Below are 57,671 nucleotides of genomic sequence, written 5' to 3'. Positions count from 1 at the left end.
TTCTTCCCTGCCATTGTTACAGAGGGGGACGTGTGCATTGGCATTTCAACAGGCGGAAAAAGCCCCACCCTTGCTTCTCACCTGAGAAAGACGATCCAATCGCAGACAGAGGGCAGGCTTGGGGATATATGCAATGTCATGGGGAAAGTCCGTGACTATGCCCTTGAAAATATATCCACGGAGCAGGCTAGGAAAAAGGCTATGGCAGAGGTTCTGAAAAAATGCCTTGAAAGTGACGTGCTTCCAACAGAGGAACAGCTTATAGAGATGATAAAGGAGCGAAAATGAAACTGAGAGCAGGCACAAGAAAAAGTCCACTTGCAATGGCGCAGACTTATATGGTACTTGACATGATAAAGGCGACTTTTCCCGAGTATGATACCGAGATAGTCACCTTCACCACAAAGGGCGACAGACAGCTTGACAGACCTCTTGACAAGATAGGCGGCAAGGGTGTGTTCGTCACGGAAATAGAACAGGCTTTGCAAAGCGGAGAAATAGACTTTGCGGTACACAGTGCAAAGGACCTGCCTGTTACGCTGGGCGAGGGGCTGGAGATATCAGGAGTTTGCCCTCGTGGGAACTATCGTGATATGCTTGTGACCAAAAAAGGCGTTGTATTTAACGATTGTGATGTTTTCACTGTTGGCACAGGAAGTCAGCGTAGACGTGGGGGCTTTGCAAGGCTTTATCCTGACGCAAAGTTTGCTGATATAAGAGGTAATGTTGGGACACGGCTCAAAAAGCTTTCTGATGGGCTTTATGACGGCATAATACTTTGTGCGGCAGGAACGGAGCGTTTGGGGCTTTCACTTGAAGAATATGAAGTGAAAGAGTTTGAGCCTTGGGAGCTTTTGCCTGCACCTTGTCAGGCTATAATTGCAGTGGAATGTGCAAAGGAGAGCAAGGCGGCTGAGATAATTTCGCAGGTATCACACAAGGAAACTATGCTCAGGTTTGAAACCGAGCGTGAGGTGATAAGACTTCTGGGTGCGGACTGCACTGTGCCTGTGGGGGCATACAGCGAGATAAATGGGGAAAAGATATCTCTCACTGTTTCAGACGGCAAGGGGCATTTTGCTCAGGGCGAAAAAGAGATAGAAAAAAGATTTGAACTTGTTAAGGAGCTGACTGATAAGCTATGAGCGGCAGAGTTATAGTTGCAGGGGCAGGCTGTGGAGATTATGACCTTATCACAATGAGAGGTTATGAGGCTCTGAAAAGCTGTGACGTGGTGATATATGACAGCCTTATAGACAGCCGTTTGCTTGACTTCTGCAAGGACGGTGCGGAGAAAATATGCGTTGGAAAGCGTGCAGGCAGACACAGCTCCACGCAGGAGGAGATAAACACGCTTCTTGTGGAAAAAGCTGCAGAGGGCGGTGTTGTTCTCAGGCTAAAAGGCGGCGACCCTTTTGTATTCGGCAGAGGGGGCGAGGAGATAACTGCACTCAAAGCCGCAGGCATACCATACAGTCTTATACCGGGGGTGACTTCCTCGGTGGCAGTGCCTGAGCTTGCAGGTATACCGGTGAGCCACAGGGGACTTTCAAGGAGCTTTCATGTTATAACAGGTCACACTGCGAACGACCTGCTCCCTGAGCATTTTGAAAGCTATGCAAAATGCGGTGGAACGCTTATTTTTCTTATGGGGCTTAGAAATCTCCCTGAGATAGCAGGCAGGCTCATTGAAAACGGCATGGGCGAAAATACTCCTGCGGCGGTGATATCAAAGGGTGCTACCCCTGAGCAGAGGGCTGTAAAGGGCTGTCTTGGCGACATTGCTGAAAAGGTGAAGAGAGAGGATCTGCCTGCGCCTGCTGTGATAATAGTTGGAAAAACCGCCGGGCTTGATCTTTCGCCTACCTACCTGCCTCCATTGTATGGAGTTTCTGTGGCTGTCACTGCCACAAAGGGGCTTTCAAGGCGGCTTATAAAGTCGCTCAATGCCCTTGGGGCATATGCTCACCGCTGCGGCGGATTTGAGCTTAGGGAGCTGCACGATGAGGTCACGGAAAAAGCTTTTTCGCGGCTTTCAGAGGGCTTTTACAGCCATGTTGCTCTTACAAGTCCAAATGGTGCGGAGATATTTTGGAAAAGGCTTAGAGAAAGCCGTATTGACATAAGAAAGCTAAGCGGAGTGAAGATAGCTGTCATAGGCAAAGGCACCATGGCGAAGCTTGAAAAGGCTGGGCTTTATGCAGACATAATGCCTGAAAAATTCAACAGCGTGGCTCTTGGAAATATGCTCTCGGACACTCTTACTTGTGAGGACAGGCTTCTTATAGTACGCTCCTCGGAGGGGTCAGCGGAGCTTGTTAAGCCATTGGCTGAAAAAGGGCTGAACTTTGATGATGTGCATATTTACGAGCCTGTTTACAGCACAGGCGAGAAGATAGATGATGACTACGCTGTGTTTGCCAGTGCAGGCGGAGTGAGGAGCTTTTTCCGTGGCGGAGGAAGCTTATCAGAGAATACAAAGTGTATCTCCATAGGCGAAGTGACGGCGGCAGAGCTTGAAAAATACGGTATAAATGGCCCTCTGCTTCCAACAGAAAGCACGGCAGAGGGAATAATACAAAAGATACTTTCAGATAAGTGAGAGGAAGATAAAAATGCGAAGATTCAGAAGATTAAGGGCAAACCCAGTAATGAGAAGAATGGTTTGCGAAACAAGATTAAATGCGGCAGACTTTATCTACCCGATTTTTGTGGCAGAGGGCAATAACATCATGAAGCCTGTTGACTCTATGCCAACAGTTTATCAGTATTCTATCGACAATCTGGAGCAGATATTGCCGCAGATAGCAGACAGTGGAATATCGGGCTTGCTTATTTTCGGCATACTGGAGAAAAAGGACGAGCTTGCAACGGAGGCTTACAATGACAAGGGCGTTACACAGCAGGCAATAAGATACATCAAGGAACACTATCCTGATATGCTCGTTATTGCAGACGTTTGTCTTTGCGAATACACCAGCCATGGACACTGCGGAGTTGTCAAGGGCGACAAGATACTCAATGACAGCACTTTGCCGCTTCTGTGCAAAATGGCGGTGAGCCTTGCAAAGGCCGGCGCTGATATTATCGCACCATCCGACATGATGGACGGCAGAGTTGCGGCAATAAGGGCGGCGCTTGACGAGAATGCTCTTACTGATATCCCTATAATGTCATACAGTGCAAAATTTGCTTCGGGATATTATTCTCCGTTCCGTGACGCCGCAGAATCTGCACCATGCTTTGGCGACAGAAAGTCATATCAGATGGATCCTTGCAACGGACGTGAGGCTCTCCGTGAGATAGAAGACGATATCGAGGAGGGGGCTGACATGGTAATGGTGAAGCCTGCGCTTTGTTATCTTGATATCCTCAGAGCCGCCAGGGACAGATATGATCTGCCGATTGCGGCATACAATGTAAGCGGTGAGTTCTCTATGGTAAAAGCGGCGGCACAGCTTGGCTGGATAGACGAGAAGCGTATCGTTCTTGAAAATCTCACTGCTATAAAGCGTGCAGGTGCGGACATTATCATAACATACCATGCTCTTGACGCCGCAAAATGGATAAAGGAGGACAACTGACATGAACACTGCTAAGTCTGAACAGCTTTACAAAACTGCCTGCGGTTTTATGCCCGGTGGAGTGAACAGCCCTGTTAGAGCCTGCAAGGCGGTTGGCACTGTTCCACTTTTTATCGACCATGCGAAAGGGTCAAGGATATGGGACGAGGACGGAAACGAGTTTATCGACTATGTATGCTCATGGGGTCCGAACATTCTTGGTCACTGCTGTGAACCTGTGATAAATGCTGTGAAAGCCGCCTGCGACAAGGGGCTTACCTTCGGTGCTTGCCACAAGGGCGAGATAACCTTGGCTGAGCTTATAAAAAAGCACTTTCCGTCTATGGAAATGCTCAGGCTCGTAAACTCAGGCACGGAAGCTGTCATGAGCGCAATAAGAGCCGCAAGAGGTTTCACAGGCAGGGACAAGATAATAAAATTCGAGGGCTGTTATCACGGTCACTCGGACGGATTGCTTGTAAAGGCAGGCTCGGGACTTATGACGCAGGCTATCCCATCGGGTGCAGGAGTGACTGAGGGCTGCACAAAGTACACGCTTCTTGCAAAATACAATGACACTGCTTCTGTGGAAAAGCTTTTTGAGGAATATGGCAGGGAGATAGCCGCACTTATCGTTGAACCATGCGCCGCAAACATGGGCGTTGTTCCGCCTGAAAAGGGCTTTCTTGAATTTCTCAGAGAGATAACGAAAAAGCACGGCACTGTGCTTATATTTGACGAAGTTATAACAGGCTTCAGGCTTTCAGAGGGGGGAGCTTCAAAATATTTCGGAGTTACCCCTGACATGACTACCCTTGGCAAGATAGTGGGGGGAGGAATGCCCCTTGCCTGCTATGGGGGAAAGCTTGAGATAATGCAGTGCGTTGCACCACTAGGCTCTGTGTATCAGGCAGGCACGCTGTCGGGAAACCCATGCGCAGTGGCGGCAGGAATAGAAACTATCAGGCAGATAGAAAGCATACCAAACTTCTATGAGGAGCTTGACAGAAAGTCGGCTATGATAGAGAATGCCATAAGAGAAAAGGGTCTGAACGTGAATCGCTGTGGCTCGCTTATGACGGTATTTTTCAATGACGAGAGAGTGAAAAGCTATGATGAGGCAAGGGCTTGCAACACGGAAAGCTACGGCAGATACTACCGTCATATGCTTCAAAGCGGCATTTACACTGCACCATCGCAATTCGAGGCGATGTTCGTTTCCTATGCTCACAATAACGAGGATATAGCAAAGACTATTGAGGCGATAGAGTCTTACAGATAAAAAAGCGGAACTGTTCAAATCAAGCTGAACAGTTCCGTTTTTTATATTCCATATATGTAGGGGCGAACAGTGTTCGCCCGTTTTGTTTGCCTGACAAACTCATGATATCCACGCAATTTTTGGCTCAATATTCCCAAATGCGGCTTTCAACATAAGTTTGCGAGAAAATCAGGCGGGCGAACGCTGTTCGCCCCTACAATGTGCCAACGTGTTATGCAGAATATTTTTTATATCAGCAAATTCTAGGGAGAAGCTCTCCGCCAGGCTGTGGGAGAAGGGTCTGTGAGCCTATCTCTGTTTTCATTACAACTCTGCCTGCGTTATCCTCTGTGACCTCGCCTATGACAGCGGCGTTCTCTGAGTTTTTGCACTTTCTAAGGGCAGAAACGATATCCTCTGCTTTGTCCTTTGGTGCGAATATAACAAGTCTGCCCTCGCAGGCAAGATACAATGGTTCTAAGCCCAGCATACCGCACACGCCTTTCACCTCGTCTGCCACCGGTATTTTCTCAGCATCAAGGGTTATTCCCACACCGCTTTGACCTGCTATCTCGTAAAGAACAGTGCCTACACCGCCTCTTGTTGCGTCACGGATAACGTGGATATCGTTTGTAACGTCGAACATGGCTTTTACGTTTGCCCAGAGGGGTGCACAATCGCTTGTTACGTCTGCCTCTATGCCGAACTCGTCACGAGCTAAAAGTATGGTACAGCCGTGTCTGCCGATATCACCTGACACTATAACGGCGTCGCCTGCTTTAGCAAGCTTGCCTGAGGTGTTGGCGTTGTCCATTATCCTGCCTATGCCCGTAGTGGTAATGAAAACGCCGTCTACCTGACCTTTTCCTGCCACCTTTGTGTCACCTGCACATATCTCGACACCTGCTTCCTTAGCGGTCTTTGCCATGGCGGCGGCTATCTCCTCAAGCTTATCCATTGGAAAGCCCTCCTCGATAACGAAAGCACAGGAGAGATACAAAGGCTTTGCGCCCATGCAGGAAAGGTCGTTCACAGTGCCGCAAATACTTAGCTTGCCGATATTTCCTCCTGCGAATTCGTATGGGGAAACTATAAAGCCGTCTGTGGTGAATGCTATCTTGCCCTTTTCCATGGAAAGCACGGCGGCATCGTCGGCGGTCAGGTCAGGGTTAGCGAAATGCTCCTTGAACACACGGTCGATAAGCTCGGAGGTCTGCTTTCCTCCTGCACCGTGGGCAAGGGTAACAAATTTATCTGTCATAATTATTCCTCTTTTCGGATAGTTTATTTTACAAATTGCCATACTGATAATATGCCGAGCAAGCGCCCTCATTTGACACCATGCACGCACCTATAGGGTGCAGCGGTGTGCAGACCTTGCCGAAAACTTTACAGTCTGAGGGCTTGCACTTGCCCTGCAAAACATCTCCACAGCGGCAGGCTGGGTTTGGCTTGCCTGTTATTTTCGGCAGGGAGAATTTTTTTCGTGCGTCAAAGTCGGCATATTCGTCACGGAGTATCATGCCTGACATTGGGATGATACCAAGTCCACGCCACTCGCTGTCGCAGGGGGTCATGACCTTTTCCATAAGCTTTATGGCGGCAGGGTTGCCCTCAGGTTTTACCACTCTCGGATAGCAGTTTCTGAAAAACGGCTCGCCACGCTGAGAAAGTTCTATGGTAACAGCAAGAGCCGTAAGAAGTTCAGCAGCCGTGAAGCCCGTAACAACGCCTGAAACGCCCTTTTTCACAAGCTCCTCGCACACGGCTGTGCCTGTGATAGCGTTGACATGGCCGGGGTACAAAAATGCGTCTGCGCTTCCCTCCAAAGCCTTATAGGCGTTTGGCATGGTCTTGTTTGCACCAAGAATAGAAAAGTTTTCAAGCCCCAGCTTTTTCGCTTTTTCTACTGCAAGGCAGGCTGATGGGGTGGTAGTTTCAAAGCCAACGGCCAGGAACACCACCTGCTCATCTCTATGGCTTTCGGCATATGAAACTGCGTCAAGGGGCGAATAGACTGTCTTTATTACAGCACCCTTTGACCTTGCTCCTGCAAGGCTCATTTCTGTACCGGGTACTCTTATAAGGTCGCCGAAAGTGCATATCACCGCACCTTTTTCAAGAGCGAGCATACAAGCCTCGTCGATAAAGCCAATGGGGGTAACGCACACAGGACAGCCAGGACCTGAGATAAGCTCAACGCTCTCAGGAAGGAGCTTTCTTATGCCAAGCCTGAAAATCTCGTGGGTGTGAGTACCGCAGACCTCCATTATGCGAAGCTTTTTGCCGTCATCACGTTTGTAGGAGCTTATTATCTCCTTTGCATTTTCTATAGTGTTCATTGGATACTCTCCATTATCTCGTCAGTTTCTTCGCTATCGTCAGAGGTTATCTTTGCGATAGCCACCCCTGCGTGTACCATGACATAATCCCCTACCTCGAGATCGTCGATAAGGTCAGCAGATACCTCTCTTTTTGCACCGCTTGCGTCAATAACAGCAGTGCCCTCGTTTACACTTACTACCTTTGCAGATAAACCTACACACATATCAATACCTCCAAAAAATTTAATCTATATCACCAAGTCGAAATCACAGAGCAAAAAATGAGATACACAGGCGACCCAAGGTCGCCCCAGCTTATTGAAAAAGTTCGACAAAAGCGGGACGTCGAGGGCGCCGTCCCCTACAATTGGCGTAAATACGCTGTTTATATGTAGGGGCGAACAGCGTTCGCCTGTTATTTTGGTATTTTTCAACAGTCTCAGGCGACCAAAGGTCGCCCCTACAGAATAAGAAAATCATCGCCGCAGGCGATACCTTAATTCCTCATTCCTCTCTCCTCATTCCTCACTCCTCATTCCTCATTCAGATAAAACGCTTGTCCCAACGCTATACCACCGTCATTGGCAGGCACAAGGCTGTGGATAAGCACTCTAAGCCCCATTTTTTCAAGACGGCACTTCACCATTTTAAGCAGAAGCTTGTTCTGAAAAACTCCCCCGCTCAGGGCACAGACCTTTACGCCTGTTCTCTCGCTTATGGTCCTGCACGCCTGTGCGGTCATGTCCGCAAGAAGTGAGTGGAACTCATAGGCAAGGCGGTTTTTGTCCTCGCTATTTTGCATACCCTGGCAAAGACGCTTGATAAGAGCCTGAGTGCAGAGCATTATCCTGCCCTCTTTTTCGGCAGTGAGCTTTTCCATAGGCTCGTAAATACCGAAAGGCTCACGGCTGAATTTTTCTGCCGCAAACTGCAACGCCATGGAAGCTTCGCCCTCAAAGGTTGAAGAACGCCTTATGCCAAGCACCGCAGAAGCGGCGTCAAAAAGCCGTCCTGCGCTTGTGGAGCTTACTGCGTTTACTTTTTTCTCTGCCATTACGGACAGAAGCTTGTACTCTTTCTCTGTACAAATACCAAGCTTTTCACAGATCTCTCCGCCCCTTTCCCCATGGGCTGAGCCTGCTATCATTGCGGCAATACGCCAACCCTCTTTTGAGGAAAGATCGCCGCCCACCTGCATGAAGGGCTTTATGCTTCCCATGCGCTCAAAGCCTGTGCGGTCGCAGAGAAGTATCTCTCCTCCCCATATGGTGCCATCTGTGCCAAAGCCTGTGCCGTCATATGATACGCCTATGACCTTTTCGCTATAGTCGTTTTCTGCCATGCAGGATAGAATATGAGCATAGTGGTGCTGGACTTTTTTCAGAGGCAGGTCAAGTCCCTCGGCAAATGCAACTGTATTGTATTTAGGGTGCATATCACAGACTACGTTTTGCGGTGTTGCTTCCAGAAGTTCGCACATACGCTTCACGGACTCCTCAAGAGCCTTTACGGTGCGGATATCAGCCATATCCCCCACATAGGAAGAGAGATAATAAAGGCTTTCCTTTCTGATACAGAACGTATTTTTAAGCTCACCGCCTATGGCAAGGGTCTGACCTTTATCACTGCATGATGTCATAACAGGCAATGGTGCATATCCTCTTGAACGCCTTATTATGTAAGGCTTGCCCTCAAATGTATCCATGACAGTATCGTCTGAGCGTATCAAGATACGCCTGTTGTGGGATAATATCAGGTCGCAGAAGCCTGCTATTTCGCTGAGTGCGTCCTCGTCGCTTCGGCAGATAGGCGCACCACGGACGTTTCCGCTGGTCATAACAAGGCTGTCGGTCATTTCCACACCGTCATCGTAATCAAAAAGAAGCAGGTGCAAAGGGGCATAGGGGAGCATTACTCCCACTGTAGGATTATCGGGTGCAACGCTTTCACAAAGGCTTCCGCTAGTTTTTTTATCAAGAAGCACGATAGGCTTTTGCCAGCCTGTGAGAAGCTTTTCCTGCACTTCGCCAAAATCGCACTCACGCCTTACGGCAGAAATATCCTTCAGCATAACGGCAAGTGGTTTTGCAGGGCGGTTTTTAAGCTCTCTGAGCCTTTTCACTGCGCTCTCGTTTTTTGCGTCACAGCAAAGGTGAAAACCGCCTATGCCTTTGACAGCGATTATCTTCCCTGCCATGACGGCTTCTCTTGCGGCTGTGATAGCCTCAGCGCCTTTCTTTTCACTGCCTATGATATAGACCTCAGGGCCGCACTCATTACAGCAAACAGGCTGGGCATCATAACGCCTTGTGGCAGGGTCGGTGTACTCCTCCTCGCAGTCTTTGCACATTGGAAAGTCAGCCATTGTGGTACGCTCTCTGTCATAGGGCATAGAGTCCATTATAGTGAGCCTTGGACCACACTGAGTACAGTTTATAAAAGGGTGGAGATATCTTCTGTTTGTTTTATCAAAAAGCTCCGCCTTGCATTTTTCGCACACTGCAATGTCAGGGGATACGAAAATATCCCCTTTTTCCTTTTCGCTTTCGATTATCTCAAAGCTGTCAAAAGGCGGTTCGTCGGTATGGGCGGAAATTATCTCCATTATCACCGAACGCTCAGGGGGACGGCTTTCAAGGGCTTTTTTCAAGTCCTCCACAGCCTTTTCACTGCCCTGTGCGTGTATCTCAACATAAGAGCCTTTGTTTGCCACAGTGCCGAAAAGTCCAAGGTCTGACGCTTCACGGCTAACAAAAGGTCGGAAGCCCACGCCCTGAACGATACCATAAACACGAATTATCTCAGTTTTCATCAGATAAGCTCCCTGACGGTATCCTTTATCTCGTCCTCTGCTTCACTGCTGAGAACGTCTATAAGCACGTCCTCAAACTCCTCACCGTTCTGACCCTCATCTATGGCGGCATTTCTGAGCCTGCCTAACATTCTCACAGTATGCACTGTAGGTCTGCGACGAACGGAGTCCATGAGAATGTTCTCATAACCTCTGCCGTAAAACTGCTCCATATATCTTACCACGGCACTTGTCATGCTGATATCAGCCATGGGGTGTCTTTCGAGAAATCTAAGCAGGGGCAAAACTGCGTTTATGCCCTCGCCGCTTTCGTCAAGCTCCTCCATGCAGTTTTCGGCTTCATATTCAAACTCCTCTGAGCCGAGATATTCTTCAAGACGCTCTATAATTTCTTCTGTCATATCTTTTCACTCTCTCCCTGCAAAAGTCTGCCTGAAAGTCCGAAATGCGGAAAGTCTATAAACTCGCCGCTGAAATTTTTCATAACACGTCTGAGGGTCTTGTCTGCGATAACAACGTCATAGTTATCACCAACATTGTCGCAAAGGTCGCTTTCGTCTGCAAGGAAAAAATCACTCTGCTGTGAAAGCTCCTTTTTCTGCATAAAAAACGTTGCCGATGTGCAATGACACTTGCCGCTTTTTTCTGTGATAAGCTTTCTCACAGCGTCAGCCGCTGTTTGGTTATGTATCACAAGGACGTTTTTATCCGCAAAGTTATGAGCTTTTTGCACTATCTCCTCAGGCAGACAGCTTCGTGGATATTCTATCTCATAAGGCGTGCCGAACTTTTCTTTGAGATACTCCGCCGCCTTTATTGCCGCCGCTGAACAGACTATGTTCATCTCTGCCGCAGCCGCATTTTTCACATCATCAAGGGTGCTTCCCATGCCGTAGCATATAACATTCTCCCAACCCTTTGCCTTATACTCCGCAACTATCCTCTCGGGGCTTATGATACTAAGCTCCAAAGGTGTTGCACCTATAATGCCAAGCCTGCCTTTCTGAACAGGCTTGCTCTCAGTGGCAAAGGTCTTGAAAAGCTCTATCCACACCGGCTCTGAGCCGCTGTCATAATAGTTTGTGCCTGTACACTCGGCTGTTATGCAAGGCAGTCCTGTTTTCTTCTCTGCCATTCGTTTCAACGCCCTCATATCTGTTGCGATGACAGCAGGCACAGGTGTGCCTATTATGGCGGTGAAAGCAGGTGATATCTGCCCACAGGCTTTGGAGAGCTTTTCGATAAGCCTGTCGTCACGTCCTAAAATTGCGTCCATATCACGAAGCCCTGCGCTGAAAACTGCGCTCTTTTTGGTAAACCACCTTGGCTCGTCAAAGCCGCAGACGTTGCCTGCACAGCCGCCTGCGTCGCATATTACCATTAGTCCTCCAAGCTCGTAAAGCACTGCCGACGCTCCTGATTGGTCAGGGGCAAAGGGTGACAAAAGCTTCAAAAGATTTTTCATTTATCCTCCGCTCCTTTCCAATCAAGCGCCTTTTCAAGGTCGCAAAACAGCTTTTTTACACCTGCATAGCCAAAAGGCTGGATCTCGTCATTGAAGTCTGCTCCTGCTATGTCAGGGTGGTAATAGGCACAGTCCTTGCCGATATAAACGTTCACCCTCTCGTCAGGCTCATAAAAGAGCATTGTTGGTGAGAGGTTTGAATATATTTTTGTTTCAGGTGAGAGCTGTGCTATCTTTTTCACAAAGCCGAAATTTCGCTCTCCCACAGTTCCGAATATCTCCGCCACCTTGAAGCCGTATCTTATAAGAGCCAATGCCATTTCTATAGGGTCGCAGTTTGAAAACTCGCCCACTGCAAAGCACAGCCCTTTATGCTTTTCTCTGAAATCATCTATAAGAGCCATGATCTGCTCATAATACTCTTTATCGCAAAGCTCCGCTCCTATCGCCTGACCCAGCAGACGATACTGCGTAGATATCTTGTCAGCCTGAAAAACTCTCGCAAGCTCTATAAAAGGTATGTTAAGCTCCTGCTCCATTTGCTGGGCGGCATATCTTGCTTCCGCATTGAGTACAAGGGAAAAATTCGCTTGCGACATTTTTTCATATTCCTCGAAGGTATCACACCTTGAAAGCTCCCTTATGGTCTTTACGCCTGCACTTTTCAGCAGGCTGTAAAGCTCGCAATCCTCCTGCAAGGGTGAGAAATAACCGAGGATATTCACCTCGTCAGACTTTCTCTTGCGAGGTTTCAAAAGGGAATACACCGATTTTCGCACTGAAGCCATAGGGGGCAGACGCTTTTCCCTTGTAAGGGCATACATATAGCATGGCACAACAGGCACGCCTGCTCGGTCGCTGGATTTTCTGCACACTCTGTCCATATCAGTGCCGAGGAGAGCGTCAACGCAGGTTATACATATCATCACCGCCGAAGGAGTGTAATCAAGGCTTTGACAAACCTCCTCCACGGCTTTTGGTATCTTTGTGAGGTGTCTGCCTGTGACGATATCGGTATCGTCAAGAAGCAGGTAGAAGAATCTGTCGCCATAGCCGCTTTCCGCACTGAGCATAGTGGTGTTTCGTCCACAGCAGGCAGGAGCCACAAGAAGCATAACCGAATTTGGCACTGCAAGTCCTGCTCTTTTTACACCAAAGCCCTGCGCTCCCGGTGAATTGAACGCCAATGTTGCAGGAGAGCTGTAGATAAGGTGCTTTGCCGAAAGAAGCTCGTCAGGGATATTATCCTTTCCCTTTTGGGCAAGCTCCGCCGCTGTTATGTAAAACGCTTTAGTCATCGTTGTCCTCCTGCATAAGGGTCTGGGCAAGCTTCAAAAAGCATTTTGCCGCCTGACAGTCAGGCTCGCCCTCTATGACGGTCATGCCCTTATCCTCACATCTGATGATATCGTCGCTTCTTGGTATATCCGCAACGATATCAAGCCCTGCGCTTTCTGCAAAGGCTCTGACCTTTTCTTCCTCGCCCTCAACGTTTCGCCTGTTCATGACGATACCACGGACTTTTGCATAGCTTCTGTCGGCAAAGTTTTTCACCGCACTGTTTATATTATTTGCGGCATACAATGCCATTTTCTCGCCTGAGGTGACGATAAGCACCTTTGAAGCGTAGCCCTCTCTGATAGGTGCGGCGAAACCTCCGCACACAACGTCTCCGAGAACGTCATAAAGCACAACGTCAGGCTTATATTTTTCAAAAAGCTTTAAGTCTTCAAGCAGGCTGAACGTGGTGATTATACCTCTGCCTGCACAGCCAAGTCCTGGGGTAGGACCGCCTGTTTCTATACAAAGCACTCCGCCATAGCCCTCTTTTGATATCTCCTCTATGCTCTCAGGCTCATCGTCATGCTCTCTGAGATAATTCATCACAGGCATAACAGGCTCGCCTCCAAGAAGATTTATGGTGGAATCTGCCTTTGGGTCACAGCCTATTTGTATAACTCTTTTCCCAAGACTTGCAAATGCGGCGGCAAGGTTTCCCGTAACAGTGGATTTTCCTATTCCGCCCTTTCCGTAAACGGCTATTTTTATCATAAAAGTATCCGTGCGAAAGCACGTTCCTCCTTTTTATATGTTAAGTATTTTGCTTACATCTTTATCTATCAGATCGGGAATATCTTTAAGAAAACATCTTCCCGAAAAAGCAACGTGTGGCAGTGAAACAAATCTTGCCCCTTTGCATATAGGTCTGAAAAGCGGGTCTGCTATGACGGTCTTATGCTGTGAAAAAAGCTTTTCAAGCTCTGCTTCTTCCTCGCAGAAAATGTCCGTCCCTGACAGCACCTCGCTGTTTCTTATGCCAACTGTCGCCACAGTTTTTGCGCCAAGTTCAGCCCCAAGGGAAGAAGCAAAAACGCTTTCCCCTGCAACTATCATATGAGCATTCTCTACAGCTTTTTCACCGCAGGAATTTATACAAACGCCCTCTGACACTGCTCTTTTCAGGTCAGCGGAAAGCTTTTTGGAAAAGCTTTTTCCCACAGGCACGCCCACAACATATGGCACTCCATAGGTATCAAAAAGATACTTTGCCGCAGCTATCCCGTCTGAGGATATAACAAGGCTTACAGCCGCCTGTGGTGCGGTAGAGATCTCATCAAGACTGCTGTCCATAGCAAAACAGCTTTGCACTGAAAAGCTGTTATCCAAAAGCCACTTTTTTATGGAGCTTACGCTTGTATTCACTGAAAAGTCAAGAGGCGTTGCACCAATAATATTCACTGAATTTGCCTGCTTTTCTTTTCCCTCACGGCAGAATAGCTTTGCGATATTAAGAAAAGCCCCCTCTGCTCCTTGAAGATAGGAATGAGTGCCGTTGGTATCAACGAAAAATGTGGTCAGACCCGTTTCACGCTCTATCTCCTCAGCGGCTGAACTGTAGTCAAAGCCTGTCATTGCAGGCATTGGCGAACCGCAAATGGCTATGAATTTGGGTGAAAGCTCACCTGACGCTTTTGCCACATCACGAATGAACTTGCCGTCATTGCCCATAACGGCGTCCGCTTCTGTTAGTGCAGAAATATATATCATGCTTTTGCGGTCATACCAACGAGGTTCATCGTGTGTGGCATAGGTGGAGTTACAGCCCGAAGCGTCATGGACGACGGTCATTCCGCCAAGTTCATAAAGCGCCGAGCATACTCCCGAAGTATCCGCCGCATATATGGATATCACTTTTGCATTCATAGACAGCTTTCACACCCCCAGCCCTTGTGTTGTATCACCTTACGTCTGTCCTTTTTGTTTACTGCTCCCTCAGCCATAAGCTCTGCAAGCCTTTTTATGCCCTCGAAGCCGTATCCGCCGCCCCCTGCGACTATATCAACAAAGTTATCGGTCTGGCAGAAAAACGCTGCTTTCTGACCTACTGCAAGATATTTTTCTTTACACTGTGAAAACTCCATTTTCACATTCACAGTAGGGAGAATTTCAAGGTCGTGGCAATGGGCTTTCAGCCACTCAAAATCTGCCCTTTCCTCCTCTGAAAAGCTGTCGGCGTAGCAACGCTTCACATTGAAGCCTTTCTCTGCAAGAAGTCTGCAAAAGCCAAGGGGTCTTGGCAGAGCGGTATAATCCACGGCTATAGGCATATTTTCCACTATCTCAAGGGCATTTGCAAGAGCCTTGTCGGCGGCTTCTCTGTCAGCAGAAAAGTCAGGCATTTTCACACCAAGCTGGGTGCAAAGCCTGCTGTAATTTTTCTCTATCTCATCATAGCCATAGCACAAGGGCAGATACAAATGCTTTGTGCCAAGTCGCTTTTCAAGCTCCTCTCCTGACGGCTTTGCCGTGGGGATATAGGTGATATTCAAAGAGCTTTCCGCCATGGAGAGATACTCCTCATAGGTCTTGCACTTTGTTATGTCAAGAAGCTCAAAGCCTGCTGAGTTTATTATTTTTACAAGCTCGGAGGCTTCGTCCGTGGCTCTGTCACAGCCTATTATTGCCGCCGTTTTAGGCTTCTTTTCGCACTTTTCAAGCGGCTCATAAAGCTGTTTTCTCATAAGGCTGTCCGGAGAGATAGACTTTCTCATGGTTGGCGTCATGTAGCAATCTATAAAATGCACCTGCGGAAACAATGCCGAAAGCTCGTCTATTATCATTTTGAAGTCACAGCCTGCAAAAAGGTGGACGCAGCTCAGAAAAACCAAAACGCATTTTGGCTTTTCCTCAAGTCTGTTTATTATATCCCTCACTCCGTCGATAACGTCCTGCTCCATTGTGCCGTCATACAGATCCTGCTCAGAAACAGTCACCCATGACATTCTGTCCATGGCATTCATCTCTACCGCAGTGAGGATAACGCCCCTTAAACAGCCCTGTGCGCAGACAAATATCTGCCGTGACTCAGGGATAAGCATACCTGTATGGACGATATTCCACACGCCCCTTGTGGGAGGATTATATTCAAGACCGCTTTCAAAAGGCGCAGGAAAAGCCGCCTTCGTTATATTTATGCCGCTCTCTTTTATCATTTTTCTTCTCCCATACCGCAAAGCTCGGCTATCTTATCCGCAAGGGTTTTATACTGCTTTGCCGCAGTGCTGTCAGGAAAAGCTTCCATGACAGTTTTGCGCATATCCTCAGCTTCGCTCACAAGGTCGCTTCGGTCTATCTCGGCTATCACAGAGCTGTGAAAATCAGCCGCAAGCTCTGCCGCTTTTTCCTCCTCGTTTTTTACGTTGCGTTTATTGAGGATAAAACCGCCAAGTGAAGCATATCCACGGCTTTTGAAATTTTCCACCGCCATTGCGATGTTTGCGGCGGCATATACAGACATACTCTCGCCTGATGTGATGATAAACACCTTATCGGCATAGCCCTTTCGCATTGGCATTGAAAAACCTCCGCACACCACGTCTCCGAGAACGTCATAGATAACAACGTCAGGCTGATATTTTTCATATGCGCCCTTTTTTTCAAGCTCCTCCAAAGCGGCGATTATACCTCTGCCTGCACAGCCAAGCCCCGGGACCGGACCGCCTGCTTCAACGCACACAACACCGTTATAACCTACCCTTACCATATCTTCAAGGTCAAAGCTTTCGCCTTTTCGCACAAGGTCAAGAACGGTGGGTATCCTCTCTCCCCCATGGAGAAATATGGTGGAGTCAGCCTTTGGGTCACAGCCTATCTGCATGACTTTCAGACCTTTTTGTGCAAGTGCAATACTGACGTTTGATGCCGCCGTTGACTTTCCTATTCCGCCTTTTCCGTAAAAAGCAAGCTTTATCATTATCTGTGATCTCCTCTTGATATCTTTATTTTATAGCCTATGGACTCCATTCGTCTTTCAAGACAAGCCCTGCACTGTGCTGACTCGTCACCTGTGCATATCTTGTTGTCATAGAGCATATATTTTTTTCTCACTGCCACAGGGGACAGATTCGGCATTATTACGTTCGCACCTGACAGCACCCCTTGTTCTCTCCCTTTGGGATTTATAGTACCAAGGGCTGTGGTGGCAGGCAAAAGAACGTCGGGGAGCATTATCCTGCAAATGCTCAACAGAAAGAGAGTAAGCTCATATGAGCCTTGTGGACAGCTTCTGAAAGGCGTGTCCTTATGTGGGAGAAAAGGTCCAATGCCTATCATTTCGGGCTTGAAACCGCACATAAACTCCATATCCTCAGCAAGGCACTCCGCCGTCTGATACGGCGAGCCTATCATCATTCCACAGCCTGTCTGATAGCCTATCTCTTTTAGATCTGAAAGGCACTCCATTCGGTTTTTCCAAGACATTTCGGCTGGGTGGAGCTTTTTGTAATGCTCCTCGTCGGCGGTTTCGTGCCTGAGAAGATATCTGTCCGCACCTGCATTGAAAAAGGCTTCATAGTCCTCACGGCTTTTCTCACCTAGGGACAATGTCACCGCACAATCAGGGTGGCGTTTTTTTATCTCGCTGACGATACCACAGAGCATTTCTCTGTCATAGAAAGCGTCCTCACCGCTTTGAAGCACAAAGGTACGAAAACCATAGCCGTAGCCCTCGTCACAGCACTGCAAAATCTCCTCGGCGGTGAGCCTGTATCTGCTCACGTTGCCGTTTGAGCGCCTTATTCCGCAGTAAAGGCAATCGTTTTTGCAGATGTTTGAAAACTCCACTATGCCCCTTATGTAGATATCCCTGCCGAACATTTCCTGCGAAATGCCCCTTGCAAGCTCTGCGGCATAGGCTCTGTCGCTCTCGTCATATTCTTTTATAAGCTTCACCCATTCATCGTGGGAAAGCTTTTTCTCGCAGTTTAGTTTATCAATAAGTTCTCTGACCGCCATTGTGATCTTCAAGCTCCTTTACAAGATGTGGAAACACTTCTATGCTCCGTTTGAGAATACCTTTCATATAGGCAATTGCAATGCCATAATTTGTGAACGGCACGTCTGCGTCACAAGCACATTTCATTCTGTAGGTAAGCTCTTTTGAGCCTAGCATACAGCCGCCACAGTGTATACAAAGCGCAAAGTCTGAAAGCTCTTCTGGAAAGCCATGACCTGAGGACAGCACTATCTCAAGATTCTTGCCTGTGTATTCTTTCAGCCAGTTCGGAAGCTTCACAGAGCCTATATCACCGCACTGTCTGTGATGTGTACAGCCCTCTGAAATAAGCACCTTGTCACCGTCTTTAAGATCGTCGATAGCTTTCACGCCCTTTACTGCGGCGTCAAGAAAGCCCTTATATCTAGCCATAAGGATAGAAAACGAGGTGAGAGGGATATCCTCGGGAGTATCCTTTGAAACTCTTGCGAAAGCCTGACTATCCGTTATAACAAGTGCAGGCTTCTCTATCCTGCCAAGCACTCCTGAAAGCTCAGTTTCTCTTACCACCACTGCACAGGCATTTGCTTCAAGAACATCTCTTATCGCCTGCTGTTGTGGCAGGATAAGCCTGCCCTTTGGTGCGGCGCTGTCGATAGGGGTGACAAGCACCACCATATCGTCTGGCTTTATAAGGTCGCCCACAAGCTTCATTGTCATGGTGTCTGTTTCAGTGAGCTTTGCAACGGCGTTTTTAAGCTCCTCTATGCCTGTTTTCTCTTTTGCGCTGACGTACACTGAGCCCTCCTCTTTTGGGATATCAGTGAGCAGGTCGGCTTTGTTTTTGGCTATAATAAATGGTATGTTTTTCTCTTTGAATATTGAGATAAGCTGTTTTTCGCAGTCGCCAAGGGGCAAAGTGCAGTCTGTTACAAGAACTGCGCAGTCCGTTCTGTTTAGTATCTGCTTAGTTTTCTTCACACGAAGCTCTCCAAGCTCGCCCTCGTCGTCAAAGCCAGGGGTATCTATTATCACAACAGGGCCAAGGGGCAAAAGCTCCATTGCCTTTGTAACAGGGTCAGTGGTAGTGCCTTTCGTATCGGATACCACTGCAAGATCCTGATTTGTTACTGCATTCACAACGCTTGATTTTCCTGCGTTTCGTCTGCCGAAAAATCCTATATGTATACGTTCTCCGCTTGGTGCGTCATTAAGTCCCATTGCAAAAGCTCCTCTCAAAAAAATAAGCCATACCCCTATGGATACAGCTTTTCTATAGCAAAACAAGACCACACGATAGTGCAGTTTTCTGCTTGATGTGTATTCTTTCGCCTTAAAGGAGAAAACTCGTTTTCGGCGTCAGGGTCACAAATATTTATTAGATTTTTACTGTGGCGAATAAAGGGTCTTGGCGGTCACTCCCTCAAGCCTGCCTATCTTGCCTGCAAGAGAATTTATAACGTCCTGCGGAGCGTCAACTGCCACACTTATTATGTTCATGCCACGTTCTCGGTATGGCAGACCCATTCGTCCTATTATATACTCGGCATGCTCATGAAGAATTGCGTTTATCTCCTGCGCAGAGCCGTTATCGTGTGCGATTATTGCAAGTATTGCCACACGGGTATTCATAAAACACCCCCGTAATGTAAAAGTGTACTTTGTCTTACTTTATGATAGCACGATTTGTTGGCGTTGTCAATTGGAAGTTATCTATTTGAATAAATTTTTTAGATAACATTTGACTAAAATATACGACATATACTATTGACAAGTAGAGTTAGCCATGGTAAACTTATTCTGTGAAGTTCTTTTAGATAAAACATAAGAATAAAATATAGCTATGGAGGAAAAGACAATGACTCTTGATAAGCTTAAAACGGGTGAGTCTGCCGTGATAAAAGCGGTAGGCGGCGAGGGTGCGCTTAGGCTGCGTTTTCTCGACATGGGACTTATACCCAAAACAAAGGTGAAAATGCTAAAGCGTGCGCCAATGGGCGACCCTCTTGATATAGTGCTGAGAGGCTACGAGCTGACGCTCAGGATAGAGGACGCAAAAAACATAGAGATAGAAAAAACAGAGGAGAATGACCATATATGAGATTTGCCCTTGCAGGAAATCAGAACTGCGGAAAGACCACGCTTTTTAACGCCCTTACAGGGTCTAATCAGCACGTTGGAAACTTTCCCGGTGTAACAGTCGAGCAGAAGGTCGGTGACATAAAGGGGCAGAAAAACTGCACTGTGGTGGATCTGCCGGGAATATACTCACTGCGCCCTTACACGCAGGAAGAGATCGTCACCCGTGACTACATAATAAATGAAAAGCCTGACGGCATTATAAACATTGTTGACGCCACCAATATAGAACGAAATCTGTATCTCACTTTACAGCTTCTTGAACTGCGTGTGCCAATGGTGCTTGCCTTAAACATGATGGACGAGGTAAGAGCCAACGGTGGAACGATAGACGTAAAAATGATGAGCGACGCACTTGGCATACCTGTTATACCGGTAAGTGCGGCAAAGGGCGAGGGTATCTCAGACCTTATCGACAAGGCTGTAGAAACCGCCCGAAACAAGACAAAGCCTGTTGTCACAGACTTTTGCTCAGACGATTCCGCTGTGCACAGATGTATACACGCAGTTGTGCATCTTATCATGGATCACGCAAACCGTGCAGGCATACCGCCGAGATTTTGTGCTTCAAAGCTTATTGAGGGTGATAAGAATATCGAGGATCAGCTTGAGCTTAATCAAAACGAGCTGGAGCTTCTCGAACACTGCATAGTGGAAATGGAGGACGAATCAAAGCTTGACAGAAATGCGGCACTTGCAGATATGCGATACGACTTTATCGAGAAAGTCGTTGCCATAAGCGTTGTGAAATGCCACGAGAGCCGAGAACACAAGCGGAGCGTAAAAATAGACCGCATACTAACGGGAAAATACACTGCACTGCCTGTATTTTTCGGGATAATGTTTCTTGTATTTTTCCTCACATTCAATGTTATCGGCTCGACATTATCAGATTGGCTTTCTCTCGGCATAGACAAGCTCACCGACCTAGCAGACAAAGGGCTTACAGCCTACGGCATAAACCCTGTTGTACACAGCCTTATAATAGACGGAGTTTTTGCAGGCGTTGGAAGCGTTCTAAGCTTTCTGCCTATAATAGTGACGCTGTTCTTTTTCCTTTCCATACTGGAGGACACGGGCTACATGGCACGAGTGGCATTCGTAATGGACAAGCTTCTTAGAAAGATCGGTCTTTCGGGACGAAGCTTCGTGCCTATGCTCATAGGCTTCGGCTGTTCTGTGCCTGCTATAATGGCAACGAGGACGCTTGTATCAGACCGTGACAGAAAAATGACCATACTTCTTACCCCTTACATGAGCTGTTCGGCAAAGATACCCATTTACGCAGTTTTCTGTGCAGCATTTTTCAAAAAATATCAGGCGCTTGTGATGATAGGCTTATACATAACGGGCATAGTGCTTGGGATAATAGTTGCACTGATACTGAAAAATACAGCTTTCCGTGGCAAGCCTGTGCCGTTTGTAATGGAGCTTCCAAACTATCGTCTTCCTTCGGCAAAAAGCGTAGGACTTCTTCTTTGGGACAAGGCAAAGGACTTTATACAAAGAGCTTTCACAGTTATATTCTTTGCGACTATCATAATATGGTTTTTGGAGACCTTTGACGCAAAGCTCAACGTTGTAAAAGACTCCTCCGACAGCCTGCTCGCTCTTATCGGTCAGGCTATATCGCCAATATTCAAGCCATTGGGCTTTGCAGATTGGAGAGTGACCACCTCGCTTATTTCGGGCTTCACTGCAAAAGAGGCGGTAGTAAGCACAATGGCGGTACTGATGAACACAAGCACTGCAAATCTTGGCACTGCTCTTTCGGGAGCATTCTCCACCCTTTCCGCACTGAGCTTTCTCGTATTCACCCTGCTTTACACCCCATGTGTTGCGGCGGTGGCGACCATAAAGAGAGAACTTGATTCAAGGATACAGACAGTTGGCGTTGTGATAATGCAGTGCATGGTGGCATGGCTGTGCGGCTGTGCGGTATATCAGATAGGAGCATTATTATGAATACAGCCGACTGGGTAGTGGTGATACTTCTGCTTTTATGGGCAGTGGCGGCGGCAATAAGTATATCAAAGCAAAAGAAAAAAGGTAAGTGCTGTGGCTGTTGCTCACACTGTCACAGCAGATGCGGCAAAAAATAAGGCATAAAAGTAGCGGAGAACTGCAAAAAGAATGCGTTCTCCGCCATTTTATTAATATATAAGCAACACTAAGAAAATCAAAAATTTACAATACAACTGACTTTTTTCGTTAATATACCTGACAAATAAGCAAAAGTGTGATATAATATAGCTTAGGGCGAAGTAATCTACCCTGTTTTTTTTGAAATATGGTTAGTTTAATCTAACTTTATAAAGAAAACCAACTTAGAAAGGTCGGTATTATGAAGAAACAATTTTTTAGCAATGAGAAAGACGGTTTTTATGGTACATATTATGAAAATCCAAAGGGTGCAAACTGCGCAATGATAGGTCTGTTCGGCGACGATCCTAATGACTTTATGGCAAAGTGCGGAGCAAAATGGCTTCACAAAAATGGCGTGAACGTTATGTGTATGTCACCTGACGTGAAGAACTACGGCCATGTGAACTTCCCGCTTGAAAGGATAGAGACCGCTATAAAGTGGCTCAAAAGCCATGGAAACAAGAAGATAGGCATAATGGGAATGAGTACGGCAGGAATGGATTCCCTTGTGGCAGCTTCATATTTCCCTGACATAACACTCACTTTCGGTCTTACGCCAAGCGACTTTGTATGGCAGGGCTTTGAGCAGGGCGAAAAAGACGGCTGCAAGGAATGGCCTATCCCTGACGCTTCCACACTTTCATGGCAGGGCAAGCCGCTTGCCTATATGCCGTTCGTTTATGCCCACCCTGAATACTATCACAAAATAGAAGAAGAAACCAAAGGCTCGGGAGATATAACACGAAGCACGCACCTTTTTATTGACTCTGAAAAGGCAAGAGAACATACAGAGGAAGAAATGATAAAGGTTGAGAACATCAAGGGCAAGCTTATAATGGTGGGTGCTGATGACGACAGCTTCTGGGAGGCAGGAAAATACGTCCGCCGCATGGATAAGCGCTTGAAAGAACGCCCTCACGAGTGCGATTACGAAGCCCTGACTTACGAGCATGGAACGCACTTTGTGCTTCCTGAGACAATGCTCAGAAAAGCACTTCCTGTGGGACTTAAATTCGTAATGAAATTTATTTTCAAGGCTGCAAAGGACTATCCTAAGGAGTGCGAGCAGACAAGAAAGGATATCGACAGACGACTTTCTGCAGCTTTAAAACAGTGGGTAGCTGAATAAAAAAAGCCCATAAAATACGCTATTTTGTGTAGGGGCGACCTCTGGTGCCCCTTGCTCGATATGTTTTACGATAAACAAAGACCGACTTCCAGCGAACAAAAGTTGAAAGTCGGTCTGTTATTTTTTGCAACAGCATAAATGCTTTCAAAAAGAAGATTTTTGTGAATTTTGTGAGTTTTCTATTGACATTAGAGTGCGGATATGGTAACATTAACGGTGTGTGAATATTTTCTAATAGCAATCACATATCAAAGCAAAAAAGCAATTATTTTATATAGATAGTGGTGGGTCGTCATGACCCTGACGAAGGAGCAAGCTATGTTTACAAGCGATACAGCGAAATATAAAATAATAGGTATCTGCACTTCATGCGTACAATCTGACTATGTGAGAGAGATAGTATCTTCCATAAGCCGAAAGGGTGTAAAAGAGGGCTACAAGGTGCTTCTTTTCAACACCTTTTGCGACCTTTATCACAACAGCTCCTACAACCATGGTGAAGCAAGCATTTTTGATCTTATAAATTATGACATTCTTGACGTACTTATAATAATGCCCGAGGCAATAAAAAGAGACAGCATTTCCAACGAGATAAGCAAGCGTGCCCATGAACACGGTGTTCCTGTCATATGCGTTGACAGTACAATGGATAATTGCTGCAGTGTGACATTCAATTACTCTGACGTTTTTGAAAAGATAGTTCGCCATGTGATCGAATTTCACGGCTGCAGAAGAGTTAATTTCATTGCTGGCGTAAAGGGCAATGCTTTCTCAGAAGAGCGTATAGAAGCATACAAAAAGGTGCTTGCGGAAAACGGCATAGAATTTGAGCCTGAGCGTCTTGGCTATGGTGACTTCTGGGATATGCCAACAAAAGGAGTATTGGAGAAATTTTTAGAAAGCAGTTTGGAATTTCCGCAGGCGATAATATGTGCAAACGACGCTATGGCGATAGCAGCTTGCAGCATACTGAGAGAACGCGGCATAAAAGTGCCTGAAGACGTTATTGTAACGGGCTTTGACGGCATCGAGCTTGAACAGTATAACAGCCCTCGTCTTACAACGGCGGCTGTAGATAATGATGTGCTTGGCGAAAAGATAATAAACGCCATAGACCATATGATGAACGGAGTTCCTCTTCCTGAAAAAATAGAGGTCAGCTACACCATGAGGATATCCCAGTCTTGCGGCTGTAAGAAAATAGACCCGAGAGAAGTAGGCGACAAGATCCTTGAGCTTTACCATAGAATGAACAATTCTGATGGTCACGAACAGCATATGTTCTCTTATCTTGCAAAATCAGTGGAATGTCACACCGTAGAAGAAATGGCAAAGGTAATGGCACGTTCGGGAGATTATTATAGCTGGGTATGCACAAACTCTGATTTTCTGTCAAACACGAGGCAGAGAGAACGCTTTAATAACAGCTTTACAAAGCAGATGAGAGTTTTCATGCAGACTTTTGACAACAAATACAAGACAGGTGAAGTATTTGACACCAAGGATCTTTTGCCTGATATGGAGCAAGTCCTTGGGCGCCATAACTGCTTAATGTTCTCGCCGCTTCATTTTCAGGACGAGGTCATAGGCTATGCGGCAAATTCATATAATCCTATATATTTTCTTTTCCAGAACACAAGACGTTTTATAAACAACACCAATCAGATAATGGAGAGCTTTAAAAACCGCCAGCGGCTTGAAAGGGCGAATGCAGAGCTTGCAAGGATACATATGCTTGACCCCATGACGGGGATATATAATCGCAGGGGCTTTTACAAGAACGTAAGAAAGCTTATTTCAAAGGCTGAGAAGCAGGGCGTAGGCGTATGGGTATTCTCTATTGACATGGACAACCTTAAAAAGATAAATGACCTCTATGGTCACAACGAGGGTGACAAGGCGATAAAGGCAGTGGCGTCGCTGATGACAAAATGCACTGCAGAAGGTGGGATATGCTCACGCTTCGGCGGTGATGAATTTGTGGCTGTTATCGCTGAAACAGACGGTGCAGACAGCTTTTACGAAAAGATATCCCGCAGCATTGCAGAATACAATCGCAGAAGCAAGTCGCCATATGATGTGTCGATAAGCTGTGGCTACAAGGTGGGAAAGCCGAAAACATTGAAAGAGATCGACGATCTTATGAAAGCGTCAGATCGTGAGATGTACACGCAAAAGCGTAAACATCATAGTCGGCGGGACTAACAGACATAACAAGAGGGCGGATAGTTTGAAAACTTCCGCCCTTGTTTTTATGCTATTTGAGTATGCCAACTTCCTCAAGAAAGATCTTCAGCACGATCAAAACGAGTATAATGCCGCCTGCTGTTTCTGCCTTGCTCTTATATTTTGAGCCGAACCTGTTGCTATGGCGAGTCAACTTTTTTGTCAAATAAACATTTGACAAAATTGCAAAACTGTGATATAATAGCAATTGTGATATGTTTCCGTAGCTCAGCTGGATAGAGCGACCGCCTCCTAAGCGGTAGGTCGGGTGTTCGAATCACCTCGGGAACGCCATAATGTGGAGACAAAAAAGATGTCTCCTGCGAAAAGCCCGAATATATCGGGCTTTTTTGCTACCCAAAGATAAACAAAAACGAATGAAGGCGAAATGGGGTCTGTTTATGACCGAACAGAAAAAGAATACTATCATAACAAGCGGCATCGCTGTACTTGCCGTGATACTGGCATATTGCTTCCGAATTGTGGGCAGGGGCAGCTTCTACCCGATGCTGTTTTCCTATCTGCGCAGCTTTATCTATATCGGTCTGTTCGCCGCCTGGGGGCTCTCCGTCCGTCAGCGGATCGTGCAAAAGCAGGTGTGCAGGTTTATGACGGTCACCGCAGTACTGCTCATCATATGGATGGTAGTCCGTTCGGCAAAGTATTTTATATTCTGGCAGCCGGATGCTGTCCGTTACCTGTGGTATCTGTTCTATCTGCCCATGCTGTTTGTGCCTATGCTGGCGCTGCTGATCGCCATGTCATTGGGAAAGCCGGACGAATACAAATTCCCCAAGGGAATGTCGATTCTGCCAAACAGAAAACCTGTCACAGTACCATCAGAATAGCATAAATGGAGATGCCAGCCGTACTCTGACTGCCTTTCGATTATCCTGTTCGTCCATTTTCTAAGCATTTCGACATCGGTGGTGCGGTTCTGGTGCTCGTCCAGTTTCTTTGCGTACTGCTGCATAAGACGGTGAAATTCGCTGCAATTTTCTTCGTTAACGCTGGTAAAAATCAGATTGTTCATACGATCTCCTTAATAACAAAAAAAGTGTCCCCGATAACGGGAACACTTGAATTTCACCATTCGTTTTTCATACCAAATCAAGCACAGAAATGTGAATGATAGATATTCCCATTATGGTTTGTGATTTTTTTCATATCATTCACCTTCCTTTCAGTTACTCATATTATAACATCATTTTGATTGAATGTCAAGCAGTTTGTCTATTTCCAGCAGGAGTTTTTCTTTCATTGCGGATAATTCGGATTCTGTGGGTCTGTTATCGTCAGAATACATCTTATCCATAGGATACCACCAAACCGGACCTTTTCCGTTGTTTCCGTAGTTTTCAATATCCCCGTCCTTTCTCGGGAACAGGTGCCAATGGAGGTGAGTATCACCGTTTCCTAGTAATTCATAGTTCATTTTTTCGGCCCCAAAGGCATTTGAAACTGCTTCTGCAACGATTGACATTTCCTCTAAAAACTTCATCTTCTGAGAATGATCAAGATGAAACAGCTCTGTTTTGTGTTCCTTGCACAGAAATAAAGTGTAGCCCTTAAAATGCTGATTATCTCCAATAACCACATAACCTGTTTCAAGTTCCTTTACAAAATACGGGTTAGTTCCTTGACCTATCATCTTTATCCTATCACAAATAAAGCACATATATTTTCCCTCTCAATTCATAGCAAAGTCAAATTTCATCAAGATGTAACGCTAATATTATTCTAATGCATTAAAGTAAATTTGTCAAGTTGGTCGTTTATCTTTCATTCTATAAAAATAAAATAACAAAAATCCGCAGGACTTTCTCATCAAATAATGAGCAGTCCTGCGGCTCTGTTGTTTTATTTTCCAACACTGATTTTAGTTCCATTGTAGAACACAAATGTAATTTCACCGTTTCTGTGGACGATTGCCTTCTTGACCATCACCGTCCATATAGTATCGTTCCACTCATGCAGCACTGTTGGTTGTTTTTTGAGGGTACGAATGTAAAGCGCCATCGACTTGTCCTTTTGGCTGCGGGAAGCAAATCAAAAGCGATATGGAAAATGCTCTGAGCGCACCGGACAGATCCGTAACTGTCAAGGATGATTGCTACATCCTGCCCGACAAGACCGTCTGGCAGTTTCGCACACAAAATATCACCGTGGACAGCGATCACCGCTGGCAGCAGATAACGGCGCACAATGTAACCGAGCTGTATAACGGCTACCAAAAGCAAGAGGAAATAAATGAAGAACTGGCAGAAGTCAATCGAAAGCTCAGAAAGATGTACGCTCGCATGGAGAACGATGTCAAAGAGAAGGAAAGCCTTGACCTAAAGGTCTATATTCACGATACCATCGGGCGAAGCCTCCTGACCATCCGTGACATCATAGACAGCGGAGAGGATACCGAGCGAAAGCTTGAGGCGCTGCAAAATGCCATCGGTATGCTGGCAAGCAACCGTGTCACCTCTGTCAGCACAATGGACGAGGTAAAAAGAACCGCACAGCAACTTGGCGTGGCTGTAAAAATCGACGGCTACCTGCCCCGTGATACCGCAGCCGAGGAGCTGACCGTTGCTGCCGCCAAGGAGTGCGTGACCAACTGCATCAAGCACGCAGACGGGAATGAGGTATATATCCGCATTGCCCAGCGCGGCGAACGCTATGATGTTACCATAACCAACAACGGCAAAATACCCACAGAGCCGATAAAGGAGGGCAGCGGCCTGTCAACGCTTCGCCGCAGTATTGAAAGCTCCGGCGGTGAAATGCATATTTCGCACAATCCACGCTTTGCTCTTCTGATTACGATTCCCGCAAAGGAGATCAGCCTATGATAAACACCATACTTGTAGAAGATGATCTATACATCCAAAAGCACTTTGTCGATCGTCTTGCGGCAGACGGCGAGTTTCATCTTGTCGGCGTTTTCCGTGACGCCTTTGAAGCGGAAAAGCACTGCGACGCAACCGTAAAGCTCGTCCTTATGGATGTGCAGACGCAGCATAAGCATTCCGGTCTTGCCGCCGCAAAACGCATCAAAAAGGCTTTTCCGCAAATCAAAATCGTTGTGGCTACCTCGCTTGTCGATCCCGAAGTTTTGCAAAGAGCCAAAATGGGTGCTGCCGACAGCCTGTGGTATAAGGACCACGGAACAGAGGAGCTGATGAGCGTAGTAAAGCGCACCCTGGCAGGCGAAAAGGTATTCCCCGATACCGCTCCGGCCATTGAAATGGAGGGTACGATGTCCGATGTCTTCTCGCCACGGCAGTTAGACATACTACGCCTTTATATAAAGGGCTTTACCTATCAGGAAATTGCCGATAAGCTGGGCATCTCCAAAAACGGCGTTCGCTGGAACCTGGACGATATGGTGGAAAAGAGCGGCTTTGAAAGCAGAGAAGCGCTGGTTGCAACCGCCATTGAAAACAAGCTCATGGTGATCACCTTAAAAGACGAATAAGCAAAACTGAACCCCTTGGCTGTACGGTCAAGGGGTTTTTCGCGCCCAAAAGGCAAAAATCTTTGAAAAAATCGAGATCTTTCTTCTGTTACTGGCACAAGTGCCAGTGACAAACGCCAAAAAATCAGTATAATAGATAATGTAAGATTAGGATTGTGCTTTTAGAAGGTGGTGATGAATGATGAAAAAAATCGTTCTGGACATTCAAAGCGATATCCATGCGCACACCATGGAGCGAATGCTGATGCAAAAATTGGACGATTGCCAAGTTGTGATTTCCGAGTCGCCGGACGCAACCACCGAGTGGTGCAAAACGCATCGACCGGATGTGCTTTTAATGGAGGTCAAGGCGTATTCGCCATGGATGTTCAAAGAACGAATGGCGATCCGTGACAAGGTAAAACGGAACACGGAAAGCTGTCGTGTCATTCTCTTTGTGGATGATGATACAGATGAAGAGTTGACCGAAAAGGTACGGCAGGCAAAGCGCGAGGGTCTGATAGACGCTTTTCTCTTCGGTTCGGTATCCGAAAACTACTTTGCTTCGGTCATCGACAGTGTTTAAATCAGGCAACACAAAAAGCATAAAAATCTTCAAAATAATTATGAGGGAGGAATAATAGTATGACAAAAACGAACAAACGAAGGCGCGTCGCCAGCGTCCTGTTGGCGCTTGTGATGATGCTCTCACTGATGCCGAGTCAGGAACTTCATACCCATGCCTTTTGGGACGACTACGACCAAGGCACAGATTGTATCTACTGCGACCACTACCACTGGGGTGAGAATATGTGCGACGGTTGTGGGTTCTGCACTGTTGACTGCAACTCCGACTGCTTCGTTGAATTCCACTGCAACGATTGTGGTGAGTGTCTGTTCAATACAGTCTATTGGTGCGATCAATGCTACAAGTGCGCCGACTGCATGGAGGAAACGCACTGCTCCACCTGCGGCAAATGCTACATTGGCGAGGATGACCAGCTGTGCGGCGAATGCTATAAGGGTCCCTGCTGCTCCATAACCATCTGCGACTCCTGCGGATTCTGCGATGACTGCGCAAACGATGACAGCGACCCGATGCACTGCTCGCTGTGTAACGCCTGCTTCGGTTCGGTGGACGAGTGCGTGGACGACGATGATACCGGCGTCATCCACTGCATCGATTGCCACACATCCTGCGAGCAGTGCGAGGAATGCCTGCTGAACCAGGAGTCCTGCGAGGACTGCGGCCTGTGCCTTGAGTGCTGCCGAGATAACTCCGAGGGCGGCGGCTGCCCGGACGGCGAGACCTGCGTGGAAAGCCCCGAGTGGGACGAGCACATCTGTCAGGGCTGTGACGGCTGGGTCACGGATAAGGAGGACGAGGACGAGTTCTGCGAAACCTGCGAGCTGTGCAAGGAGTGCTGCGAGGGCAACTCCGACTGCTCCGAGGGAATGTGCGCAATGGACACTGACTATGCGGATCACTTCTGTGAGGACTGCGGCCTGTGCTTCCACGACAGCGATCCCTGCGAGGACGGCTGCGATCAGCGCTGCAAGGACTGCTGCCGAGATGCCGTAAGCGCTATGGGCTGCGATCATGACGACTGGTGCTTCAGCGACTCTGATTTTGAGGATCATTTGAAGACTGAGCATTCCGGCGCCGGACATACCCACATAGCCTCCGCCAGCTGGGCGGCTGACGGAACGCAGCATTGGCACCCCTGCCGCTATTGTGACGATAAAAAGCTGAATGCCGCCAACCATGAATTTGACGCCAAGGGCGTGTGCAAGGTCTGTGGCTACATCAGCGGCAGTTCCATCGTCATCAACCGCCAGCCGAGGGGCGTCAAGTGTAAGACCTCTATCTACAGCAGTGGCGATTATGACGAAGAGCCGGAAAACGATCTGCTGTACAGTGAACATAACTGGGTCACCTTCTCTGTTTCGGCAAAGAGCCTGAAGGGCGACGAATTGACCTATCAGTGGTATCGGAAGAATAATGAGAATCCCACGGCGGCGCCCTACAAACTGCCGGAGGGTAGGTTTTACACGGGTGTGACGACCTCCACACTGAAGATGCCGGTTTCCACCCAGGCCTGCCAGGAGGACTACTCCTACTACTGCGTCATCGGCAGAAAGGGCGACCCTTCGGACACCCTGAAAACGGCGGAGGCAAAGCTGACTGCCACCCATGCCTACAGCCACAAGCAGGCGGGTGTGCCTGTGCCCACGGAGGAGAACCCCATAAAAGTACACCCAAATATTATTTACTCCACATTCTGCGGAAGCAGAATGTTTCTTTTCTCCGTAAGCCCTTTGTCAAGGAACTTGTAAAAGATGTGAATCTGCCTGTCCTCGTCCTTGCTTTCGGGACGATCACCAATCACGATGTACTCGATAAGCTCCAAACAAGTCTCACGGGTAAGCTCCTGAATATCGACATACTTCTTGATATTTTCAATGTATCTGTCAATATCCTTTTCAGCCTGTTCAGCGGTTTCGCACTTTTCTTTCAGTACAGCGACTTTCTCTCTCAGCATCTTCTGCTCATCAAGATACTGATTCAGCATTTTCACGCAGAGTTCTTCGGGTACAGTACCGAGGAGCTTTTCTTCATAGGTCTTACTGATAAGCGTTTCGAGCTGTGCAAGCCTTTTCTCACCCTCATGGAGTTCCTTGCTGTTATGCTGGCTCTCCGCATCGGCAGTAGCCTGTCTGCGTTTTCTAACGGCTTCACGGAGTGCGTCCTCGTCCTCAACGGCAAGTCGTGCCTTTGCTCTAATATCGTCAACAACAATCTGTGAAATTACTCTTTCCAAAATGGAATGAGGAGTGCAGCCGTCCATTCCGCTTCTAACATAAGTACCACAGCGATAGCTGACAGTCTCATATGTTCCACGCTTCTTAGAGGTGTGCATGGTTCTGTTCATTTTCATCTTGTAACCGCAGTCTGGGCAGTACATAAATCCTGACAGCGGAAGAATCACGCCTTCTTTTGTTGTCTTGCCGATACTCACCGATGCGTCAACCTCTCTAACCTTGTCCCACAGCTCTCTTGAAATGATAGGTTCATGATTATTTTCAATCACTATCCATTCCGACCTGTCCTTGCGTATCTGCTTGTGATTTTTGTAGGATACCGTTGTCACTCTCTGCTGTGCGAGATTTCCGATATAAATCTCATTGTTAAGAATGCCACGCACCATACAATCATTCCACAGATGTGAAGTCACAAGGGGATTATCTTTGCCTTTAAGCTGATAACGATGATCCGAGGGAGTTGCGATGCCGTCCTTGTTAAGCTGTATAGCGATCTGCTTCGGACTTAACCCTCTTGCCCTCTGCTCAAATATACGTCTTACGATAACGGCGGCATCTTCATCAATCAAGGGCGTATGCTTTTCATCATCTGCCTTGATGTAACCATAAGAAGCTGAAGCCGCCAGATACTTGCCCTGCCGAGAATTTGCTGCCATGACACTGCGTACCTTCTTTGACGTGTTGGCGGCGTGCCATTCGTTGAATAAATTCATCACAGGCATAAGATCCATTGCCGAACTGTTTCTGTCAAGCGTGTCTACATTGTCGCTCAGGGCGATGAAGCGGATATTGAATGAAGGAAAAATGTAATCTATATACTGACCGACCTCGATATAATTTCTTCCGAAACGTGAAAGGTCTTTACAGAGGATAAGATTTATCTTTCCCGACTTTGCATCATCAAGAATCTGCTTGATACCTGGTCTATCGAAACTTGTTCCCGAATAGCCATCGTCCTCGCATATCTCGATAAGATTCCACCCCTCCTGCTTGCTGACATATTCCGTCAGCATCTTCTTCTGATTTTCAATCGAAAGGGATTCGCCCGCACGTTCGTCCTCCTGCGACAAACGCACATAGATCCCGACATTGTAAGTAGTTTGCTTTGCCATAATAACTCCTTTCCAATCAAAGCAAACCATATTCGATGATACAACTATTATAGCGCAGAAAACCGAATATGGCAAGTCTTTTTTCAAAACTTTTTAGTTCTTTTCGGTTTTCTGAAACGCTCTTTTGAAAGCAAGTTCATAAAGCACCTTATCAAGGTCTTTTTCACCCACGAAATGACTTGTCACAGCATAACGCTGACCGTCCACTTCGTACACGGCTTTGCTGGTCGGCTTATCTTTATATCTCTCATTCAGCTCAGCCAAAGTAAATCCTGTATCTTTTCTTGGCAAGTGTCTCCTTTCCGCCTGCGATTATCTATCTCTACACGCAATGGCTTTTTGTTGCAGGGGCGTTACGCCTGCACAGGTGCTGTACGGAACGGCAGAGCCGTCCCTTACACAGCAATCGTTTTGTTGTCGGAATATATGTTACTCCGAATAGGAATGATCTGTTTCTGAAAAGCTCATCTGCTTAGCGTACTTTTCGGAATAGCTTTCGTCCGAGCTGTTGTCAGCATCGGCAGAACTATCGTCAGCCAGCTCACCAATCTGCTCATAGGTCATACCGCTTGCTGTCAGCTTGCCGATCAGCGTATGCTCCGCAGTCACAGCATCGAGAAGTGCCTGTCCCTCCGCACCGCCGTAAAGCTGTGAGAGCTTATCGTAGGTGTAGAGCTTGCTATCAATGATGACCTTGCGCCTGCGCTCCTGCACAGCTTTGATAGACTTTTCGTAGCTGTCGAGCTTTGCCTGATTCTCCGCAAGAACAGCATCCGTAATGATAACAGCGGACTTCTCATCAACCTCGGTCTTAGCTTTCTTACTCATTCTCATCACCTCCCAATGTATTGGATTTAGGGATAATACCCTATGCTAATATTATAGCATTCTCGGACAGCAAAAGTCTATTCGCATTGCGCAAGAAGTTGAGTGCGCCATAAAACTTCTTCATTCGTGAAATTGTTATGGGGAATTTTGCAGAAAGCAGACCGAGCATTGCAAATCCGAGCCATATCACATTGACTGCATACTGCATAGGTCACCATTTCTGATTTATTCAATACGGAGAATTATTATCACGGAGCAACTATTTTTATAAAAATCATGCCCGTTTCCTGATTGAACGTGCTTGTATATATAGAGGGGGTTTTATCCGAGTGCCGCCGTGACCTATTCACATTCTGTATAGAAATATGCTGTTGAATTTAGGCACAAGGGAGAACCGTCATGAACAAAGTGTAAACTTTTCTGAAAAACAACGCCATTTTCTCAAAAACACCGGTAGAAAAGTGAAGGGCTTTGACGTTGTGACGATCACACGCACCCCTGCATATCATTTTCATCATAAAATTTTTCTGCGGTATACTTAACGAAGCGGTCAATAATTTGGTATTAACTTATGGGAGCATATTTCATAGGACTGCCGCCCAGACTGCGCAATAACTGCGCTGAGCCAGTTTACAATTTCAAGAGTGATGATATTGAGTGCATCACGCAGGAGCGTGAGCGAGTATGACCGCCGACCTAAGCGGCGGAGAGTTTAAGTCGCATAGCTCCAAATTCGCTGACGGAGCATCGAAAGCCTGAGTGATATGAAAATCCCACAGGCTGGAAAATAGCGCTACAGCGCAACAAAAATAACAAGCATTGTATTTTGCGCCGCACAGCGAGCGAAAATACCAAATGCTTGTTAGGGACACCCCAAGCCCCGAAACGACCGCACAGCGGTCAAGAAAATCGGCTAACGCCGAAATACAAACAAAGGAGACACCACTATGAAAACCGAGAAAAAGAAGCGTGGAAGACCGCCCAAACACAAGGCTATGGAGTTTGAGGGTATGACCTACGAGGGAGCAATCAATCACGCACTTGACAAAGAGGTCAGAGCCGACCTTGACAAGTGCCTTGCCGACAAGGACGAGAGCCAGCTTACCGACGATGAACGCAAGTACCTGAAACGCAAGAAGGAGAAGAAGTCCTACACCCTCAATGTTCGTTTCACCGAATCGGAAATGCAGGACATTCTTTCCAAGTGTGAGCAGTACGGTTACAAGAACAAGACCGAGTATATCCGTGATTGTGTTCGGGCGAGGGTTGATCTCACGCCCGACCGTTCCGAAATTGCCGAGTGTAACCGTCTGATGAAACGCATCGGAGCAAACATCAACCAGATACTTGTCCGACTTTACAGCACAGGTCACATCTATGCCGAGGATATTACCGAGATAAAGAAAGGGGTAAACGAAATTTGGCATACACTTCTATCCATACGATCAGGGCAACAGTCAGCGCAGCGATCGCTTACATCACAAGAGATGATAAGACCATCGACGGTTTATATGTCAACTCTTATGCTTGCCGAGCCGATAGCGCAGGAGCAAGCGAGGACTTCCGAGCCGTCCGAAACACAGGAACAGGACGCACCCAAATCCTTGCCTACCACATGATACAGAGCTTTGCCCCCGGTGAAGTCACGCCCGAACAAGCTATGCAGATCGGAGAGGAGCTGTGCGACCGTTATCTGAAAGGCGATTATCAGTATGTCATTGCTGTTCATCATGACAAGTCGCACCTGCATTGCCACATCATTTTCAACAACACAAATCTGTATAACGGTCTGAGCTTTACCACCGAGCATAATCAAGGCAGAAAGTCTGAAAGAGCGTGGGCAGAGTTGCGTGAGATTTCGGACGAGATATGTGCTGAACACGGTATATCTGTTATCTCCGAGCCTGAAAAGGGACATGGGGTATCTCACTTTGAGAGGAATATGCAGAAAGAGGGCAAGTCGTGGAAAGATAAGCTCCGTGTCAGGATTGCGGAGGTCATGCTTTACAGCCGTGACTTCAAGGATTTTCTTGAAAAATGTTCGGAGTGCAGTATCGAATATGTTTACAAGCCAAGCAATAAGGTCAAGCTGAAATTCCGTTTATCAGGTGACGGTCAACAGAAGTTTACAAGAGCCGACACCCTGGGCGCAGACTTCACCCCCGAACGCATAGCCGAGCAGATAGCGGAGATACAGGAAAAGCTGTCAGCGGCGAATGTCACTCCCGATATGCTTATCGAAGCGCCGAAGCCTGTTGTTCCAAAGACCGAGCCGAAGCCGACACAGACAGTCACCGCACCGACAAAGCCGAAACAATCTGCCGAGCCTGAAACTATCACCGAAACAAGTGAAACCGCAAAGAGAAAAGCTGCTGCGGAACAGGTGGAGAAGTTCTTTGCAGCCCGACGAGCAAGACGGCAGGCACAGCTTGATATGCTTAACGCAACTGCTATCAATCCGAAGCCTGAACCGTCTGCCCGGACACCACAGCCCACACCTACGGAGAGTAAAGCACCTGAAAAGAAAGAAGATCCGTGGAAAGCTATCAGAGGTATGGGCAGAGCAAACGAAATCATCGCAGACCTTGAAGCTGGTGGCGTTATGTCATTCAGCGAGCTGTCTGGATTCTTCTTCAATACACCTCACTCCGATGACCACACAACTGAGCGTGCCGATCTGAAAAAGAAGTTTACAGCTATCGACACGCTCATTGCAAAGATGAAGCACCGTGACGAGCTGGAGCCTGTTTACAAGGAGTATCAGGGCAAATCGGGCTGGTCGCAGAGCCGTTTCAAGAAGAAAAATGCCGCCACTATCGAGGACTACGAGCAGACGGTCAAGTACATCAAGGAGCATATCAAGAAGTATGCTGTTGACGGCAAACCGCCGACGATGCTTGACCTTTTGGAGAAGTCCAACAAGCTGAAATCGAAGTGGAACAGGCTTAATGTCGAGCATACCGCATTCCTCACCAAGCGTGAAACGGCGAAGAAGTACACCCGACAGGTGCGCCAGTACATCAACGAACAGCAGATGAAGCGTGAGCGTGAGAAAAGCCGTCAGAGGACACAGGCTAAACATAGAAATAAAAATACACTTGAATAAAGAAAGGAAACAACAACTATGAGCAAAATAGGTTATATCCGTGTTTCTACGGAGCATCAGGAAACAGCGAGACAGCAGGAGATCATGTGCAGTTATCAGGTTGACCGCATCTTCTCCGAGAAGCTGTCAGGAGCGAACACCGACCGCCCTCAGCTCAGGGCAATGCTTGACTATGTGCGTGAGGGTGACACCCTCTACATCGAGAGTATCAGCCGTCTGGGACGCTCCACAAAGGACTTGCTGAACATCATCGACACCCTCACAGACAAGGGAGTAACGCTCATCAGCCACAAGGAGAAAATTGACACCGACACTCCTGCGGGCAAATTTATGCTCACCGTGTTCGCTGCACTCTCACAGTTGGAGCGTGAGCAGCTCAAACAGCGACAGCGTGAGGGCATCGAGATCGCTAAGGCTCAGGGCAAGTACACCGGGCGAAAGCCTATCCCCACCGACTGGACGAGGTTCGGTCAGCTCTATGGGGAATGGAGAGCCAAGCACATCACGGGCAGGGACTTTATGCGGAGAATGAATATGTCAGCAAATACTTTCTACCGCCGTGTGCGTGAGTATGAACTCCGTCACGGCATCACCGAGCCGACCTCAGCTTGACCGTCAGGCGAACGGAAATGCCACACATCACTATCCGAGCCTGCGGAGCGGAATTCTAACCGCTGAAAAGAAAAAGCCCTCAGAAACGCTTACAAGAGCATTTCCGAGGGCTTGCGGTTATTCAGTTCCAATAGAGTTTGTGCCTGTTGTGGTGTGCCCCACAATGCCTATTCAGACTTGTGTGGAACGAAAAATATAGTATTTGGCAATAAAACAAGATAACAATAAATTTATAGTTTAGTTAACTACATAGACATTTCCCTTTATGGCGATTTCGTTTATTATGGCACTACGGTTCAAATCTTTTTGGGACAATAAAACAATACCTATAATATTAATATCAGATTGCTTAATAGTATCTTTACCTGTATTAATACCGTTTCTTATGTTTTCAAATTCGTCTTCCAAATAAGCGTGTTTATCATTTATTATATTAACAAACTTATCTAATGGTGAAATGAGCTTTTCGCCAGCATAGAACAACGGGATACCATACACTCCTCTTTCGTCATTTTGAGGATTTTGAATCGTTGGTAGTGTTGAATCAGAATCATTGTAAGTATCGACCCAAAGCCATGTCACTGTTCCGTATTCACTATATTCATCTATTACAGATGATATATCTGATGAATTGATTGCATTCTTGAATGATACATATATTTTGCCTTCGCCAAGGATTGTTGAAACATCATTATCTTCTTCTGGCGTGGGGAGAAAAAAACGTTGATATTGAGAAGAATCATTTTCTTTAATAAGACAATTAGGAAAGTCTGTATTTGCGTTTACTCCGCTTGTGCCTGTCAATAAGCCGATTTTTTCAAATATGAATTTCTGATCAAGACTCACTTTTAATCTGAATGTAAATTTGTTAGTGTATTCTGTTGTGCTAAAAGGATAACTAAGAATAGAGTATTGATATTCATTACTGCTCTTTTGCTTGATGTCAAGCTCATTTCCATTTGGACAGCTTATATAATAATAATCTTGTATATCTTTATTCATTTGAGTCATCATTTTATCTCTGTTGTGATACTTAGATAAAACAAAAGTGCCTGCCGTAACTAATAATGATATAATTATAATTATAATTGTTTTTTTCATTGCTTCAACCTCTACTTCAAGGCTGGACACCGCTTATAAGCTGTTCATTATAAAAAACAATTATTTTATCATTTGGCAATAGCTGTTCTGTTCCCATTGAATAATCATTCGATGTATCCCAATTAGACCAATCTGCTGCATTTAGTCTAAAATGGATTACAAACTGTTTATTAGGTTGAAGTTCAACATCGGTATTAAATTTGATTTTTGCATATGTATTTCCGTAATCGTCATTAACAAATTCACAAACCGAAGTATTACCTAAGTATTGATTATCTACAGCAAGCCAGTCGCAATGGTATTCAAGGTTTTCTTTATTGTCTGCATTAAATACATAATTTATAGTTATATCACTCATTTTTAAAGGCTTGTCAGAGTTGTTAGTTATAACTATATTGGGATTTATAGTATTTGAGTTACTAATACCTGCATTGCAAGATTCTACTGTTATTTCAGGTGATTTCTCATCATCTTGAATTACCCCTGGATTGATAGTTGGCGTAACAGTTGTATCTATTTCACCATCATTATCAAGATCAATGTTAATAAAAAATGAACCATCTGATAAATTTAAGAATAATACAGATCCACTATTCACAGAGATATTGGTATACAAATAGATGTTTCCATCAATATTGCACATAATATCAGTGTTTTGATCAGCAAGTGAATTGATTTTACAATCATAATTATCATCAGCAAATTGAGCCAGTAAAATCGGATTGCCAACTGATGTTAAAGGGTCAAATTTAAAATTATTCCCTTCATGAACCTCTGAATTTGTGTAATAATATGAACAGGTTTCGTTTGAAAAGAATAAATCAAAATAACCTGAAATAGCAAGCTTATTTGAAAGTGTCTTGGTTTCTTCTATGGCATTAGATGTAAGATTGTTATTTGCCATTTTTGTTCTCATGGGCAGCTTCATAAATGATTTTGTATCTTTTATGTTTTTTAATATCTCATCTATGCATTCCTGACTCTGTATTAACCCCATATGATCTTGATCAAAGATTTTTATATCCAAAAGATCGTGATTAAAATTCATTGTTGCACTTTCAATTGGAACTACACTATCGCCAATACCATATTCTGGAACGAATTGCAATCCTCTATCGCCAGGACAATGTTGAATAGTTGAAATGGTATTTCTATTACTTCCTACTAATGCTATTCTTTTCAGATTATTAGTATTGTTTTGGGATATTTTTATGCGGCTATGGTTATATTTTCCATCTATCCAAAGATAATTATTATAATCATCAGAAATCAGCTCATCAAATTCGTCAAATGTAAAATACGTAAAATTGCCGTTATCTATAAAATAATCATACCAATGATCATAAGTTCGTTTATATGAATATATCCACTGCCAGTCATCTGTATAATCTTTATTTGGCAACAAATCATAACAACTGCCTAAATTCACCAAAACACTTGGAAGTTCAAATGAAGTAAATAATGATTCTGCTACCCCGAGTCCTCCTATGATATATGATAAATCACCAGTGCTTAAAACGCAAAGCATCGTTGGCGCACCCCAAAATGGTGTTCCGGCAGTTATTTGTTTAGAAATATTATCAGCACCATATTCCGAAATGTATTTTTCTGTAACAATACCACCCATACTATGTGCAACAAAAACTACCTCATTATAATCACTAATAAGATCATGAAGATTATTAGCCGTTATTTGCGCTCCCATTCTCCAATCATACGGGAAAAATAAGATATCATACTTATCAGAAATATCAGTATCATTATTTAGTGATTCAATTATTCCTTTATAAGTATCATCATATCCATAATTATTAACAGGATATAATTCAATATTACTATTACCGTAGTAATCGCATTTGAGCGACTGGAACGCATTGTGAATTTTTTTAACATCATCAAAGTTACTTGGCTGTTCAATCCAAGATCCCCATACACTTTCATCATTTGATGTTTTTGCAAGATCTATTCCCATTATTCCCGGTACTACTACAACGGCTCTTTTCAATTTAGGAATTGTTATGTTTTTGGTTATTCGCTTTACTTCTGTATCACCGGTCTTGGCAACTTTGTATGATAATTCAAAATCCAATTTTGCATTTATATCAGAATTATGTTTTGAATCTGTTGGAACTATAAATTTCAAAGGAATTGAATAGCTTTTACTTGGCTTTATTACCGAATAATTGTGTGTAAGTGAGGTTCCATACTTTGGTTCAAGGTTATCAGCAGTGATTTTTATCGATACATCTGTCGCATCGCCATCTCCAATATTATCCAAATATACATTTGCATTTATATCATCATAATTAAAATTGGAAATACTAACCTTATTATCAGCGTATACACTTAATGCTAACGGAGGAATTAAATTCTGTTCTAACTCACTCAATCCATAATAGGTAACAAATTCTCGTGTTTCACCACTGGTGAAAGTATCTTTGTTCCATGTGATGGATACTGCACTATCTCCATTAGATCGTCCTGGCTGAGTCACATAATCCCATAGCGTACTTGTTACATTTCCCCAATTAGTAAATTGTACTTTATCAGGTTTTCTGTCTCCCGATTTGTAGAATGTACCTTGTGCTACTACACCGGGATTAGTTGCGGAATCAAAGGCTTGCCATATTTGCGGAATATTAGAACCTGAATATACGGTTTCAGTTGTTACATCAGATCCGTTTACTCTGAATGGCGCAGCATCATTACCACCGAGCATAGTGTCCATCATAATTCTTATGCCCACTTGTTTGGCGTATTCTGTATCATTTTTGACGATATACTTAATCTTAACAACATCATCTCGTCCAGTCGCCGAATTCTCAATAATAGATAGTTCTTGTGTGACATCAACACCATCATAAGAAGCTTTGGAAACACTTTTAGAACCATCAGCATCATAAGTTACATTTGATGATGTAAACTCATTTATGCTTTCACCAACAACAATTGTTGTTTTTGATGTTCCTCCACCCGGATGACCGAAAAGCATCTTTTTATTATCATCAGTTGAACTGTTAGGGTTTCCTCCTATTGTACCAATAGTATAGTGACCATTACTTGCAGTGTTGAACTCAATGTAGTCATTTGCTATTAAAGTATTATTTTTGAGAATACTTTTAAGCATTCTATTTTGGGGAACACTTACAGCAGAACTTGCCAGATTTGATTTCCATTCTTGGTACTCTTCACCATTAGGATCTAACGTTGAGTAATATTGATATTCGTCAACATAATCATCGGCAAAAGCAGGTAAACTCGTAAGCATAGTTGTAGATAACGCAATACAGCTAAGACCTGCCACGATACGTTTCAAAATCTTATTCTTAACCATTTCATACCACATTTCTGCAACACACAGTTGCCAATTATTTCTTGTTTACATAGTTTCTCAGCTCTTCTGGCTCTACAGGTTGTGCGAACCAATGGAAGCAAGCACTCGGAACTGATGTGGTAGCTACCACCAGCGCAAGAGCCGCCAGTGCCGTAGAAGCCTTCTTTGCTATGCTCATCAGCTTTTTCATTACAAATCCCTCCTTTCAAACAGTTCAGATAAGTCAGGCTCTTTCGGTTGATAAAACGTAATACCGCAAACGCTGCCATTTGAGATATACAGCACCAGCCTTACAAGAGCAAGAATTACAATCGCCAAAATACTCCGTTTTTCTCTTTCCTTATCATCGTTTACTGTTATCACCCCGATTCAAAAAGTGACCGAGCAGTGCCATGATTGCTGACAGCAGCATTCCGCTTGATACATAAAGGCTTAGTTTTTGATATTGGAATACAAGCAGTGCAATCGTGACAACGGATAGGGTAACAGCTAAGATGCAGCTTCTTTTCCTTAGCTTGACACTCTTTTCCTCTGACATCGGTTTATTCGGATGCGGAACGGGAGCAATACATAGAATGATTGGTAATGCTATCATTATGAAACTGATGCTGAATATTGGCGTAATATGTCCGCTTACATTGCAAATGCCGTAAGAGAAAACCATCATCACCATGACAAGCGTGAACATACAACTAAGATGACTGTTAGCGTGAAACCCACCTACAAACTGTCTCAACCCCATAAATACGGCTATGAATACAACAACCGCAGGCAGCGTATGGGAAAACAGAGCAATCAGCAGGACGATAATGGTATTCAGCACATCAGAGATCAGCAGCTCCATTCCATATGCGTAGATCACCTCTTTGGATTCTTCCGTTATGTTCTGAACCACAAAAAAGTGTGCTATGCTTTTTGCAAGTTTTGAAATCATTTCTGAATCACTTCCTGCAAAAATCATAACACAAGTTGCAAATTTTTTCAATAGGTTTTGAGAAAAAAGGTCTCAAAGTGTCCCCAAATGTCGTCTTCTTGTCCCGAAATGCAAATAGTTAAATTTGTAAACAATTACGAACCATAATGTTCAGCTTAAAAATTCCGTCATCATAATCGAAACTTACTAACCCACCCAATCTATCAACGGAGGATTTGATACTGTTTATCCCTATGCCGTGAAGCCCTTGTTCTTTCTTTGTTGATGTTAAAACAGATGTATCTACCTTATCTGATGTATTTGTAATGACAATAAATAGCTTCTCTCGTTCTTCCATTAGGCTTATCCAAATATGCTTATGTGATACACCAGCTCTCTGGCAACCTTCTATTGCATTGTCAAGAGCGTTTCCGATGATACGGCACAACTCCAATTCGTCTGCCTTGATATTTGTTATGATATTGACCTTGCAAATAAACTCTATACCGTATGTCTGAGCAAGAGAACCCTTGATGTTCACAATAGAATCGACGGCATTATTACCAGTATAGCAGAGTCTGTTAGCAAGCCTTACAAATGAGCTTAGCTTGACAAGATATTCCTTAGCAGAATCAGTATCATTGTTTTCCAACATATCATTCAGAACTAAAAATTGATTTTCAATATCGTGTTTAAACTCTCGTACTTGCTTGTATGACAGGGTAAGCAGCTTATAGTTTTCCTGTTCCTGTTGCTTTATTGTTTCAAGGTATTTTAACTTTATCTTATCTTCAAAACTTTCAAAGAAATTAAACATAGCAAGGTTTATAAAGATAATTCCTGCAAGAGAAACGCCCAAAGAAACATAACTATAAGTGTTGCTGCCAACAAATCCATCAAGCATTGTTTGTAAAAGAAAAATACTTATGATTGGAATAACTATTATCAATATCCAATATTTTATCGGCAGTTCACGAATTTTTTTGTTTATTATGCGGTGCATCAATCCTATAAGCCATAAATAAATTATATTTGTGCCTACCATTCCGAGATAACGTCCTAAACCAGACTCTAAGAATTCATCTGGTGTTCCCATATTAGCAATGCAAAGTAATCCAATCACAATAGGTTCAGATATAGATATAATCAGTAAAAACAATATGTTCCAAAATATTTTATGACGGATTGAATCATCATAACAAATAAAGGACATGGAGCTAATAAGAATAATGGTTGTAATCAGATACACTAAAATATTATCTGTCAACAAAACTGTCGCTGACAGTATTACAGTAGAAAGAAGATACGACAGATAAAGAACTGCTTTATTAACTTTTGCCTTACTCAACAAGGAAAAGTATAAGAATACCAACATCATTTCAATTGCTACATTGACAATCTCAATGATATTTTCAATCAATACGGGCAACTCGATCATCTCCCTGTTGCATAGTTAAGATAGCGAGCAACTATCTCATCTTTATATGTTTTGCCTATGGGGATTTTTCTGCCGTTGCTTAGAATAATATCGTACTTGGTAATATTCTGTATATGGTCAAGATTTACAAGTATTCCACGGTTTATAATAGCGAAATTGTACTTTAACAACTCGCCACACACAGTTGAAAAATCGCCGCCGTACTCCAATTCACCATTAACTGTGAATAGTGATACCTTTCTTCTATGTCCCTCAAAGTAAAGAATATCTGTCAGCCTGAACTTGAATGACAGATTTTTATTATTGAAAGTGAAAGTTCTAAATCGCTGCTGGCACTCAGCAATGATAGAATTTAGCTGTTTGGTATATACATAGTCTGGCTGATTTTTCAATATATAGCGAAACGCTCCCACATCGTAGCCCTTAACGGCAAATTCGGCATAATTCGTCAGGAAAGAAATAATAACTGAACCATCTATCTGTCTGATTCTTTCAGCGGTCTGCAATCCGGTCAGATCGGGCATTTCAACATCGAGTATGATGACTTCATACATTCCCTTGACATAGAAACTCAATAAGTCTCTCCCGCTTGTAAATTCGTGTATTTCGCAGTCGGGGAGTTTCATTTCTCTTAATCTGTTATGAAGTTGTTTTAAGAATACAGGTTCATCATCAACGATAGCAATATTCATAGCAATCACCTCACAATTGGTCATGCTTTATGTATCAGTTATCATTATACCACATCGGAGAGATTATTTCAAGAGAAAAAATAGCTATGCCTCCATTAATAGTTTCGGAGACATAGCCTCATGTTGCGTTATTTTATATTCATCGAATATGGTCTATTGCCTGATTTAAGAGTGGGTGTACTTATAAGTGCTTCACAGAAGACAGCGAGAGAACGCCGAAATACAATGTCACTTGGGTCGATAAGCATGGGGTTACCCATGACGGTGTCGTGGGCGGCGACCCGAAATGCGACGGCCATAAGCTCCCGTGCCTGTTTGAAGCAGGCTATTACGAACCGCATTATATGACCACCGGCTCCAAGGAGCGCATCTTCCCGCATACCTTTGTGCTTGACATTAGCTATGACGCAGTGGGCGGCGGCAGAGTCGATGTGCTCAGATGTTCCGTCTGCGACTATACCGTTCCAGTGAAGAGCCATGTCCATGATTACGGCTGGAACTGGGACTGCACCGGCTTCAGCAGTATCTATGAGTATACCTTCAACATCGGCGGCTCGACCAAGACGGTGGAGCAGCTCATCCTTGAATCCGGCTATGCCCACCCAGAAAAGTGCAAGGTTCCCGGCTGCGAGGAGTTCATCATGGTTCCCCATAGTTGGGGCCGCTGGAATGTGGTCAAAAACCCTGATACCGAGGGCGATAAAGGCGGCATGGAAGCTGAATGCAGCGTCTGCGAATACAAAGAGACGAAAGAAATTGACGGCGATTGGACAAAGGACACCGCCCTTGTGACGGTGAAAAACGGCCGGGCAACCCGTATGATCGTCAAGCCAGGCGACAAGATCAGGCTTTATCCCGAGGAGAGAACCGGTCAGAAAGCCATCGGCTGGAAGGTGGAGTATCGCCGCGAATACAATGAGTATGACATCATACCTGTTACTAGAAATTGGAATACCAATGAGGCAAAGACCCTGTTCAAGCTGGTGACCAACGGCTCCGCCCTTGAGTGGGGCTGCACGATCCCAGAGTTCAGCGCCATGGGTGCCCCCGGCGGCGGCAGTTTCTTCTTTGAGCCTGTCTATGCAGGCTGTGACCACAGCGGCGGCACCACGGTGCTCAATGCGAAGGAGCAGGTCTGCGACCGTAAGGGCTACACCGGCGACACCGCCTGCGCAGACTGCGGCCATGTCATCAGTGCCGGTTCGGATATCTACCCACCTGCAAACGCCGGTCATACCGGTCCACTGCAGCCGCTGTACTACTACGGCACGGCCAACTCGGCAACCACAGACGCGAGCCATGGCGGCAAACGCTATAACGCCAAATCGGGCGACTGCCGACACCGCGCCTATGAGGGCGACTACCGCTGCACGGCTTGCGGCGGCACCGTAAAGGGCGAGAGCGGCGACTTCAGGCATAGCGGTCCCCTTGAACTGCGGGATGTAAGAACGGCGACCTGTACAGAGAGGGGCTATTCCGGCAACCAGTACTGCACATCGTGCGACAGGATCGCGCAGAAGGGCGTCTCAACCCCGTCCCTCCACGAAATTGCCGATAACTACAAGCTGATCAATGAGGTTAAGCCAGGATGCACCACCTCAGGCTATAGCGGCGACCAGCAGTGCACAGCCGGCTGCGGACAGATTATCCGCTACGGTCATGTCATTAATAAGCTCAGCCACGACTGGGACGGCGGCAAACCCGCAAAACAGGGCAAGAGCGAAGGAATTCTCTACACCTGCCAGCGCGCCGACTGCGGCGAGACAAGGTTCGCAAAGAACTCCGCTGCGACCGAGTTCACGGTCACGGTCATCAAGGGCACAGCCTCCGTTGCCGCAGGTACACTCATCACGGACAAGATCGCGCAGAACACCGTTGTGACCGTTACGGCGGACGCACCGGAGGCAGGCAAGGTCTTTGACAAGTGGGTCGTGCTGGAGGGCAATGTCACTCTGGCAGACGCCACCAAGGCGACTACCACCTTCACCATGCCCGGCAATGATGTGAAGCTCGAGGCCACCTATAAGGATGCGCCTCCAAGCCATACCCACAGCTACGGCACCGAGTGGAAGTATGACGACACCGATCACTGGCATGAGTGCGAGTGCGGCGATAAGGCCAATATTGAGGCTCACAGCGCCAGCGAGTGGATCGTTGACACGGCAGCTACCGAAACCGCCGACGGCGCTAAGCATAAGGAATGCACCGTCTGCAAGAAGGTTCTTGAAACCGCACCGATCCCCGCAACAGGCAGCACTCATACCAACAGCTACGGCACAGAGTGGAAGTATGACGGCACCAACCACTGGCATGAGTGTGAGTGCGGCGACAAGGCCGACACGGCAGCACACAGCTTCCAGTGGGTGATCGACAAGGCCGCTACCAAGGAGGCCACAGGCATCAAGCACGAGGAATGCACCGTTTGCGGCGCCAAGCGCAGCGAAAATACGGTCATCGACAAGCTCCCCGACGGCGGCAACACCGACAATACAAGCAACAGTGATAATAACACCAATAAGCCAGGAAATGACGACTCCACCAAGTGTCCTCAGACCGGTGACAGCAGCAACCACATCGGTTGGCTGGCTGCTCTGTGCGGCGTTCTGACTCTGCTGGGCATAAGCGGCAAAAAGAGAAAGAAATCCGAGGTTAAATAAGCCGACGTTTCCGAAATCGAAATAGCCTAAACACAATAGGCGGTGACGGATCATTCCGCCACCGCCTATTTTCCTGAGAGCGGGCTTGGCAGCAAGTCCCTTTCCGAAAGGCGGCAAGCGACACCCACATTCTGACCATGTATCCCCAGCCGAACGGGGACGGCAATCTCCGACACTCTTTCTTTATGCCTTCGACAAAAATCAGAGCAAAGCTCAAAAATCTTTTAGGAAATTAAAAAACTTGGTTTTAGCCCCCTCAACTTTTCGGCATGGAAAGTGAGGGGGCTTTCTCTATAGCCTCCGCCCGTTCTTTGAAAACCGAATAGTACAGCGCATCCTTTTGTAGGGCGGAATTTTTTGCGCCTAAAAGCAAATTTACTCACTGTCAAAAGCTTGAACTCACTACAAATAAAAAAATGGTAACACCAGCAGGAAGTTATTTTCCTGCTAATGTTACCTCATTTACAAGTATCACAAGATTTAAAGGGGAAATGATAAAGACTTTGTAATGCTTATCGTAATTCTTGTAGCTTTACGCTTAATTCTTGTAAATGTTTTTTGGCTCTTTAGCTTGATAGCCACCATACATTGATGCACATCCGCAGGCAGCTATACCCATTCTCTTAGTTGCTCTGGCAATAAGGCTGGCAAGCAATTTCTTAAATGATCTCATTCTTATCACACCTCTTTTCTTTGATCTTCGCTGATATTATTAAAACTGCAATTAATAGATTTGTTAACAGGATCATAGATCCAACCGTCTGATATCTATTGATGATCGCCCCGCCAAACAGATCAAGCAACAGAAAAACTATCATTCCCATCGCTTTGAACTTTGGCTTTTTTTCTTTTTCTATAGGCTTATTTTTGTTCTCCACAGGGCAGAATACAAAAGCTATTATCTCTTCAAACACAACCAAGGCAACTATCACCCATATATTTATATATCCGCATACCTTGTCATTAAGAAAAGCTGTAGCAATAAATGTTGAACACATCAGCAGATTGCATCTGAAATATGTATCTGCATGATACCCTCCGGTAATAACCCTGACAGCAATAAACACTGCCAAATATATTACGCTTTCCAGCAAATGCCCTGTCAATGCTCCCATAAGCAATACAAGCACAATGTTTAACATTGATGAGATAGTTATTTCTATGCCATACCGATAAAAATCCTGTACCTCATCTGCTTTGCCGATAGCTTCCTGCTCGGTCAAAAAATTAAGTATACCCGATACAACAAGATCCATAAACTACCGCCTCGCTTTTGTCTTACCCTAATTTGAATTTTACTAGAATAAAAGCAATATGTCAAGCTTTTTGGAATGAGTTGCAGGTTTTTGTCACGAAATGCAGCAACGGCCCCGAACAATCAGTTCAGGACCGTTGTATCTGCCATCAATGTTACCTGACAGCAAAACATTCCCTCCGACTCATAGAAATCGCATCTGCCATTATATTTTCTTGCTATCTCTCTGATTATGGAGGTCCCCAGACCATGCTGTTTTTTATCAGCCTTTGTGGTCGTAAGCCTTGGATTACTATCCATAACAGAATGATCTATTGAATTTTTTATCAAAAACGTATATGTATCCGTTTCTCGGTCGATCTTCAGATACAGAAATTTATTTGCGTCGTCGGCTATTTCCTTGCATGCCGTTATAGCATTCTCCAACGTGTTGCTCAACAGGTCGCAAAGGTCAGTTCCCTTTATTCCCTCAAAATCCGAAACTGTTATACACGATATTTTTATCCCCAAGGAAGAAGCCATCGTAAGCTTTGCGTTAACGATAGCATTTACAATATTATTTTTCGTTTTAACATAGGACTCCGACTTCTCGATAAGGTCAAAGCTTTCTGAGATAAATTTTCTCGTTTCATCTATTTTTTGGACTTTCAACAGTTCATTGACCGTTTCATATTTGTCTTTTATATCATGCCTTAGTTTTCTCATGGCGTCATATTGCGACTCGGCGTTTCCGATAAACTGCTCAAGATACTGCTCTCTTAGTTTGACTATCTCCATTTCCTTGAGCTTCCGATTCTTTTTTATCAAAGAATTTATTATCCAGAATATAAGTATATTAAGAACAAAAACAAGCATATATGACAGATTTATATACAGCCTATGGCCATCGTCTGCCGAAAGGGACAGTTCATGTATTACCATAACGAGAGAAAACGAAATAATAAGCACTGCAATTATCGTAACCCAATCTGAAGCCGTATAATCATCTGTGTGTTTAAATACCATTAGTATTAATCTAAATACAATGAATATAGAGATCTGGATCATTATAAGCGTAACAAATCTAAGCAAGCTTTGTTCAATCACAAGCTTCCTGAGGGATATTTTAAAAAATGACGATACAACATTTAGTTCCAATGACGTTATCAACAAGATCGCAACCTGAGAGAGGGATATGGAAAGAAATTTCTTTACAGCATTGTCACTAAAAAAGCAAAACGCAAAAACAAGCAGACTTGCCCAGTACAAAGCACTTCCAAAGCCCTCAAATACAGTGAAATAATTAAAAGCAGTGACCAGACAGCCTTCACAAACGGCAAATATAACAGCCCATATCTTAGCCCTTTCATGAGATCTTGGCGTAAGAAATCTATATATAAACCATGTTTCCAGACCGCCCTGATAAAAGTTTATCAAGATCTCAAATATCGTCCACAATATAATAGTCATCACTTTCTCCTCAGATATTCAGTCAAAGCGTCGTCAACTGCATTCTTATATCCTCGGCTCATGGGAAGCTCTGAACCGCTTTTGAAGATCACGGTTTCATTTGAACGGCTTATGTTAAAAACATATTTCAGATTGACGATATATTTTTTATGCACCCGTATAAAATCAAATTTACGATAAGCTTCTTCTATCTCTCCAATGCTATCTCTGACTGCAATAGTATCCTTATTATTTGCAAAATGATATATGATGCTGTGGCTATTGCTCTCTATATAAGTTACATCCCGAAGCTTTACAGAGATCCTTCCCTGCTCCCTATTCTCCAAAACCACTGTCTTTTCCTGCTTCAATGCGTCCGTCAGCTGTCCTGCTACCATATGGAGCCTATCCTTCATAACATCAGCGTCAGGATCTTTGCATATAAAATTCAGCGGTCTGAAATTAAAGCTGTCATAAACCAGCTCCTGATGACTTGTCACAAAGATCACGAAGCAATTACCATTCTGACCTAGCTGCCGCGCGACTTCAAAACCGGTCATTTCAGGCATATCAAGGTCAAGAAATATAGCCGAAAAAGGCTTTTTACCATGGCAGTAAAAAAAGCTCTCAGCTTTGGTAAACGTTTCTATATCAGCCTTGACCGACCTTGATTCAAGCTCATTTGCCAGCATAGATTTAAAAAACTGAAGAAAAACAGCATTATCATCACAAACTGCGATCCGCATTTTTTCACATCCTTTTATAACATAGTCTGTGTACGATTTTATATTACCATAATTATACCGTAAGGTCAAGCCATAAAACCAGCAATAAGCACCTAGCGTCAAAAATTGTCATGTTGTGCCAAAATCGAGAAACTTTGTTCCAAAAACCACACCTCATATTTGTCCCTTTTGCCAATTTACAAAAATATACTTATGTGTTACAATAATAGAGTAAAGTATATTGATCGTGTGAAATGGGGTGACATTACTGGTCAAAGTCGTAAAAATCCATCTAATTAGTGAGCAATTTGACAAAGCAGGCAACCGGATAGATTATAAAGAAGTCAATAAAATACTGTGGGAATTGCAAAAGCAGACACGAGAAGCAAAGAATAAAACTGTTCAGCTTCTTTGGGAATGGAACAATTTTTCAAGCGATTATGTTAAGGCGAGTGGCATATATCCTAAAGCAAAAGACATATTTGGCTACTCAAGTGTGCATGGACAAGCAAACAAAGAATTAAGAACAAAACTCGCTTTAAATTCAAGTAATCTTTCCACTACCACAATGGACGTATGTAAAAATTTTAATACATATAAAAAAGAGGTATGGAAAGGCAAACGATCAGTTCCTTCATACAAATCAGACCAACCTCTTGATCTGCACAAAGACTCTATAAAGCTGATATATGAAAACAACCAATTTTATGTTAGGCTCGCTTTATTAAAAAAAGCTGGATTTGCAAAGTATGGTTTTAAAGACGGTTTTCGTTTTAAAATGCAGGTGAAAGATAATTCTACCAAAACTATTCTTGAGCGTTGTTTTGACGGGATATACACAATAGTAGCCAGCAAACTTTTATACGACCAAAAGAAAAATAGGTGGAAGCTTAATCTGTCTTATAGTTTTGACAATAAAAACATTTCTGAACTTGACAAAGAAAAGATCCTTGGTGTTGATGTAGGAGTTAGTTATCCTTTAGTCGCTTCGGTTTTCGGTGATCGTGACCGATTCAAAATCAAGGGTGGCGAAATTGAGAAATTCAGAAAAAGCGTGGAAGCTCGCAGACGTTCAATGCTCGAGCAAACAAAATACTGCGGTGACGGAAGAATTGGTCACGGCAGAAAAAAACGCACTGAGCCTGCCCTAAATATAGGCGACAAGATAGCAAGATTTCGTGATACAACAAACCACAAATACAGCAGAGCTTTGATAGAATATGCTGTAAAAAAGGGCTGCGGAACTATCCAAATGGAAAAGCTGACGGGTATTACATCTAAATCTGATCGTTTTCTAAAAGACTGGACTTATTATGACCTCCAGACAAAGATAGAAAGCAAGGCAAATGAGGCAGGGATAAAGGTCGTCTATATCGCCCCTGAATATACAAGTCAGAGATGCAGCAAATGCGGATATATCCACAAGGATAACAGACCAAATCAAGCGAAATTTAGATGTCTTAAATGCGATTTTGAAAGTAATGCCGATTATAATGCAAGTCAGAATATCGGTATAAAAAATATTGATAAAACAATTAAAAAAGAACGAAAAAAGCAAAAGAGCGAAGCCCAAGTGAATGAAAAATAAGTAAGGGTTTCGCACAATTTCAGGGCGACTCGGCGTCCTAAAATCGAGAAAGTGTACATAAGTATTTAACAAAATACGGTAAATACTCTCGGTAAGGTTTTAACGTGCACATAATAATCCGTGCAACAGGGTTACACTTTTGTGCAATTTTGCAGTTGCAACTTACGCATAGGTGTAAAATACGAGGCAGTTCCGAAATAAATACTGTGTTTTTCTCGCGTTGCAACTTACGCATAGGTGTAAAATACGAGTTTCACTTAACCACTCCCCTCTCAATTTTAACGGTTGCAACTTACGCATAGGTGTAAAATACGAGGTAGCTGTCATATTCTCTATAGTAATGCTTCACGTTGCAACTTACGCATAGGTGTAAAATACGAGATTGTGCGCCTATACTTATCATATGCCAAGCTTGTTGCAACTTACGCATAGGTGTAAAATGCGAGGACAGCGATATCAAGGTAGCTAACGAATATATCGGTTGCAACTTACGCATAGGCATAAAATACGAAGCACTCAATTTGCATTGTGATACGATATCGAATTACAATCACATATTTGTAAAACAACAAAAGGGCTGTCCACACAGCCCTTTTGTTCTTATCTATCCTATGCCAAGCCCCTTACCCCTTAGGCTTTTTCATAGTAAGCGAAATACGCTTTTTCTTCAGGTCAACGTTAAGTACCCAAACCTTAACTACCTCCCCGACCTTTACGACCTCAAGAGGGTGCTTTATATATCTGTCGCACATCTGAGAAATATGTACAAGTCCGTCCTCATGAACGCCAATATCAACGAACGCTCCGAAGTCTATAACGTTTCTCACTGTACCCATAAGCTCCATGCCCGGCTTCAAGTCTTTAAGCTCCATGATGTCGCCACTTCTCATAAGCGGTGGAGGCAACTCGTCACGAGGGTCACGGCCCGGCTTTTCAAGCTCCCCTACTATGTCCTTTAACGTCGGAGCACCAATGCCGATATCTGTGGCAAGCTTTTTCATGCCCATTGCATTGACTTTCTCAGCTATCTGCTTTACGTCGCCCATGTCCGCAAGGCTCAGCCCGCACCTGTCAATAAGCGCCTGCGCTGCCTTGTATGACTCAGGGTGAACAGCGGTGTTATCCAGCGGATTTTTTCCGCCACGCACTCTCAAAAATCCTGCGCACTGCTCAAAAGCCTTTGCGCCAAGTTTCGGAACTTTCATAAGCTGCTTTCTTTCGGTGAAAGCTCCGTTTTCCTCACGATAGGAAACAATATTCTTTGCAACTGTCATATTTATGCCCGATATGTATGACAACAATGAGTATGAAGCCGTATTAAGGTCAACGCCTACTGAGTTTACGCAGTCCTCAACAACGCCCTTTAAAGCCTCGTCCATTCTCGCCTTTGGCATATCATGCTGATACTGTCCAACACCTATTGCCTTTGGGTCTATCTTTACAAGCTCTGCAAGAGGGTCCTGCAAACGGCGTGCTATTGATACTGCTGAACGCAGTGAAACGTCATACTCAGGAAACTCCTCAGCCGCAAGCTTGGAAGCGGAGTAAACGGAAGCGCCTGCCTCAGACACCACCATGTAAGAAACTTTTTGCGGAATTTCTTTGATAAGCTCGGCTGTGAACTGCTCCGTTTCTCTTGAAGCAGTGCCGTTTCCTATGGAGATGGTCGTAACACCATATTTCTTTATAAAGCCCGTCAGAATACGCTTAGCACGCTCTGTATCCTTCTTTGGCGGAGTAATGTAGATTATCGCAGTGTCAAGCACCTTGCCTGTAGCGTCCACTACAGCGGTCTTACAACCGTGAGCATATCCCGGGTCAAGACCAAGGGTAACAGTGTCTTTAACAGGCGGCTGCATAAGAAGCTGTCTGAGATTTGAGGAGAACACCTTTATTGCCCCCTCCTGAGCGTTTGCCGAAAGCTCCGCCCTTATCTCACGCTCTATGGACGGATAAATAAGTCTTTTATAGCCGTCCTCACAAGCAGCCGTAACAAGCTGTCCGCACTCTGACTTGTTTTTCACATATCTTGACACGCAGGCTCTCTCCCCAGCGCCCTCTGGGACATTCACTGATACTTTTAGAATGCCCTCTTTTTCGCCTCTATCCAAAGCCAAAACTCTGTGACCTGCTATCTTTCCCACAGCCTCGGCATAGTCGTAATAGTTCTCGTACACTGACTCGGTATTCTCGTCAGACGCTTTTGAGCTTATCACACCTATCTGTGAAAACAGCGTTCTTATGTATTTTCTCAGGTCAGCGTCGTCAGAGATATCCTCCGCGATTATGTCCATTGCACCCTGCAAAGCTTCGTCCGCAGACTTTACGCCCTTTTCCTCGTTGATAAATTTTGACCCCTCGACCTGCGGGTCGCATTTCTTATCCTGGGTCAGGATAAGTTCAGCCAGTGGTTCAAGCCCCTTTTCTCTTGCCACCGAAGCCCTCGTTTTACGCTTCGGCTTGAAAGGTCTATAGATATCCTCCACCTCCACAAGGGTCTTTGCATTTTCAATAGCAGACATTATCTCGTCTGTCATTTTCTCCTGCTCAGTGATAGAAGAGATTATCTCGCCTTTACGTTTTTCGAGATTTCTCAGGTAAGTGAGCCTGTCAGCGATCTCTCTAAGCACCTGATCGTCCAACGAGCCTGTAAGCTCCTTTCTATATCGTGCAATAAACGGTATAGTTTTATCGTCATCAAGGAGTGCAACAGTGTTGTCTATCTGCTCCTGTCTGAGCTTAAATTCTTCCGCAAGGGTCTTGTTAATGTCCATGTTTTTACCAATCCTTTTTATTACTTTTTGCGTATTATCACATATAATATTATAGCACATTTTCGATAAAAACGCAACGAAAATGCGGTCGAAAACTGTAACAAAGATATTATATAATACATATAGGATCAATCAGAAAATTAATAAAAGCAGGCAAAAATGCACTTGAAAAAAGGGCATAGATATGATATTATAGAAGAATAAAACAGTATTCAGGAGTGTTTATATGCTAAATCAGTTTTCAAGAACCGAGCTTTTATTCGGCAAAGAAGCAATGGAAAAGCTCAGCAACAGCAGGGTTGCGATTTTCGGCATAGGCGGTGTAGGCGGATATGCAGTTGAAGCCCTTGCACGAAGCGGTGTAGGCGAGCTTGACCTTATAGATGATGACAAAGTGTGTCTGACCAACATCAATCGTCAGATAATTGCCACAAGAAAAACAGTAGGAAAATACAAGGTAGACGTGGCGGAAGAGCGTGTTCACGACATCTGCCCTGACATAAAGGTAAACACATACAAGTGTTTTTATATGCCTGACACAGCGGATCAGTTTGATTTTACTCAGTATGATTACATTATCGACGCCATTGACACTGTTACAGGCAAGCTGGAGATAATAAAGCGAGCAGACGTCGCAGGAGTACCTGTTATATCCTCAATGGGTGCAGGCAACAAGCTTGACCCTACAGCATTCCGTGTGGCGGACATTTATCAGACAAAGGTCTGCCCTCTTGCGAAAGTCATGCGACGAGAGCTTAAAAAGGCTGGTATAAAGTCGCTTAAAGTTGTTTACTCAGAGGAACAGCCTATCAGACCGATAGAAGATATGGCTATTTCATGCCGTCAGGACTGCATTTGTCCTCCTGGTACGGCAAGAAAATGCACAGTGCGCCGTGATATTCCAGGTTCAACAGCATTTGTTCCGTCAGTGGTGGGACTTATCGTGGCAGGAGAAGTTATTAAAGATCTTGCAAAGAAATAATACAAACAAAGGACGAATCATTGATCAGCTGTGGTATAATGGTTTTGGAAATTGGTCGGGATAAACTGCCCGACAAATCAGCAGTTGATAAGGAGTACAGGAATGAAAAATAGAATAATATATTGCCTTAATTTCCTTTGGACAAGCATTATTGCATTTTCGTTTCCAATATGCTTTGGCTGGATTTTTCTTGATATAACAGGTCATTCAAAAGGATATAGTTATAATTTAGGTTCTGAAAAAGATGTTTCAATATTATTTGGCTGCATTGAGTTGTTGATATGGTTGGCATTATCCTTACCATCATATATTTATATTTTTCGGAAAACAATCACTAAAGGGAAACGAAACTTGTATGTAATAATCGCTTTTTATATAGCTCTTGCTTTAATTTGTATCATTGTTTCAGGCGGAATATCTGCCTATTTAAAAGCAGTTTTCAATATATATTAATCAGATTTATCTCAACTATTACTTCCCATTTGTCGAGCAGATCACTTATCGCAGCACTATTATTTGAATTTTTCAGAAAGGAAAAACTGTTATGCAAGAATGGCTCATGACTATAACGCTTGGAATAATCGGAGTATTTTTGATAACTGTTACATATGCCGCATTATATCAAAGCAAAAAAAGCAAAAAACACATATCTGGATTTCCATTTTTCGGTGGGTTTATTCTTGCTGTTGCATTTCTCTTCTCTCCTGTTAAATGGTTAGCTTTTCTGGGCTTCTTTGATTATGGTTTGTGGCTCCTGCCATATGTATTGATTATGGATTATTATAACAACAAAAAATTCAAAAAAATATATATGCAGCAGAATTTTGAACAACGCATCAGTGATAAATCAAAAGAATTACGTATCAGAATTTTTGAAAGAAATGAAGAATGGGTACAGCCGTATATTACGAATTTAGTTTATGTACTCAAAGTGCCTAAGCTGTTATATGCTGTTTGTACAGACCAAAATGGAAAGAAATTTTTACTTATTGATAAATGCAAAAGAAAAAGCAACATTGAAATAGTTCCTTTTGATAATAATACTATTCTACTTACAGACCTCAACTCAAAAGATGTTGATTATTCAGTAGAAATTGAAATCAAAGACAATCCATAAATAGTTTCCCATTTATCGAACAGCTCCCTCATCGCAGCACTCATAACGGGTGCTGTGTTTTTTTAGACAAACAGTGCTTTCGTATGCTTACATTAACGTAAGCATACGAAAGCACTGTTTCCATACATTACATTTACAAACTGCAATACTAAATCATATATACAAAAAAAGAGCCATAGCAAAAGCTACAGCTCTCTGGCTCCCCCTGTTGGACTCGAACCAACGACCCTTCGGTTAACAGCCGAATGCTCTACCGACTGAGCTAAGGAGGAATATGACTAAACAGAGAAGAATACTATCTTCTCTGTTTAGTAAGGTGTCGGCAGCACCCTATCTTACCAGGACGTTACCATCCAAGTATTTTCGGCGAAGAAGAGCTTAACTACTGTGTTCGGCATGG

53 protein-coding genes, 2 tRNA genes, 1 pseudogene and 1 CRISPR repeat array (1 of these 57 running past the window's edge) are annotated in these 57,671 nt (G+C 44.7%); of the genes and pseudogenes, 25 read left to right on the top strand and 31 right to left on the bottom strand.

Annotated features, from left to right (window positions below; all coding sequences use genetic code 11):
* The 5 genes in view from DW938_RS08915 to hemL are tightly spaced (at most 13 nt apart) and all read left to right on the top strand, a layout consistent with a single transcriptional unit that may run on beyond the window.
* Positions 1 to 288: the 3' portion of a bifunctional precorrin-2 dehydrogenase/sirohydrochlorin ferrochelatase gene (locus DW938_RS08915; RefSeq protein ID WP_181984400.1), read on the top strand. Its footprint begins 333 nt before the window's first position; 288 of the gene's 621 nt are visible here — the last part of the coding sequence; its start codon lies off the left edge, out of view; the stop codon is at positions 286 to 288.
* A complete protein-coding gene (gene hemC, locus DW938_RS08910; RefSeq protein ID WP_118124538.1) occupies positions 285 to 1,145 on the top strand; it encodes a hydroxymethylbilane synthase in 861 nt (286 codons plus the stop codon). Before DW938_RS08915 ends, hemC begins: the two co-directional genes overlap by 4 nt.
* Complete coding sequence (gene cobA / locus DW938_RS08905) at positions 1,142 to 2,602, top strand: uroporphyrinogen-III C-methyltransferase (RefSeq protein ID WP_118124537.1); 1,461 nt, start codon at positions 1,142 to 1,144, stop codon at positions 2,600 to 2,602. Before hemC ends, cobA begins: the two co-directional genes overlap by 4 nt.
* Before the next feature lie 13 nt (positions 2,603 to 2,615).
* Complete coding sequence (gene hemB, locus DW938_RS08900) at positions 2,616 to 3,584, top strand: porphobilinogen synthase (RefSeq protein WP_118124536.1); 969 nt, start codon at positions 2,616 to 2,618, stop codon at positions 3,582 to 3,584.
* A gap of 1 nt (position 3,585) precedes the next feature.
* A complete protein-coding gene (gene hemL / locus DW938_RS08895; RefSeq protein ID WP_118124535.1) occupies positions 3,586 to 4,845 on the top strand; it encodes a glutamate-1-semialdehyde 2,1-aminomutase in 1,260 nt (419 codons plus the stop codon).
* Positions 4,846 to 5,077: 232 nt separating this feature from the next.
* Here the strand turns inward: hemL and hypE are convergent, their stop codons facing one another.
* The 14 genes from hypE to DW938_RS08825 all read right to left on the bottom strand — a co-directional run bounded on the left by hypE (position 5,078) and on the right by DW938_RS08825 (position 19,331).
* Complete coding sequence (gene hypE, locus DW938_RS08890; protein WP_038670360.1) at positions 5,078 to 6,085, bottom strand: hydrogenase expression/formation protein HypE; 1,008 nt, start codon at positions 6,083 to 6,085, stop codon at positions 5,078 to 5,080.
* Positions 6,086 to 6,113: 28 nt separating this feature from the next.
* On the bottom strand, positions 6,114 to 7,166 hold the full coding sequence (hypD, locus tag DW938_RS08885) for a hydrogenase formation protein HypD (RefSeq protein ID WP_117927841.1): 1,053 nt from the start codon (positions 7,164 to 7,166) through the stop codon (positions 6,114 to 6,116).
* A complete protein-coding gene (locus DW938_RS08880) occupies positions 7,163 to 7,372 on the bottom strand; it encodes a HypC/HybG/HupF family hydrogenase formation chaperone (protein ID WP_022287101.1) in 210 nt (69 codons plus the stop codon). The genes hypD and DW938_RS08880 overlap by 4 nt, the downstream gene beginning before the upstream one ends.
* A gap of 308 nt (positions 7,373 to 7,680) precedes the next feature.
* On the bottom strand, positions 7,681 to 9,960 hold the full coding sequence (hypF, locus tag DW938_RS08875; protein WP_118124534.1) for a carbamoyltransferase HypF: 2,280 nt from the start codon (positions 9,958 to 9,960) through the stop codon (positions 7,681 to 7,683).
* Positions 9,960 to 10,361, bottom strand: coding sequence for a hypothetical protein (locus DW938_RS08870; protein WP_118124533.1), 402 nt, complete (start codon positions 10,359 to 10,361; stop codon positions 9,960 to 9,962). The genes hypF and DW938_RS08870 overlap by 1 nt, the downstream gene beginning before the upstream one ends.
* Positions 10,358 to 11,425 carry a nitrogenase component 1 gene (locus DW938_RS08865; RefSeq protein WP_118124532.1) on the bottom strand — a complete coding sequence of 356 codons (1,068 nt, stop codon included), beginning with the start codon at positions 11,423 to 11,425 and terminating at the stop codon, positions 10,358 to 10,360. Before DW938_RS08865 ends, DW938_RS08870 begins: the two co-directional genes overlap by 4 nt.
* Positions 11,422 to 12,723 carry a nitrogenase component 1 gene (locus tag DW938_RS08860; protein WP_118124531.1) on the bottom strand — a complete coding sequence of 434 codons (1,302 nt, stop codon included), beginning with the start codon at positions 12,721 to 12,723 and terminating at the stop codon, positions 11,422 to 11,424. The genes DW938_RS08865 and DW938_RS08860 overlap by 4 nt, the downstream gene beginning before the upstream one ends.
* Positions 12,716 to 13,477 (bottom strand): nitrogenase iron protein NifH, encoded by a 762-nt coding sequence (locus DW938_RS08855; RefSeq protein ID WP_117863063.1) that lies wholly within the window; start codon positions 13,475 to 13,477, stop codon positions 12,716 to 12,718. Before DW938_RS08855 ends, DW938_RS08860 begins: the two co-directional genes overlap by 8 nt.
* A 33-nt stretch (positions 13,478 to 13,510) precedes the next feature.
* Entirely contained in the window at positions 13,511 to 14,629 is a 1,119-nt protein-coding gene (locus DW938_RS08850) for a nitrogenase component 1 (protein ID WP_118124530.1), read from the bottom strand.
* Complete coding sequence (locus tag DW938_RS08845) at positions 14,626 to 15,918, bottom strand: nitrogenase component 1 (protein ID WP_118124529.1); 1,293 nt, start codon at positions 15,916 to 15,918, stop codon at positions 14,626 to 14,628. Before DW938_RS08845 ends, DW938_RS08850 begins: the two co-directional genes overlap by 4 nt.
* The gene (locus DW938_RS08840) at positions 15,915 to 16,679 is read right to left on the bottom strand and encodes a nitrogenase iron protein NifH (protein WP_118124528.1); all 765 of its coding nucleotides are present in this window, start codon (positions 16,677 to 16,679) and stop codon (positions 15,915 to 15,917) included. Before DW938_RS08840 ends, DW938_RS08845 begins: the two co-directional genes overlap by 4 nt.
* Positions 16,679 to 17,719, bottom strand: coding sequence for a [FeFe] hydrogenase H-cluster radical SAM maturase HydE (gene hydE / locus DW938_RS08835; protein ID WP_118124527.1), 1,041 nt, complete (start codon positions 17,717 to 17,719; stop codon positions 16,679 to 16,681). Before hydE ends, DW938_RS08840 begins: the two co-directional genes overlap by 1 nt.
* Positions 17,697 to 18,920, bottom strand: a complete 1,224-nt coding sequence (gene hydF, locus DW938_RS08830) for a [FeFe] hydrogenase H-cluster maturation GTPase HydF (RefSeq protein ID WP_118124526.1) — start codon at positions 18,918 to 18,920, stop codon at positions 17,697 to 17,699. Before hydF ends, hydE begins: the two co-directional genes overlap by 23 nt.
* A 165-nt stretch (positions 18,921 to 19,085) precedes the next feature.
* On the bottom strand, positions 19,086 to 19,331 hold the full coding sequence (locus DW938_RS08825) for a TM1266 family iron-only hydrogenase system putative regulator (protein ID WP_118124525.1): 246 nt from the start codon (positions 19,329 to 19,331) through the stop codon (positions 19,086 to 19,088).
* A 226-nt stretch (positions 19,332 to 19,557) separates the two neighbouring features.
* Between DW938_RS08825 and DW938_RS08820 the strand changes: the two genes are divergently transcribed.
* The 8 genes from DW938_RS08820 to DW938_RS08790 all read left to right on the top strand — a co-directional run bounded on the left by DW938_RS08820 (position 19,558) and on the right by DW938_RS08790 (position 26,186).
* Complete coding sequence (locus DW938_RS08820) at positions 19,558 to 19,800, top strand: FeoA family protein (RefSeq protein ID WP_022287113.1); 243 nt, start codon at positions 19,558 to 19,560, stop codon at positions 19,798 to 19,800.
* Positions 19,797 to 21,803 carry a ferrous iron transport protein B gene (gene feoB, locus DW938_RS08815; protein WP_117859321.1) on the top strand — a complete coding sequence of 669 codons (2,007 nt, stop codon included), beginning with the start codon at positions 19,797 to 19,799 and terminating at the stop codon, positions 21,801 to 21,803. Before DW938_RS08820 ends, feoB begins: the two co-directional genes overlap by 4 nt.
* Positions 21,800 to 21,940, top strand: a complete 141-nt coding sequence (locus DW938_RS08810; RefSeq protein WP_181984399.1) for a FeoB-associated Cys-rich membrane protein — start codon at positions 21,800 to 21,802, stop codon at positions 21,938 to 21,940. The genes feoB and DW938_RS08810 overlap by 4 nt, the downstream gene beginning before the upstream one ends.
* Positions 21,941 to 22,182: 242 nt before the next feature.
* A complete protein-coding gene (locus tag DW938_RS08805; protein ID WP_117877871.1) occupies positions 22,183 to 23,112 on the top strand; it encodes an acyl-CoA thioester hydrolase/BAAT C-terminal domain-containing protein in 930 nt (309 codons plus the stop codon).
* A 318-nt stretch (positions 23,113 to 23,430) separates the two neighbouring features.
* Complete coding sequence (locus tag DW938_RS08800; RefSeq protein WP_207660698.1) at positions 23,431 to 25,317, top strand: GGDEF domain-containing protein; 1,887 nt, start codon at positions 23,431 to 23,433, stop codon at positions 25,315 to 25,317.
* Between the two features lie 25 nt (positions 25,318 to 25,342).
* On the top strand, positions 25,343 to 25,465 hold the full coding sequence (locus tag DW938_RS15265; protein ID WP_278278287.1) for a hypothetical protein: 123 nt from the start codon (positions 25,343 to 25,345) through the stop codon (positions 25,463 to 25,465).
* 90 nt (positions 25,466 to 25,555) lie between these two features.
* Positions 25,556 to 25,632, top strand: a tRNA-Arg gene (locus DW938_RS08795).
* Between the two features lie 107 nt (positions 25,633 to 25,739).
* Positions 25,740 to 26,186 carry a hypothetical protein gene (locus tag DW938_RS08790; RefSeq protein ID WP_242992468.1) on the top strand — a complete coding sequence of 149 codons (447 nt, stop codon included), beginning with the start codon at positions 25,740 to 25,742 and terminating at the stop codon, positions 26,184 to 26,186.
* A gap of 356 nt (positions 26,187 to 26,542) precedes the next feature.
* Here the strand turns inward: DW938_RS08790 and DW938_RS08785 are convergent, their stop codons facing one another.
* The gene (locus tag DW938_RS08785; RefSeq protein ID WP_181984398.1) at positions 26,543 to 27,016 is read right to left on the bottom strand and encodes an HIT family protein; all 474 of its coding nucleotides are present in this window, start codon (positions 27,014 to 27,016) and stop codon (positions 26,543 to 26,545) included.
* A 382-nt stretch (positions 27,017 to 27,398) separates the two neighbouring features.
* Here DW938_RS08785 and DW938_RS08780 point away from each other — a divergent pair, with 382 nt between their 5' ends.
* From DW938_RS08780 to DW938_RS08770, 3 genes are all read left to right on the top strand, one after another.
* The gene (locus DW938_RS08780; RefSeq protein ID WP_118124522.1) at positions 27,399 to 28,181 is read left to right on the top strand and encodes an ATP-binding protein; all 783 of its coding nucleotides are present in this window, start codon (positions 27,399 to 27,401) and stop codon (positions 28,179 to 28,181) included.
* Positions 28,178 to 28,807, top strand: coding sequence for a response regulator transcription factor (locus DW938_RS08775; protein WP_117877879.1), 630 nt, complete (start codon positions 28,178 to 28,180; stop codon positions 28,805 to 28,807). Before DW938_RS08780 ends, DW938_RS08775 begins: the two co-directional genes overlap by 4 nt.
* A gap of 178 nt (positions 28,808 to 28,985) precedes the next feature.
* Positions 28,986 to 29,372, top strand: a complete 387-nt coding sequence (locus tag DW938_RS08770) for a response regulator transcription factor (protein WP_118124521.1) — start codon at positions 28,986 to 28,988, stop codon at positions 29,370 to 29,372.
* 122 nt (positions 29,373 to 29,494) lie between these two features.
* On the opposite strand, the gene DW938_RS14990 is transcribed toward DW938_RS08770, so the two are convergent.
* Positions 29,495 to 30,712, bottom strand: a complete 1,218-nt coding sequence (locus DW938_RS14990) for a hypothetical protein (protein WP_207660697.1) — start codon at positions 30,710 to 30,712, stop codon at positions 29,495 to 29,497.
* A gap of 48 nt (positions 30,713 to 30,760) precedes the next feature.
* Between DW938_RS14990 and DW938_RS14985 the strand changes: the two genes are divergently transcribed.
* Positions 30,761 to 31,123 carry a hypothetical protein gene (locus tag DW938_RS14985; RefSeq protein WP_207660696.1) on the top strand — a complete coding sequence of 121 codons (363 nt, stop codon included), beginning with the start codon at positions 30,761 to 30,763 and terminating at the stop codon, positions 31,121 to 31,123.
* On the opposite strand, the gene DW938_RS08760 is transcribed toward DW938_RS14985, so the two are convergent.
* The 3 genes from DW938_RS08760 to DW938_RS08750 form a co-directional block, all read right to left on the bottom strand.
* Positions 31,057 to 32,721, bottom strand: a complete 1,665-nt coding sequence (locus tag DW938_RS08760) for a recombinase family protein (RefSeq protein ID WP_015558955.1) — start codon at positions 32,719 to 32,721, stop codon at positions 31,057 to 31,059. The genes DW938_RS14985 and DW938_RS08760 overlap by 67 nt on opposite strands.
* 93 nt (positions 32,722 to 32,814) lie before the next feature.
* Positions 32,815 to 33,012, bottom strand: a complete 198-nt coding sequence (locus tag DW938_RS08755) for a hypothetical protein (protein ID WP_038670326.1) — start codon at positions 33,010 to 33,012, stop codon at positions 32,815 to 32,817.
* Positions 33,013 to 33,150: 138 nt separating this feature from the next.
* Positions 33,151 to 33,549 (bottom strand): hypothetical protein, encoded by a 399-nt coding sequence (locus DW938_RS08750; RefSeq protein WP_015558956.1) that lies wholly within the window; start codon positions 33,547 to 33,549, stop codon positions 33,151 to 33,153.
* 947 nt (positions 33,550 to 34,496) lie between these two features.
* Between DW938_RS08750 and mobC the strand changes: the two genes are divergently transcribed.
* The 3 genes and pseudogenes from mobC (at position 34,497) to DW938_RS08735 (ending at position 37,267) form a co-directional block, all read left to right on the top strand.
* The gene (mobC, locus tag DW938_RS15345; protein WP_015558958.1) at positions 34,497 to 35,168 is read left to right on the top strand and encodes a plasmid mobilization relaxosome protein MobC; all 672 of its coding nucleotides are present in this window, start codon (positions 34,497 to 34,499) and stop codon (positions 35,166 to 35,168) included.
* Positions 35,066 to 36,655 (top strand): annotated as a pseudogene (locus DW938_RS08740) (relaxase/mobilization nuclease domain-containing protein); the annotation flags it as partial. The gene mobC and the pseudogene DW938_RS08740, both read left to right, overlap by 103 nt.
* A gap of 18 nt (positions 36,656 to 36,673) precedes the next feature.
* The gene (locus tag DW938_RS08735; protein ID WP_015558960.1) at positions 36,674 to 37,267 is read left to right on the top strand and encodes a recombinase family protein; all 594 of its coding nucleotides are present in this window, start codon (positions 36,674 to 36,676) and stop codon (positions 37,265 to 37,267) included.
* Between the two features lie 237 nt (positions 37,268 to 37,504).
* On the opposite strand, the gene DW938_RS08730 is transcribed toward DW938_RS08735, so the two are convergent.
* The 6 genes from DW938_RS08730 to DW938_RS08700 form a co-directional block, all read right to left on the bottom strand.
* The gene (locus DW938_RS08730) at positions 37,505 to 38,368 is read right to left on the bottom strand and encodes a hypothetical protein (protein WP_022127262.1); all 864 of its coding nucleotides are present in this window, start codon (positions 38,366 to 38,368) and stop codon (positions 37,505 to 37,507) included.
* 16 nt (positions 38,369 to 38,384) lie between these two features.
* Entirely contained in the window at positions 38,385 to 41,702 is a 3,318-nt protein-coding gene (locus DW938_RS08725; protein ID WP_022127261.1) for a lecithin--cholesterol acyltransferase, read from the bottom strand.
* Between the two features lie 34 nt (positions 41,703 to 41,736).
* On the bottom strand, positions 41,737 to 41,892 hold the full coding sequence (locus tag DW938_RS08720) for a cyclic lactone autoinducer peptide (protein WP_022127260.1): 156 nt from the start codon (positions 41,890 to 41,892) through the stop codon (positions 41,737 to 41,739).
* Positions 41,893 to 42,045: 153 nt separating this feature from the next.
* Positions 42,046 to 42,636: an accessory gene regulator B family protein gene (locus DW938_RS08710; protein ID WP_022127259.1), complete on the bottom strand. Its 591-nt coding sequence runs from the start codon at positions 42,634 to 42,636 to the stop codon at positions 42,046 to 42,048.
* Positions 42,637 to 42,754: 118 nt separating this feature from the next.
* Complete coding sequence (locus DW938_RS08705) at positions 42,755 to 44,044, bottom strand: sensor histidine kinase (protein ID WP_157864625.1); 1,290 nt, start codon at positions 44,042 to 44,044, stop codon at positions 42,755 to 42,757.
* A gap of 5 nt (positions 44,045 to 44,049) precedes the next feature.
* A complete protein-coding gene (locus DW938_RS08700; protein ID WP_015558963.1) occupies positions 44,050 to 44,745 on the bottom strand; it encodes a LytTR family DNA-binding domain-containing protein in 696 nt (231 codons plus the stop codon).
* 269 nt (positions 44,746 to 45,014) lie between these two features.
* Between DW938_RS08700 and DW938_RS08695 the strand changes: the two genes are divergently transcribed.
* Positions 45,015 to 47,402 carry an LPXTG cell wall anchor domain-containing protein gene (locus DW938_RS08695; protein ID WP_118124518.1) on the top strand — a complete coding sequence of 796 codons (2,388 nt, stop codon included), beginning with the start codon at positions 45,015 to 45,017 and terminating at the stop codon, positions 47,400 to 47,402.
* A 538-nt stretch (positions 47,403 to 47,940) separates the two neighbouring features.
* Here DW938_RS08695 and DW938_RS15260 read toward each other — a convergent pair.
* The 4 genes from DW938_RS15260 to DW938_RS08680 form a co-directional block, all read right to left on the bottom strand.
* On the bottom strand, positions 47,941 to 48,075 hold the full coding sequence (locus tag DW938_RS15260; protein ID WP_022287121.1) for a hypothetical protein: 135 nt from the start codon (positions 48,073 to 48,075) through the stop codon (positions 47,941 to 47,943).
* Positions 48,062 to 48,658 carry an accessory gene regulator B family protein gene (locus DW938_RS08690; protein ID WP_118124517.1) on the bottom strand — a complete coding sequence of 199 codons (597 nt, stop codon included), beginning with the start codon at positions 48,656 to 48,658 and terminating at the stop codon, positions 48,062 to 48,064. The genes DW938_RS15260 and DW938_RS08690 overlap by 14 nt, the downstream gene beginning before the upstream one ends.
* 122 nt (positions 48,659 to 48,780) lie before the next feature.
* Positions 48,781 to 50,106 (bottom strand): sensor histidine kinase, encoded by a 1,326-nt coding sequence (locus tag DW938_RS08685; protein ID WP_118124516.1) that lies wholly within the window; start codon positions 50,104 to 50,106, stop codon positions 48,781 to 48,783.
* Entirely contained in the window at positions 50,106 to 50,831 is a 726-nt protein-coding gene (locus tag DW938_RS08680) for a LytTR family DNA-binding domain-containing protein (protein ID WP_117927824.1), read from the bottom strand. The genes DW938_RS08685 and DW938_RS08680 overlap by 1 nt, the downstream gene beginning before the upstream one ends.
* A gap of 238 nt (positions 50,832 to 51,069) precedes the next feature.
* Between DW938_RS08680 and DW938_RS08675 the strand changes: the two genes are divergently transcribed.
* On the top strand, positions 51,070 to 52,398 hold the full coding sequence (locus DW938_RS08675; protein ID WP_242992465.1) for an RNA-guided endonuclease TnpB family protein: 1,329 nt from the start codon (positions 51,070 to 51,072) through the stop codon (positions 52,396 to 52,398).
* Between the two features lie 154 nt (positions 52,399 to 52,552).
* Positions 52,553 to 52,910: direct repeats of the CRISPR family, unit length 32 nt; unit sequence GTTGCAACTTACGCATAGGTGTAAAATACGAG.
* Positions 52,911 to 53,021: 111 nt separating this feature from the next.
* Here DW938_RS08675 and DW938_RS08670 read toward each other — a convergent pair.
* On the bottom strand, positions 53,022 to 55,172 hold the full coding sequence (locus DW938_RS08670; protein ID WP_118124515.1) for a Tex family protein: 2,151 nt from the start codon (positions 55,170 to 55,172) through the stop codon (positions 53,022 to 53,024).
* 226 nt (positions 55,173 to 55,398) lie between these two features.
* Here DW938_RS08670 and DW938_RS08665 point away from each other — a divergent pair, with 226 nt between their 5' ends.
* The 3 genes from DW938_RS08665 (at position 55,399) to DW938_RS08655 (ending at position 57,271) form a co-directional block, all read left to right on the top strand.
* Positions 55,399 to 56,154 carry a tRNA threonylcarbamoyladenosine dehydratase gene (locus tag DW938_RS08665; RefSeq protein ID WP_022287125.1) on the top strand — a complete coding sequence of 252 codons (756 nt, stop codon included), beginning with the start codon at positions 55,399 to 55,401 and terminating at the stop codon, positions 56,152 to 56,154.
* A gap of 102 nt (positions 56,155 to 56,256) precedes the next feature.
* Positions 56,257 to 56,607, top strand: a complete 351-nt coding sequence (locus DW938_RS08660) for a hypothetical protein (protein WP_118124514.1) — start codon at positions 56,257 to 56,259, stop codon at positions 56,605 to 56,607.
* A 91-nt stretch (positions 56,608 to 56,698) separates the two neighbouring features.
* Positions 56,699 to 57,271, top strand: a complete 573-nt coding sequence (locus DW938_RS08655; protein ID WP_118124513.1) for a hypothetical protein — start codon at positions 56,699 to 56,701, stop codon at positions 57,269 to 57,271.
* Between the two features lie 196 nt (positions 57,272 to 57,467).
* Here DW938_RS08655 and DW938_RS08650 read toward each other — a convergent pair.
* Positions 57,468 to 57,543 (bottom strand) — tRNA-Asn (locus DW938_RS08650).
* Positions 57,544 to 57,671 lie beyond the last annotated feature (128 nt).

The organism is Ruminococcus sp. AM43-6 (genome assembly GCF_003461785.1).
In the GTDB taxonomy this organism is placed as follows: Bacteria; Bacillota; Clostridia; order Oscillospirales; family Ruminococcaceae; genus Hominimerdicola; species Hominimerdicola aceti.
This window is presented reverse-complemented; position numbering and strand designations above follow the sequence as displayed.

Coding starts and splice junctions, on each gene's coding strand:
- hemC (WP_118124538.1), top strand. CDS start 285: ATGAAACTGAGAGCAGGCACAAGAAAAAGTCCACTTGCAATGGCGCAG.
- cobA (WP_118124537.1), top strand. CDS start 1,142: ATGAGCGGCAGAGTTATAGTTGCAGGGGCAGGCTGTGGAGATTATGAC.
- hemB (WP_118124536.1), top strand. CDS start 2,616: ATGCGAAGATTCAGAAGATTAAGGGCAAACCCAGTAATGAGAAGAATG.
- hemL (WP_118124535.1), top strand. CDS start 3,586: ATGAACACTGCTAAGTCTGAACAGCTTTACAAAACTGCCTGCGGTTTT.
- hypE (WP_038670360.1), bottom strand. CDS start 6,085: ATGACAGATAAATTTGTTACCCTTGCCCACGGTGCAGGAGGAAAGCAG.
- hypD (WP_117927841.1), bottom strand. CDS start 7,166: ATGAACACTATAGAAAATGCAAAGGAGATAATAAGCTCCTACAAACGT.
- DW938_RS08880 (WP_022287101.1), bottom strand. CDS start 7,372: ATGTGTGTAGGTTTATCTGCAAAGGTAGTAAGTGTAAACGAGGGCACT.
- hypF (WP_118124534.1), bottom strand. CDS start 9,960: ATGAAAACTGAGATAATTCGTGTTTATGGTATCGTTCAGGGCGTGGGC.
- DW938_RS08870 (WP_118124533.1), bottom strand. CDS start 10,361: ATGACAGAAGAAATTATAGAGCGTCTTGAAGAATATCTCGGCTCAGAG.
- DW938_RS08865 (WP_118124532.1), bottom strand. CDS start 11,425: ATGAAAAATCTTTTGAAGCTTTTGTCACCCTTTGCCCCTGACCAATCA.
- DW938_RS08860 (WP_118124531.1), bottom strand. CDS start 12,723: ATGACTAAAGCGTTTTACATAACAGCGGCGGAGCTTGCCCAAAAGGGA.
- DW938_RS08855 (WP_117863063.1), bottom strand. CDS start 13,477: ATGATAAAAATAGCCGTTTACGGAAAGGGCGGAATAGGAAAATCCACT.
- DW938_RS08850 (WP_118124530.1), bottom strand. CDS start 14,629: ATGAATGCAAAAGTGATATCCATATATGCGGCGGATACTTCGGGAGTA.
- DW938_RS08845 (WP_118124529.1), bottom strand. CDS start 15,918: ATGATAAAAGAGAGCGGCATAAATATAACGAAGGCGGCTTTTCCTGCG.
- DW938_RS08840 (WP_118124528.1), bottom strand. CDS start 16,679: ATGATAAAGCTTGCTTTTTACGGAAAAGGCGGAATAGGAAAGTCAACG.
- hydE (WP_118124527.1), bottom strand. CDS start 17,719: ATGGCGGTCAGAGAACTTATTGATAAACTAAACTGCGAGAAAAAGCTT.
- hydF (WP_118124526.1), bottom strand. CDS start 18,920: ATGGGACTTAATGACGCACCAAGCGGAGAACGTATACATATAGGATTT.
- DW938_RS08825 (WP_118124525.1), bottom strand. CDS start 19,331: ATGAATACCCGTGTGGCAATACTTGCAATAATCGCACACGATAACGGC.
- DW938_RS08820 (WP_022287113.1), top strand. CDS start 19,558: ATGACTCTTGATAAGCTTAAAACGGGTGAGTCTGCCGTGATAAAAGCG.
- feoB (WP_117859321.1), top strand. CDS start 19,797: ATGAGATTTGCCCTTGCAGGAAATCAGAACTGCGGAAAGACCACGCTT.
- DW938_RS08810 (WP_181984399.1), top strand. CDS start 21,800: ATGAATACAGCCGACTGGGTAGTGGTGATACTTCTGCTTTTATGGGCA.
- DW938_RS08805 (WP_117877871.1), top strand. CDS start 22,183: ATGAAGAAACAATTTTTTAGCAATGAGAAAGACGGTTTTTATGGTACA.
- DW938_RS08800 (WP_207660698.1), top strand. CDS start 23,431: ATGTTTACAAGCGATACAGCGAAATATAAAATAATAGGTATCTGCACT.
- DW938_RS08790 (WP_242992468.1), top strand. CDS start 25,740: ATGACCGAACAGAAAAAGAATACTATCATAACAAGCGGCATCGCTGTA.
- DW938_RS08785 (WP_181984398.1), bottom strand. CDS start 27,016: ATGTGCTTTATTTGTGATAGGATAAAGATGATAGGTCAAGGAACTAAC.
- DW938_RS08780 (WP_118124522.1), top strand. CDS start 27,399: ATGGAAAATGCTCTGAGCGCACCGGACAGATCCGTAACTGTCAAGGAT.
- DW938_RS08775 (WP_117877879.1), top strand. CDS start 28,178: ATGATAAACACCATACTTGTAGAAGATGATCTATACATCCAAAAGCAC.
- DW938_RS08770 (WP_118124521.1), top strand. CDS start 28,986: ATGATGAAAAAAATCGTTCTGGACATTCAAAGCGATATCCATGCGCAC.
- DW938_RS14990 (WP_207660697.1), bottom strand. CDS start 30,712: ATGTTCACTGTACAGCAGATCGTTTTCCGGCTCTTCGTCATAATCGCC.
- DW938_RS08760 (WP_015558955.1), bottom strand. CDS start 32,721: ATGGCAAAGCAAACTACTTACAATGTCGGGATCTATGTGCGTTTGTCG.
- DW938_RS08750 (WP_015558956.1), bottom strand. CDS start 33,549: ATGAGTAAGAAAGCTAAGACCGAGGTTGATGAGAAGTCCGCTGTTATC.
- mobC (WP_015558958.1), top strand. CDS start 34,497: ATGAAAACCGAGAAAAAGAAGCGTGGAAGACCGCCCAAACACAAGGCT.
- DW938_RS08735 (WP_015558960.1), top strand. CDS start 36,674: ATGAGCAAAATAGGTTATATCCGTGTTTCTACGGAGCATCAGGAAACA.
- DW938_RS08730 (WP_022127262.1), bottom strand. CDS start 38,368: ATGAAAAAAACAATTATAATTATAATTATATCATTATTAGTTACGGCA.
- DW938_RS08725 (WP_022127261.1), bottom strand. CDS start 41,702: ATGGTTAAGAATAAGATTTTGAAACGTATCGTGGCAGGTCTTAGCTGT.
- DW938_RS08720 (WP_022127260.1), bottom strand. CDS start 41,892: ATGAAAAAGCTGATGAGCATAGCAAAGAAGGCTTCTACGGCACTGGCG.
- DW938_RS08710 (WP_022127259.1), bottom strand. CDS start 42,636: ATGATTTCAAAACTTGCAAAAAGCATAGCACACTTTTTTGTGGTTCAG.
- DW938_RS08700 (WP_015558963.1), bottom strand. CDS start 44,745: ATGAATATTGCTATCGTTGATGATGAACCTGTATTCTTAAAACAACTT.
- DW938_RS15260 (WP_022287121.1), bottom strand. CDS start 48,075: ATGAGATCATTTAAGAAATTGCTTGCCAGCCTTATTGCCAGAGCAACT.
- DW938_RS08690 (WP_118124517.1), bottom strand. CDS start 48,658: ATGGATCTTGTTGTATCGGGTATACTTAATTTTTTGACCGAGCAGGAA.
- DW938_RS08685 (WP_118124516.1), bottom strand. CDS start 50,106: ATGACTATTATATTGTGGACGATATTTGAGATCTTGATAAACTTTTAT.
- DW938_RS08680 (WP_117927824.1), bottom strand. CDS start 50,831: ATGCGGATCGCAGTTTGTGATGATAATGCTGTTTTTCTTCAGTTTTTT.
- DW938_RS08670 (WP_118124515.1), bottom strand. CDS start 55,172: ATGGACATTAACAAGACCCTTGCGGAAGAATTTAAGCTCAGACAGGAG.
- DW938_RS08665 (WP_022287125.1), top strand. CDS start 55,399: ATGCTAAATCAGTTTTCAAGAACCGAGCTTTTATTCGGCAAAGAAGCA.
- DW938_RS08660 (WP_118124514.1), top strand. CDS start 56,257: ATGAAAAATAGAATAATATATTGCCTTAATTTCCTTTGGACAAGCATT.
- DW938_RS08655 (WP_118124513.1), top strand. CDS start 56,699: ATGCAAGAATGGCTCATGACTATAACGCTTGGAATAATCGGAGTATTT.